The 41,343-nt window shown below is 28.8% G+C and carries 34 protein-coding genes, 1 pseudogene and 1 riboswitch; of the genes and pseudogenes, 32 read left to right on the forward strand and 3 right to left on the reverse strand.

All coding sequences use genetic code 11. The annotated features are described in order from the left end of the window. The 13 genes from CHL78_RS13235 to hdhA all read left to right on the forward strand — a co-directional run. The coding region (locus tag CHL78_RS13235) for an MATE family efflux transporter (protein WP_116041505.1) at window positions 1-1,182 on the forward strand (1,182 nt) is incomplete at its 5' end. Window positions 1,183-1,369: 187 nt separating this feature from the next. Further along, entirely contained in the window at window positions 1,370-3,250 is a 1,881-nt protein-coding gene (locus tag CHL78_RS13240; RefSeq protein ID WP_094368783.1) for a BglG family transcription antiterminator, read from the forward strand. Beyond that, a complete protein-coding gene (locus CHL78_RS13245) occupies window positions 3,240-3,671 on the forward strand; it encodes a PTS sugar transporter subunit IIA (protein WP_094368782.1) in 432 nt (143 codons plus the stop codon). Before CHL78_RS13240 ends, CHL78_RS13245 begins: the two co-directional genes overlap by 11 nt. A gap of 21 nt (window positions 3,672-3,692) precedes the next feature. Then, window positions 3,693-5,198: a fructose-specific PTS transporter subunit EIIC gene (locus CHL78_RS13250; RefSeq protein ID WP_094368781.1), complete on the forward strand. Its 1,506-nt coding sequence runs from the start codon at window positions 3,693-3,695 to the stop codon at window positions 5,196-5,198. Between the two features lie 107 nt (window positions 5,199-5,305). Further along, complete coding sequence (locus CHL78_RS13255) at window positions 5,306-6,493, forward strand: MalY/PatB family protein (RefSeq protein ID WP_094368780.1); 1,188 nt, start codon at window positions 5,306-5,308, stop codon at window positions 6,491-6,493. A 48-nt stretch (window positions 6,494-6,541) separates the two neighbouring features. Beyond that, window positions 6,542-8,125 carry a PTS transporter subunit EIIC gene (locus CHL78_RS13260; protein ID WP_094369374.1) on the forward strand — a complete coding sequence of 528 codons (1,584 nt, stop codon included), beginning with the start codon at window positions 6,542-6,544 and terminating at the stop codon, window positions 8,123-8,125. A 95-nt stretch (window positions 8,126-8,220) separates the two neighbouring features. After that, window positions 8,221-8,718, forward strand: coding sequence for a PTS sugar transporter subunit IIA (locus tag CHL78_RS13265; protein ID WP_094369375.1), 498 nt, complete (start codon window positions 8,221-8,223; stop codon window positions 8,716-8,718). Window positions 8,719-8,940: 222 nt separating this feature from the next. Next, a riboswitch (cyclic di-GMP riboswitch) is annotated at window positions 8,941-9,024 on the forward strand. Between the two features lie 44 nt (window positions 9,025-9,068). Further along, complete coding sequence (locus CHL78_RS13270; protein ID WP_094369376.1) at window positions 9,069-9,386, forward strand: hypothetical protein; 318 nt, start codon at window positions 9,069-9,071, stop codon at window positions 9,384-9,386. Window positions 9,387-9,390: 4 nt separating this feature from the next. Further along, window positions 9,391-11,265 carry a GGDEF domain-containing protein gene (locus CHL78_RS13275; protein ID WP_094369377.1) on the forward strand — a complete coding sequence of 625 codons (1,875 nt, stop codon included), beginning with the start codon at window positions 9,391-9,393 and terminating at the stop codon, window positions 11,263-11,265. Window positions 11,266-11,507: 242 nt separating this feature from the next. After that, on the forward strand, window positions 11,508-11,690 hold the full coding sequence (locus CHL78_RS13280; protein WP_094369378.1) for an aspartyl-phosphate phosphatase Spo0E family protein: 183 nt from the start codon (window positions 11,508-11,510) through the stop codon (window positions 11,688-11,690). A 55-nt stretch (window positions 11,691-11,745) separates the two neighbouring features. Continuing rightward, window positions 11,746-12,450, forward strand: a complete 705-nt coding sequence (locus CHL78_RS13285; protein ID WP_094369379.1) for a LytR/AlgR family response regulator transcription factor — start codon at window positions 11,746-11,748, stop codon at window positions 12,448-12,450. A 53-nt stretch (window positions 12,451-12,503) separates the two neighbouring features. Further along, window positions 12,504-14,195 (forward strand): GHKL domain-containing protein, encoded by a 1,692-nt coding sequence (locus tag CHL78_RS13290; protein WP_158540700.1) that lies wholly within the window; start codon window positions 12,504-12,506, stop codon window positions 14,193-14,195. 263 nt (window positions 14,196-14,458) lie between these two features. Next, window positions 14,459-15,244 carry a 7alpha-hydroxysteroid dehydrogenase gene (gene hdhA / locus CHL78_RS13295; RefSeq protein ID WP_094369381.1) on the forward strand — a complete coding sequence of 262 codons (786 nt, stop codon included), beginning with the start codon at window positions 14,459-14,461 and terminating at the stop codon, window positions 15,242-15,244. Between the two features lie 164 nt (window positions 15,245-15,408). Here hdhA and CHL78_RS13300 read toward each other — a convergent pair whose 3' ends face one another. After that, on the reverse strand, window positions 15,409-15,798 hold the full coding sequence (locus tag CHL78_RS13300) for a 4Fe-4S binding protein (protein ID WP_094367379.1): 390 nt from the start codon (window positions 15,796-15,798) through the stop codon (window positions 15,409-15,411). 277 nt (window positions 15,799-16,075) lie between these two features. Here CHL78_RS13300 and CHL78_RS13305 point away from each other — a divergent pair, with 277 nt between their 5' ends. Both CHL78_RS13305 and CHL78_RS13310 read left to right on the forward strand, forming a co-directional pair. Then, window positions 16,076-17,374 carry a conjugated bile salt MFS transporter gene (locus tag CHL78_RS13305; protein ID WP_094367378.1) on the forward strand — a complete coding sequence of 433 codons (1,299 nt, stop codon included), beginning with the start codon at window positions 16,076-16,078 and terminating at the stop codon, window positions 17,372-17,374. A 211-nt stretch (window positions 17,375-17,585) separates the two neighbouring features. Further along, on the forward strand, window positions 17,586-18,179 hold the full coding sequence (locus tag CHL78_RS13310) for a 3'-5' exonuclease (RefSeq protein WP_094367377.1): 594 nt from the start codon (window positions 17,586-17,588) through the stop codon (window positions 18,177-18,179). An 89-nt stretch (window positions 18,180-18,268) separates the two neighbouring features. Here the strand turns inward: CHL78_RS13310 and CHL78_RS13315 are convergent, their stop codons facing one another. Together CHL78_RS13315 and CHL78_RS13320 are read right to left on the reverse strand one after the other, a co-directional pair. Next, window positions 18,269-18,766, reverse strand: coding sequence for a threonine/serine exporter family protein (locus tag CHL78_RS13315; RefSeq protein WP_094367376.1), 498 nt, complete (start codon window positions 18,764-18,766; stop codon window positions 18,269-18,271). Between the two features lies 1 nt (window position 18,767). Continuing rightward, window positions 18,768-19,529, reverse strand: a complete 762-nt coding sequence (locus CHL78_RS13320) for a threonine/serine exporter family protein (RefSeq protein ID WP_094367375.1) — start codon at window positions 19,527-19,529, stop codon at window positions 18,768-18,770. Window positions 19,530-19,732: 203 nt separating this feature from the next. Between CHL78_RS13320 and CHL78_RS13325 the strand changes: the two genes are divergently transcribed. The 17 genes and pseudogenes from CHL78_RS13325 (at window position 19,733) to CHL78_RS13405 (ending at window position 41,261) form a co-directional block, all read left to right on the forward strand. Beyond that, on the forward strand, window positions 19,733-20,758 hold the full coding sequence (locus CHL78_RS13325; RefSeq protein ID WP_094367374.1) for a hypothetical protein: 1,026 nt from the start codon (window positions 19,733-19,735) through the stop codon (window positions 20,756-20,758). 23 nt (window positions 20,759-20,781) lie between these two features. Further along, the gene (locus CHL78_RS13330) at window positions 20,782-21,669 is read left to right on the forward strand and encodes an ABC transporter ATP-binding protein (RefSeq protein ID WP_094367373.1); all 888 of its coding nucleotides are present in this window, start codon (window positions 20,782-20,784) and stop codon (window positions 21,667-21,669) included. Window positions 21,670-21,671: 2 nt separating this feature from the next. Next, window positions 21,672-22,433: a hypothetical protein gene (locus CHL78_RS13335; protein WP_094367372.1), complete on the forward strand. Its 762-nt coding sequence runs from the start codon at window positions 21,672-21,674 to the stop codon at window positions 22,431-22,433. Between the two features lie 162 nt (window positions 22,434-22,595). Next, on the forward strand, window positions 22,596-23,315 hold the full coding sequence (locus tag CHL78_RS13340) for a response regulator transcription factor (protein WP_094367371.1): 720 nt from the start codon (window positions 22,596-22,598) through the stop codon (window positions 23,313-23,315). A gap of 23 nt (window positions 23,316-23,338) precedes the next feature. Next, entirely contained in the window at window positions 23,339-24,760 is a 1,422-nt protein-coding gene (locus tag CHL78_RS13345) for a HAMP domain-containing sensor histidine kinase (protein WP_094367370.1), read from the forward strand. 92 nt (window positions 24,761-24,852) lie between these two features. Then, window positions 24,853-26,016 carry a class I SAM-dependent methyltransferase gene (locus tag CHL78_RS13350; RefSeq protein ID WP_094367369.1) on the forward strand — a complete coding sequence of 388 codons (1,164 nt, stop codon included), beginning with the start codon at window positions 24,853-24,855 and terminating at the stop codon, window positions 26,014-26,016. 152 nt (window positions 26,017-26,168) lie between these two features. After that, entirely contained in the window at window positions 26,169-28,169 is a 2,001-nt protein-coding gene (locus tag CHL78_RS13355) for a penicillin-binding transpeptidase domain-containing protein (protein WP_094367368.1), read from the forward strand. 146 nt (window positions 28,170-28,315) lie between these two features. Further along, window positions 28,316-30,211 carry a DNRLRE domain-containing protein gene (locus CHL78_RS13360; protein WP_116041507.1) on the forward strand — a complete coding sequence of 632 codons (1,896 nt, stop codon included), beginning with the start codon at window positions 28,316-28,318 and terminating at the stop codon, window positions 30,209-30,211. A gap of 741 nt (window positions 30,212-30,952) precedes the next feature. Next, window positions 30,953-31,141, forward strand: coding sequence for a hypothetical protein (locus CHL78_RS13365; protein WP_094367366.1), 189 nt, complete (start codon window positions 30,953-30,955; stop codon window positions 31,139-31,141). 155 nt (window positions 31,142-31,296) lie between these two features. Beyond that, on the forward strand, window positions 31,297-32,001 hold the full coding sequence (locus CHL78_RS13370) for a FadR/GntR family transcriptional regulator (RefSeq protein WP_094367365.1): 705 nt from the start codon (window positions 31,297-31,299) through the stop codon (window positions 31,999-32,001). Between the two features lie 232 nt (window positions 32,002-32,233). Then, entirely contained in the window at window positions 32,234-33,949 is a 1,716-nt protein-coding gene (gene ilvD / locus CHL78_RS13375) for a dihydroxy-acid dehydratase (protein ID WP_094367364.1), read from the forward strand. 26 nt (window positions 33,950-33,975) lie between these two features. Next, entirely contained in the window at window positions 33,976-35,331 is a 1,356-nt protein-coding gene (locus CHL78_RS13380) for a GntP family permease (RefSeq protein WP_094367363.1), read from the forward strand. A 25-nt stretch (window positions 35,332-35,356) separates the two neighbouring features. Continuing rightward, a complete protein-coding gene (locus CHL78_RS13385) occupies window positions 35,357-36,004 on the forward strand; it encodes a bifunctional 2-keto-4-hydroxyglutarate aldolase/2-keto-3-deoxy-6-phosphogluconate aldolase (RefSeq protein WP_094367362.1) in 648 nt (215 codons plus the stop codon). A gap of 1 nt (window position 36,005) precedes the next feature. Next, window positions 36,006-37,010 carry a sugar kinase gene (locus tag CHL78_RS13390; protein ID WP_094367361.1) on the forward strand — a complete coding sequence of 335 codons (1,005 nt, stop codon included), beginning with the start codon at window positions 36,006-36,008 and terminating at the stop codon, window positions 37,008-37,010. Window positions 37,011-37,342: 332 nt separating this feature from the next. Beyond that, a pseudogene (locus CHL78_RS21175) lies at window positions 37,343-38,143 on the forward strand (D-2-hydroxyacid dehydrogenase). Window positions 38,144-38,347: 204 nt separating this feature from the next. After that, on the forward strand, window positions 38,348-40,252 hold the full coding sequence (locus CHL78_RS13400; protein ID WP_094367360.1) for an endonuclease MutS2: 1,905 nt from the start codon (window positions 38,348-38,350) through the stop codon (window positions 40,250-40,252). Window positions 40,253-40,403: 151 nt separating this feature from the next. Continuing rightward, window positions 40,404-41,261 carry a hypothetical protein gene (locus CHL78_RS13405; RefSeq protein ID WP_094367359.1) on the forward strand — a complete coding sequence of 286 codons (858 nt, stop codon included), beginning with the start codon at window positions 40,404-40,406 and terminating at the stop codon, window positions 41,259-41,261. Window positions 41,262-41,343: the final 82 nt, after the last annotated feature.

The raw sequence follows: 41,343 nt of genomic DNA on the forward strand, positions 1-41,343 counted from the left end.
TTATCCTTACTAATAGCAGCTCAATTAATATTTGGTGTATCGACAAGTATAGTAATATCAAAGAGAATTGGGGAAGAGGATTATAAAAAGATAAATAGTACATTTAAGGTTGGATTATATTCTAGTTTTATATTTAGCGCACTTATATCTATAATAATTTTTTTATTTCAAGATAAACTACTATATGCACTAGGAGCAACAGGTCATGTAAAAAATCTTGCTAAACAATATTTAAATATAGCTATTATATTTAATGTATTTAGTTCGACTGGATATACATTAGTAAATAATATAAGAGCCTTTGGATATCCCAAGATAGAAATTATAGTGGTGGTTTCAGCAACTCTTATAAATTTAGTATTTAATATATTCTTTACTTTCGTACTGAATATGGGGATTAAAGGGATTGCTCTTTCCACATTAATTAGTGAAATATTCTACTTATTATTTTCTGTAGTATTCTTAATTAGAAAGAATTTATGGATAAAGAAGAGTAGTTTAGATAAGAGTGAGATAAAAGAAATACTATCATCATTAGTGAAAATAGGATTTGTCCAGTTTTTAATGCAGGCTTTAAACAGCTTATCAGGATTTATTATAAATAAAGTATTAATAAAATATGCTAGTGTGTTATACATCGGTGTATGGTCAATATGTAACAATATACAGATGATTATATTATTACCTTTAATAGGACTAACACAAGGTATACAGTCTGTGATAGCTTATTACCAAGGTAGTAATAATGAAGAAAAAAAGAGAGAAGTAAAATCAAAGACTATGAAGTATAGTTTGATTTACTCAATAACATTTGCTGTATTAATATCGTTATTTGCAAGTGATGCTGCAAAAATATTTACAGATGATATAACCTTTATGAGGCTATCTGTACCAATTATAAGAATAATCTTAATAGGATTTCCTTTTATAGGGATTATATATACACAAATAACATTTATGCAAGTATCAGGTGATGAGAAACGTGCTAGCTTGCTAGGTATAGTTAGACAAGTAATATTGTTAATCCCATTAGTAATAATACTTCCAACAATATTTTCTAGATATAATATAATGAATATTCCACCAGAGATAGCCATATTTTTAGCTATTCCAATTTCAGATTTCATATCATTTTTAGTATGTTATGTACTAAAAAATATTAATAAATCTAAAACTATATAATGAGACTTTTATACTAACTATCAAATAATATTAAGTATAAGGAGTTGTGTCAAAATGATTAGTAAATCATTCTTAAGATACAGCTCCTTTATTTGTATATAAAGTATTAATCATAAATTTTAGGAAATTGACCTTACAGATTTATTATAGTAGAATCAAAATATCATACTAGGTGGAGTTGAATTTTATGAACAATAAGCACAAAATAATCATATCCTACTTAAATTCTAGTGAGAGCTATAGCACAAGTAGTGAAATTGCCCAGTACCTAGGAGTAAGTGAAAGAAGTATTAAAAGATACATCAAAGATATAAACTTATCGCTAGAACAATATGGTGCAAAGATAGATTCTGTAAAAGGTATAGGTTATAAATTAAATATTTTATATACTAAAGAATTTAAAAAATATATACAAAGTATTAATCTTGATTCTAAAGATGAATCTATAAGAAGTGTAGATCTGATACGAAGCATATTAATACATTCGCCGATTAGTTTAGATTCATTATGTGAAGTACTATTCTTAAGCAGGTCCACATTACAAAATGAAATAGGACAAGTTAGAGAAATGTTTGAAGTATATGATATAAAACTTATGTATAAACCATATAAGGGGCTGTATATAGAAGGTGAAGAGGAAAATATAAGGAAATGTTGTGTAAAGTATTTTTTCAAAGATGACAATGATAGTGAGCTTTGTGAAAATTTAGATTTAATAAATGATAACTTTATAAAATATTTACAGAAATACATTGAAAAGTCATTTCTAGATAACAATATTTTTAAGAATTATTATGAAATAATATACTTATCAAAATTTATAGCAGTTTGTTTTTTTAGATCTTTAAATGGAAATAAAGTAAAGCTACCAGTGGTAGGAAACTATAAGGATATTACGAGTACCTTTAATGACACATTTATTAAAGATATTTATGAGCATTATGATTTAGTCATAGATGAGGATGAAATTCTATATGCAAACATAATAGCTAAAGCAGATAAAAAGCTTATATTAAATATAAACCCTAAAGAAGAATATATAAGGTCAATTATTATGAAAGCCCTTATAGATATAGATATAAAGTATAAAGTTTTTCTATCTGAGGATATAGAATTAATTAAATACTTAACGAATCATATTTTAAATTCTTATCATAGATACTACCTAAAGTTTAATGTAGATAACACAATTTTAAATCAAGTTAAAATGAATTATCCTCAGAGTTTTAACTATGCCCTTGAGTTGGCAAAGAGCATTGAAGATATATTTAAAGTAGAGATAAATGAAAATGAGCTTGGATATATTGCAATTCATTTTGCAACAGCTATTGAAAGGTTAAACCAAAAAACTAGTTATAGAGCTATAATAATTTGTAACACTGGAATGGGTACCTCAGAGCTTCTAAAGACAAAGCTACGAAGATATTTTCCAGATATAGAGGTCATCGGTTGCTATCAGCTTAATTTTATTAATTTTGATAGTTTTGAAGAGATAGACTTTATAATATCAACTACAAGTACAAAAGGATACATAAACAATAATAGTATAATACGTGTATCACCTATGATGACTAATGAAGATATAGATATTATTGAAAATAAATTAAATGAAATTTACTTTAATAAATATTTAAAAAACCTTTTTTTACAAGATATATTTTATTATAAGTTAAATTTAAATAATAAAATGGAGCTTATTGAGTTTATATCAGATGATATGGTACAAAAAGGATTTATTTCTAGTAAAGATAAAGTAGATGTAATAAAGAGGGAAAACATATCATCAACAGAAATATCTGATTTAGTAGCTGTTCCTCATTGTATATCAAATGATGGAAGCAATGTAATTGCAATATGCAGCTTAGAAAAACCAATAAAATGGGGAAGTACAAAAATTAAACTTGTATTTATAGCTTTTTTAAACTCAGAAATAAAAAATAATAAAAATGTATTTTCATTTATCAATTCAAAAATAAAAAAAGGGGATACTGTAAATAGACTATGTGAATGTGTAACGTTAGATAAGTTTACGCAAGTATTAATGGAGAGTAGTAGCAATGATAGTTAAATATAATATAAATTGTAAAGATAAATATGAAGTATTAAGTAGTATAGCTAGTATAGCTAGAGAAAATAACAATGTTAGAGATGAAAAATTATATCTGGAGGGGTTAATAAAGAGGGAAGAACAATTTACAACTGGATTTGGGAACTCAGTAGCTATACCTCATTGCAAAGGGGAATTTGTACAAGAGAGTTGTATTATTGTAATGAAGCTAGAGAATAAGATAGATTGGAACTCTTTAGATAATAAAGCGGTAAATATAATAATAGCTTTTGCGGTAGCAGAGGAGGATATGAGTAATAAATATCTAGTTGATATATCAAAAATAGCAAAGCATCTAATGGATGTTGAGTTTATAAATCAAATTCAAGAATGTAATACAAAAGATGAGCTAGAAAAAAGCTTACTTAGTATCATACAATAAAAGATAAATGGACGTGATTTTATGAGTTTAAAAATTGTAGGTATAAGTAATTGCCCTGTAGGTATAGCGCATACATATATGGTTGCGCAAGCATTGATTAAAGAAGGTAACAACAGAGGTCATAATATAAAGATAGAAACTCAGGGAGCCTTAGGTTGTGAAAATAAATTAAGTGACGAAGATATAGAAGGAGCTGAGTGTGTAATATTAGCAGTAGGGCGGTCTTTATCTGATGAAGAGTTAAAAAAATTTGAAAGTAAAATAGTAATAACAAGAGATATAAACGAAGTCCTGAGAGATATTGATAGAGTATTTGATGACTTAGAATTAGAAGTTAAATCAAATAAGTTGAATAATTATAAGCAAGAAGAGGTTCATTTTCCAAAAGATGAAATTGATAATTTAGAAAAAGATATAGAGATAAATAAGTATACTAGTATAGAGAATTTATTAGATGATAAACAAAAAATACATAATACTAATAAGAACCTAAATATAAAAAATAATATATTTAAACATATAATGCATGGTATATCATATACTATTCCGCTAGCTGTGGCAGGTGGAATGTTAATGGTTTTATCCTCATCCATATATGGAATAAAAGGTGAACTGAGTGAATTTGTATATATATTACAATCTATAGGTATGGTAGGCATAAGTCTGATGACGCCTATATTAGGTGCATATATTGCTTACTCAATAGCTGATAAACCAGCTTTAGCCCCAGCGTTATTAGGAAGTTACTTAGCAAATAGTAAAGATATATTGGGCATAAATGGTAACTCTGGTTTCTTAGGAGCAATAGTAGTTGGAATTTTGGTAGGATACTTTGTAAAGTATCTAAAAAAGATAAAAGTACATAAAAATGTAGATCATCTGATGGGATTCATCATAATACCCGTATTAGCAACATTGATAATAACTACAGTAGTATATTATATAATTGCTCCTATAACAAGCTTTGTAACTATTAATATAAGTCAATATTTAAATTCAATGTCTAGTCAAAATACAATAGTAGTATGTGCGATTGTAGGTATAATGACTGTGCTAGATATGGGAGGTCCTATAAATAAAGCTGCTTACTTATTTGCACTAGGAATGGTGGAACAAGGAAATTTAATTTACTTTGGGACTGTAGCTATAACAAATTTAATGCCTCCTATTTCTGTAGGGATAGCGACATTTATAAAGCCTAATTTATTTAATAAAGAAGAAATAGAGGCTGGAGCATCATCAATTATAGTTGGATCTTTTGGGATTACAGAACCGGCGATACCATATGCGGTAAATGATCCAATACCCATTATGAGTGCACAAATAATATCTGCAATAATTGCAGCAAGCATAGGATGTATTTTTAATGTAAAGAGAGTTGCTCCAGGGGCTAGCATAGTAGATCCTATAATAGGAAATATTACTCCAATGCTAGGATTTTATATAACTGTGATAATTGGAGTAGCAATAAATACTTTGCTAGTAGTCTTATTCAAGAGCATGAAATTAAAATTAAATAATAAATAAAAAAATGTCACTTGCAGGTGACATTTTTTTATGTGAAGTAAATTTTTAAATTAAAGTATAATGAAATAAGGAAAAGGATTTTATGACGTATGAGTAAGGAGATATAAATGTTTGATTTTAATTATAAGCCAAATCGTATAGAAGAAAAATGTAGAAAATGGGATATAGATATAATTAGATCTAAATTCGGAGAAGTAAATGAAGATTTTATACCTATGTGGATAGCAGATATGGATTTTAAAGTACCACAGAAGTTAGAAGATGCATTTAGTAGAACAGTTAAAAGAGGTGTATTTGGTTATACATACTGCTATGACGAGTTTTATGACGCAATTATAGGATGGCAAAAAGATATACACGATGTAAATATTGAGAAAGAATGGATTACATTAACATATGGAACTGTATCAACTATTCATTACACAATCCAAGCTTTTTGCAAAGAAGGAGATAGTATAATTTTAAATACTCCTGTATACGATCCTTTTGAATCGGCAGCTAAGAAACAAGGTGTAAGAGTTATTACTAATGAGCTAGATGTTATAGATAATAGATATCATATAAATTTTGATAGATTAGAAAAACAGATAAAAGAGAATAAGCCAAAACTTATGATGTTCTGTACTCCTCATAATCCATCTGGAAGGATATGGAGTATAGAGGAAATAAGAAGGGTAGCAAGAATATGCAAAGAAAATAATGTAATACTAGTCGCAGATGAAGTTCATGCAGAGCATATTCACTTTGGTAAATTTGAATCAGTATTTAAACTAGAAGAAGAATTATTAGATAATATGATACTTTTAACTTCGCCTAATAAAGCCTTTAATCTAGGAGGACTTAAGACTTCGTACTCTGTAGTTAGGAGCGAGAGTATAAGAAGTATATTTAGAAAAAAGTTAGTTCAAAACTCTATAACTTCACCAAATGTATTTGGGATAATAGGAATAATAACTGCTTACAATGATTGCAGAGATTGGTTAGATGCAATTAATATTTATCTAAGAGAAAATTACGAACTATTAGAAACAACAATAAGAGAAAAGATGCCTATGCTAGAAGTAATGACAATGGAATCATCATATCTAGCTTGGATAAATATAAGTAAATTAAATATAACTTCAAGTGCGTTTGTAAGTAAATTAGCTCTACAAGAAAGTGTACTAGTTGAAGATGGTGGGCATTTTGTTGCAGATGGTGAGGATTATATAAGAGTTAATTTGGGAACACAAAGAGATAATGTTGAAGAATCTTTAGTTAGATTAGAAAGATTTATTAATAATTTAGATCATTAATATGTTAGAAACAACAAAGCTATTATAAAAACAACAGGAGGAACATAAATGAAAAAGAAATTATTCGATTTTTTCCAAAAGCTTTCTAGAGCTTTTCTACTACCAATAGTATTGATATCATTTGCATCAATGGTATTAGGTTTAGCATCAGTATTTTTATGGCATGATCAGTTAAAAGAAATGCTACCTTTTATAGCATCAGCACCAGTTCAGTATGTAGCTAATATAATGAACACAATAGCAAATGCAATAATGGGTAACATAGCTTTATTATTTGCAGTTTCATTATCATTTGCTATGGCAAATGAAGATAAAGAGTTTGCAGCACTTGGTGGACTTGTAGGATACATAGCATTCTTAATGGGAATGGGAACCTTAGTATCTTTAAATCCAGATGTAGCAAATATGTTTACAGAAAAGACTATAACTTCAATTTTAGGAATAGAAACTATAGATACAGGTATGATAGGCGGTATAGTTGTTGGTCTATTCTCTGCATTTATACACAATAGAACTCATAAGATAAAATTACCTATGGCAATATCTTTCTTCGGTGGAAATAGATTTGTACCAATAGCTAATGCAATATTTTTCGTAATATTAGGCCAATTATTCCCGTATGCTTGGGCAGTTGTATCTAACATGATAAGCTCGGCTGCGATGGCTGTTGCTAACTCAGGAGTATTTGCGCCATTCTTATATGGATTTGGAGAAAGATTACTTATACCAACTGGCCTACACCATGTTTGGAATGCAGTAATACGTGACACTGCAGTATCTGGTATATATACTTTCCCAACTGGAGAAGTAGTAGAAGGATCAAGAATAGCATACAATGCATTCTTAACAAGTAATGTGCTTCCAGAAGGAACTACTATAGTAGAGTTAGTTAAATTCTTAAGAGGTGGACAAGTTCCAATAACAATGTTTGCATTGCCTGCAATAGCTTTTGCAATGTACAAAACAGCTAAGCCAGCAAATAGAAATGCTATAAAGCCTTTATTAATAACTGGAGTATTCTCAATATTAATAGCTGGTATAACAGAGCCGCTAGAATTTGCATTCATGTTTGCATCACCTATATTATACTTTATATATGCAGTGCTAAATGGTTTAAGTTTCATGTTCTCATACATGCTTGGAAATGGTATGGGTGGAGCAGAACCTAACTTAATAGGGTTGTTATTATATGGAGTATTAAGACCAGAATCTAAGTTCTTCATAGTATTGCTTCTTGGAATACCATTTGGTATAGGATCATATTTACTATTTAAATGGTGGATAGTTAAGTATGATGTAAAGACTCCAGGTAGAGGTGGAGAATATGACCAAAGTATGGAAGTAGCAGGAGATACAGGAAATACTACGGATCCTTTAAAGTTAAAAGCGCAAGTAGCAATAGAAGGACTTGGTGGAGCTGCGAATATAGAAGTTGTTGACTGCTGTATATCTAGATTACGTGTAATATTAAAAGATATGAGTTTAGTTGATGAAAATAAATTAAAATCAACAGGATGTATGGGTGTAGTAAAAGTAGATGATCAAAATATACAAGTAATCTATGGAACTACTGTACATTTAGTAAAAAATGCGATAATAAAAGAATTAGATAGTATTGCAAAAGCAAGCTAAAATAATTTATGGATGAATATATGACACCTACATCAAGTAGGTGTCATATATTTTATATATTAAAAAATATAATAAGTACATAAAAGGAGAATAAGATGAGCTTTTTTAAAAATATATTTAGAGGAAAACAAGAAAATACAGAAGAAATAGCAATATTAACAAATGGAAAGCTTGTAGATATATCTCAAGTGCCTGACCAAGTATTTTCAACAAGAATGATGGGTGACGGATTCGCTATGGACACAATAGACGGAAAAATATTTTCACCAGTAGCAGGTAAGGTTGAAGTTGTATTTCAAACTAAGCATGCTGTAGCAATTACTTCTAATGATGGTAGAGAGATACTAATACATTTAGGAGTAGATACAGTTAATTTAGACGGGAAAGGATTTGAAGTTTTTGTACAAGTTGGCCAAGAAGTTAAAGTTGGAGATAAACTAGTTGACATGGATGTTAACTTTGTAGAAAAAAATGCAAAATCTTCAATGCCAATAGTAGTATTTACAAATTTAAATGAAGATGAGGCTGTTGAAATAAATGAGGGAAATGCTACTGTTGGAGAGCTAAATAGAATAAAAATAATAAAAAAATAATATTTAATAAATGATTAGATATAGATAGAAGAGAGTTAGGGTATAATCTAGCTCTCTTTTATATTATTACTGATAAAATTCCAACAAAGTATAATATAAACTGTCTAAATAGGATAAATATGGATAAATTATGCTATAATAAATTGAGTAAGATATATTTATAAAAAGAAATGAGACTAGAATTTAGTTAAGGCAAGTATAAATATAGTATCATATAATGACATTATAAAATGAATCTATGAAATATATTCTGTATATGGGTACCTAGAATATATGGAGATATTGGTACAACCGGCTAAATAAAATTATTTAGTCGGTTGTTTTTGTGTATTTATTTGGGGAGGTAAATCATGAAAAGGATTATTAAATGGTATAATAGATTTAAATTTATCAATAAAATATTGAGTAAAAAAATACCGTATTTTATTATTTATTTATATATTAAAGATTTTAGAAGAATAGATGAAATATATCGGATTAATAAAAGATATTTAATTTCAAAGGAAATAGTAAGTTGTATAAATAAATACAATTACTTATTTTATAAGGAAAATATTGATAGTTGTATTTATGAAAAAGATGAATTTATTATAATAGCAAGGAAACTTTTAATAGATACTAACATATGTACAAAGCGAAATAAAAAATACAGTACTCTGGAGGTCTAAGTTTATGATATCTGAATCAGAAGTAATAAGTGAATTAAAAGATATATTGAGTGACCTGTATTGTAAATATGGCACTGATACAGAAATAGTTAAATTAAGTCAACTATTGGACAAGTTGCTGGTTTCCAAGCAAAGAGAATCTTTTAGACTTATAAATACAGAAAGAAGGATTAGAAATATTATAGAGGCTACTAATGACATTATGTTTGAAGTTGATATAACTAACAACAAGCTATTATCTAAAACAGATGGCCTTATAGACAATATAATAGTAGGGAACAAACAAAAAGATCTATATAGTTTTATATTAAAAAATTATATTGAAAATATTATATATAAAGATGATTTAAAAGCATTTAAAGAAAAATTTAGCTTAAATAATATAGTTACAAGAAATTTGGAAAAAGAAGAAGATTTAAGTTTAGAATGTAGGCTGCTAGTATTAGGAGAATATAAGTGGTTTTCTTATCAAGTGGCATCATACTATAGTGAGGAAAATAAATCATTTATAGCAATTTCATATGCCAAAGATATAAATGATAAAAAAATAAAAGAATTAGAATACATAAGAAAATCAGAACGAGATCCATTAACCGGAATATATAATAAGATAAAATCTCAAGAATTAATAGAGCGATATATAAGTAAACATGGAACAAATAAAAAAAGTGCATTATTTATTGTTGATATAGATAATTTTAAAAATATTAATGATAGACTAGGCCATATATTTGGAGACGCAGTATTAGTAGATATTTCGAATGAGTTAAATAGCATGTTTAGAGATACTGATATAGTTGGGAGAATAGGTGGAGATGAATTTATTATATTAATCAAAGACATACAATCAGAAGAAATACTTATAAGAAAAGCTGAAGAAATATTAAGCATATTTAGAAACTCTTTTGTAGGAGAAAATAGCAAAAAACATAAGGTTTCGGGAAGTATAGGAATATCTCAGTATCCTAAAGACGGGAACTCATTTGAAGATTTATATATAAAGGCAGATGAGGCTTTATATAATTCAAAAGAAATAGGCAAAGATTGTTATAGTATTTATGATAAGGATAGAAGTTATGTATCAAATGGTAGGCAGACTGATAATAATATTTTAGAATTAGAGCAAAATATAAAATCTATAAATAAGTTTAATGAGAATATATTTGAAAATATATTTAAGATCTTATATAACTCAAAAGATATTTCGACTGCCATAAGTTTAATAATAAAACTAGTTGGGATAAAGTTTAATCTAAATAGAGTTTATATAAAAGAGAGAGATTATTCAAATGAAGATTTAAGGTGTAATTTTGAATGGGTAAATAGAGATATGCATTCTAATAGTAGTAATGATTATACACTAAAGATTGATATTATAGAGAATGATATCAATAGAGGACATATAGGGTTTGAATTAAATAATGAAGAAAATATTTTATCAGATAGTGATATAGATACACTATCATTAATATCAAATGTTATTAGTACATTTATGCTTAAAAAATATTCTCATGATAAAATTATAGATGCCTATCATATAACAAAAGCTGTCATGGATAAAATAGAATGTTATGCATATGTAATAGATAAAGATAGCCATGAAATTTTATATATAAATGATAAATTAAAATATTTAGATCAAAATATAAATATAGGTGATATATGCTATAAGTCATTTTTTAATAATAAAAACTCATCATGTGAAGCATGTCCTATAAATGGACTAAGAAAATATAAAGAAGATGAGTATTCTATGGAAATTTATTTAGATAAGTACGATATTTGGTTTAATGCTGTAGCATCAAATATAAAGTGGATAGATTCTAAAAATGCATGCTTAATACTCTCTTATGACATAACAAAGTATAAAAATAAATAAAAATAATAATGATGTATATAATAATTAAAAGCACTCACTTTAATAAAAAATGAGTGCTTTTAATATATTTAGAAAAATCAGATATGTATCAGCAAAAAATAAATTTATTATTATAAGTAGTTATAAAATATACTTAAATTATCATATTTTCGTTAAAATCAATCTTTTTTACATATATTATTGCAAAAAAAAAATAAAAAATGTAAATTTTATTATGAAATAATTAACTTTTAGGGGGCAATATGTTAATTAATGATGGAATAAGGGAATTGAAGGAACGATTATATTTTGAAATATTTAAATATGAATTTAGCAATCTAAATAAAAAAGAAGTACTTAGTATAAGTCAAGAGCTGGATAAATTAATAGCTGAATATATGAAAAAACAATATCGTGAGATTAAACATATCAATAGTAAATCATGATAGCCTAAAACGTTATACGAATATAACATAATATAAACAATGGTCGGTGATAAATGTGTACAATGTAGCAATTTGTGAAGATGATAAATTTCAATTATTAGAATTGGAAAGAATGTTAAAAATATATGGAGACAATGAACAAATTACATTTAATATAGATAAATTTTGTTCTGGAGAAGATATTATAAATGGTGGTTTTGATAAGTACGATTTTATAATGCTAGATATAAATTTAGGTGGAATTAACGGTATAGATGTTGCAAAAATCATCAGAAAAAGTAATGAAAATGTAAAGATAATTTTTATTACAGCTGTAGAAAAGTACTGGCCAGAAGGATATAATGTAAATGCATTTAGATATATACTAAAACCGATAAATGACACTAGATTTTATATAGAAATAAAAAATCTTATAAATGAAATAAATAAAAACAAAATATTTATTACAACTAATAATGATGGAGATTTAAAAACAATTTCAATACAAAATATAAAATATCTAGAAATACTTAGTAGAAAGGTAATGATACATACACAAGCAGGTACTTATAGCAGCAATTATTCTTTAAGGTACTGGAATAAGAAGCTATACCCATATGGATTTGCCAATCCTCATAGTAGCTATTTAGTTAATTTAAGGTATGTGAAAGGTTTATCTAAAGAAAAGGTAGTGCTTATCAGTGATGATGTAATTTATGTATCACAAAGAAAGTATAAAGAGTTTAAGGAAAAATTTATAAAATATATTGGAGAAATTTAATTAATATACATTATACTCATATGATAAAATTATTTTATGAGGAGAAAGAGTTTATGAAAAAAGCATTTAGATACAAATTTTACTTACTTATCACAATAATATGTGTAATATCTATTATTGTTACTTCAATTAACTATGTATCTGCAATAAATCAAATTCACTTAAATAGTATTGAGAAGCTGTATAGCTCAGTTAAGGAATCAGAAAAAGAAATGTTGAAGCATACTGTAGACAATAAAATAAAAGATTTAGAGTTAGATAAAGAAACTTTATTAAAAAATATAGAGGTATCGTATAAGATATTAGATAAATCTTTAGAGGAATTATATAATTCAAGCTTAAATGAAGGCAATGCTATTAATTTCGAGGAATCTATTAAAGAATTATTTTATATATTTCCAATTTTAGACGTAATTGTTTGGGATAAAACTGAAGAACAAATAATATACACTAATGATTCAAGTATAGATAGAAGTTTAATAAATAGTAAAAACGAATTAGATAAGTATATAGAGCGTTATATATATTTTTTAGAAAAAGATATATACAATGATGATAAGGTATTTATAATCGGAACTGCTAAAGATTCTTATGAAAGATATACTAAAAAAATATTTTTACAAAAAATTAATAATGCTAAATTAGAAAATGTATACAATATTTGGGTTAAAGAAATTACAGATTACAGTGGAACAGGTGAATATGGAAGAGAAATAACAGATACTCTGGGCATGGGTGATGGTGAGATTATATACATAGATAGAAAAGACGATAAAGGTGAGTTTCCTTTAAAAAAAGAACTTAAATTAATTAATAATCATGGAGAAGGATTTTGGATATATAATTATGAATACGATTGGGGAATAGATCAAAAAATTGTATACTCAAAACTATATCCTGAATATGACTGGGTAATAACAAGTTTGATATCTGAGTCAAATATAAAAGAATTATTTTATAATAGTATATATGATTATGAAAAAGAGATTAAAAATAAAATTAATGATATACTAGTAATGTATATATTTGTTTTTATTGCTGCTGGTATTTTGGGAGTTTTAATTTCAAATCATAAAAAAATGAAACAAGATAAATTAGATAATGAAAAATATAAAACGACACTCCAACACTATAGAATTTTAGAAAAAAAATATGACAAAACTATGGAAATTATTCACGATATAAAAAATCATATGATTTGCATAAGAGGAATATCAAAAAATCTAGGGGCTAATCAAGTTGTAGATTATCTTAACAATATAGACGATGATATAAAACAGTTATCATATATATATTTTACTGGGAATAAAATAATAGATATTATTCTTAACGATAAGATGATTATTATGGAGAAGTATGGAATAAAATTTGAGCATGAAATTCGAACTAGAGACTTAGATTTTATAGAAGATAAAGACCTGTGTACTATAATTAATAACCTATTAGATAATGCAATAGATAGTTGCAATAACAGTAAAGACAAAAATATACTCTTAAAGATTTATTGCTTTAACCATAGCTTTATTGTTATAAAGATTGTAAATAGCTGTGATAACAAGCCTAAAGTAACTAAAAATAGATTTATAACTAGCAAGTCTGAGAAAGACCTTCATGGATATGGTGTAAAAAATATAAAAAAATCCATCAATAGATACAATGGAACTATGCACTGGGTGCATGAAGAATCAAATCGAGAATTTTGTATGGTTGTAATGGTACCAAAAGAAAATAATAATATATTATGATATTAAATATATGATAATAAAAAAGACCATTATAATTAATTATAATGGTCTTTTTATTTTATTAAATTATCGTTTAAGTTTACTGATATATTACTACTTTATATGGGTATAAATAAAAAAAGATTTAAATTAATAATAAACCCTAGTATTGTATAAATTATTATCAATTATAGATTAGATTAAATTAAATTTCATTAATTTTACAAAGATCATAGGTTTAAGAATAGTTATTGAATATATAAAACTTGGTGGAGGAAATTACAATGAAAAAACTGCAAGGTAAAGTGGCATTAGTAACATCATCAACAAAAGGTATAGGACTATCATCAGCAAAAATATTAGCTAAAAATGGAGCGCTAGTTTATATAGCTGCTCGTTCAGGAGAATTGGCCAATGAAGTTGTAAAAGAAATAAAATCAGATGGTGGAAGTGCTAAATTTGTTTATTTTAATGCAAGAGAAGAGCAAACATATACTTCTATGATTGAGGAAGTAATTAATAATGAAGGCAAAATAGATATTTTGGTAAATAATTATGGTAGTACAAATGTAGAACTTGATAAGGACTTAGTAAATGGAGATACGGATGAGTTTTTTAATATAATAAAAGATAACTTACAAAGTGTATACTTACCATGTAAAGTAGCAGTTCCATATATGATAAAAAATGGTGGAGGAAGTATTGTTAATATATCTAGTATAGGTTCAGTTATTCCAGATCTTTCAAGAACTGCTTATACTGTATCAAAGTCATCAATAAATTCACTGACAAAAAATATTGCTACTCAGTATGCTAGAAATAATATTAGATGTAATGCTGTTTTACCAGGTCTTATAGCTACTAAGGCTGCATTAAGTAATATGAATGAGGAATTTATTGAATCATTCTTAAGACATGTACCTCTAAATCGTATGGGAGAACCAGAAGATATAGCTAAAGCAGTGTTATTCTATGCAAGCGATGATTCATCATTTATAACAGGAGATATATTAGAGGTTGCAGGAGGTTATGGTATTCCAACACCTCAATATTCAGATTATATTAAGTAATATCTAGAGTAGATATAAGTTAATATATATAAACATATAGTCATTGTATTGGAGTATAGATAAATTTGAATGTATTCAAAACTATCTATACTCTTTTATATTTTGAATTGATAATAATTGAAAAATAGCTATTATAATTGTTTTACACTAAATAAAATATATAACTAGCCTTGTTGTACATCAAGAATTCCCATAGGACAAGCATCAACACAAATACCACATGCAATACATTTGCTTGGAGTCGGTTTATCTTCAACTTTTGCTATTATACCCTTTGGACATGATTCAACACATACAAGACATCCTGTACATAGTTTTTTGTTTATCATATATACTCCCTTAGCGTTTTCTTTGATAGCGCCTTCAGGACATTTCTTTGCGCATACTCCACATTGATTACATACTTTAACATTTAAAGAATTATCTTTTTTTAAATCAATTTTTATACATGATGTGTTTAGCTTATAAGATTTGTAAAATGCTTCTGAACAAGCTATCTCACATGTTAGACAATCCTGGCATTGAGACCTGTCTTTTACTACTAATTTCTTCATATTCATTTCCCCCTTGAAAATTAATTTATTAAAATTATGTACTATCAAAATCCCCGTTGATAATTTAAGTGTATTGGATAACAAATACAAAATCAATTAAAAAACTAACTGAGGTACAATAAATAATGAAATACATTACTATTAAATTGGTTAAAATGGATATATTAAAATAAATTATATAAAAAATATCATATACATAATAAAATTTGATGAAATTGTAAAATATAGAGGATATAAATAGATTAGTAAAATGTAACATAAAGAGGAGTGCTATCATATGGATAAGTTGGAAAATGGTAATAAAAAATTTACAATGGGTTGGATGATTGTTATAGGATGTATGATTATTCAGGCGATACCTTTTGGAGTAGCATCTAATATTCAGCCACAATTTGTAAGTTACGTAGTTGAAGGTGAAGGGTTTACTTTGGCATCATTTTCTCTATTATTTACAATAGGTACAGTTATATCGGCAGTTGCATCACCTATAATAGGATATTTATACTCAAGGATAAGTGCCAAGTTGATGTTCTTAGTAGGTTGTATATTATCTGGCGGTGGATTCTTAGCATTTTATTTTGCTCATAGCCTATGGCAATTTTATATATTTGCAGGAATTTCACAAATTGGTACAGCAGCAATATCAGCAATAGGTGTGCCTCTTATTATTAATGCTTGGTTTGGTGAAGAAGTAAAAGGTAAAGCTATGGGATTAGCTTTTGCTGGAGGTTCAATTGGGAATATATTTCTTCAACAATTAGTAGCATATTCATTAGTAAGTCAAGGGTATAGTAGATCATACTTATTATTTGGTATATTATCTCTTGTGGTTGGTATTCCGGTTACACTATTAATGATTAGGATGCCTAAAGATCATAATGAAGTAGTTAGAGCTAAGAACAAAAGTAAAAAAGATAATGATCATGATAATAAACATGAGCATGATCATAAGATAGAGTGGGGATACAGTCTAACTGAAGTTAAACAAAGTAAATACTTCTGGTTATTTTCAATAGGGTTTATATTCATAGGTATCTATGTATCTGCACTGGCAGTTCAGTATCCAGCCTATCTTAGAGGACACCTAGGATTAAGTGCGACATTTGTAGGATTTGTTGGTTCTACATTTGCTTTATTTTCTTTATTTGGAAATATAGTTGGAGGTTTTTTATTTGATAGATTAGGAGCTGTAAAAACATTAATTGTAGCTTTTGCATTAGCCGGTGTAGCATGTGTATGTTTAATATTTGCTCCACAAATACCTCAATTAGCTTTTGGGTTTGCAACTCTTAAGGGTCTATCAGTATTTGCTTATATGATGGGACCTGCATATTTAACCGGTATATTCTTTGGAAAAAAAGAATACGGTGCTATACTAGGTATAGTTAATTTGATGTTTGCAATTGGATTTGCAGCAGGGTCTTCTATATTTGGATTTATTGTTGATAAAGTGGGATACTTTGCAGGATGGAGCACAATGTTAGCTTCTATAATATTAGGATATATAATTGTAATATTAGTAAGTATAAATATGAAAAAAATCAATGAAGAAAGAATGCAATCTTTAAGAAAATAAATATTGAAAAGAAAATATTAAATACAAATAAGGACATTGTAAATTTATAATGTCCTTATTTGTATTTAACTAATTTTATTTTAGATTTGTATTTAACTAATTTTATTTTAGATTTTTATTGACCTATGTTCTAGAGTAGTATAAAGTAATTAAGTTAATAAGAGATAAATAAAAATATAAAGTTTTATATTATATATTAGGAGGAGATTTAATGAGTAATAGGGTCTTAGCTATAGATTTTGAAACAGCAAATTCAAATAGAAGTAGTGCTTGTAGTATAGGGATAGCATTGCTAGAAGACGGTGAAGTAATTATTAATAAAGAAATATTAATAGATCCAGAAGATCATTTTAGTGGTTTTAATATTAGCATACATGGGATAAGACCTGAAATGGTTAAAGGAGCAAATATATTTCCTAAGGTATGGGAGGAAATATCTGAGTTAATAGATAAAGATACACTAGTGATAGCTCATAACGCAAGTTTTGATATGAGTGTACTCAGATATGCATGTGATAAATACCAAATAAAATATCCTACATTTGACTATGCTTGCACTAGAGTATTAGCTAAAAAGATTTATAAAGAATTAAAATCAGTTTCTTTAGATACAATAGCAAATTATCTAGATATAGACTTTAATCATCATAAGGCAAAAGATGATGCATTAGTATGCTTAAAAGTATATAGTGATATTTTACTAAAATCAAAATATGAGAATGTTGATGATTTATTAGACAGTATAAAAGTACAAAAAGGTAAACTATTTGAAAAGGGATATAGACCTTGTGGTAATAAAAAATAAAATAAAAGGTATAAATTTAGATAATTAATTCTAACTTATACCTTTTATTTGCTTAGACAGATAGAAAATACTATGTTAATTTCGATTTTCTAAATAGAGTAACCTTTACTTGATTTTATATCCTTATTATTATGTCTATGATAGTAATTTATTATTTTATCAATCAACCTATGCAAGTTGAAATTTCTAAATAATGTAGAAACAAAAATAACTCCAAGTGCTAAGGCTCCTGCACTTGATAATGTACTTGTTCCATATTCCATAGCTTTAATATAATCTCCAACTAAAAGTGAATACATAGTATTGTATACACCGTATCCTGGAACTAAAGGAATTAAACAACATACACTTAAAATAGTAGATGGAGTCTTATATATTCTAGCTGCAAACTCGCAATAAATGCTAAATACTAAAGCCGCTATAAATAGTGAGGAACTTTCACCAAATTCATACCCAAGGCAAAGTTTATAAATAAACCAAGTAATCGCACCTCCTACACCAGCTACAATTAGATACTTTCCCTTTATATTAAAAAGTATTCCAAAACTAAGTGCAACAAAAAATGAACTAATTATTTCTATTATCATTTTATATACCTCCTAATTTAAGATAGAAGTGTAGAATAGAACCTGTTCCAACTGCTGTAGATACTCCTATAAAAAGAGCTTCAGCGATTTTGGCAAGTCCTGAAAGCAACTGACCTTCTAATATATCTCGAATAGAATTAGTAAGAGATAAACCAGGAACCAAAAGCATAATGCTACCAGCTATTAATTTATCTAATTGAGTTATAATTTCGAAGTTTAAAAATATGACTGAAAAAATTGCTATAGTTGCACCACAAATACTATTTATAAAAAACTCATTTAATGATGATTGACTAAGTTTTATAGAAATTAATTTAGTTAAAATACCGATAACAAATGCACATACAAATTCATTGAAACCACCACCAAATAGAATAGTAAATGTTGATGTAGCAAGACCTGCAAATAATAATGTTGTTTTAGTAGAGTAAGTATTATCCTTACATAATTCGTCTAACTCAGATTCACAAATATCAATGCTGGGTCTTTCTTTGTATATTTTTCTTGAAAGAGAATTTATATTGTGAACCTTATTTAAATCTACTCCTCTTGAGTTTATTCTTTTAACAACAGAATAAATTTCACCGTCCATAAATATAGAAACCATAACAGCCGTTGGAGATGCAAAAACATCTACTTCATCAACCTCAAAGGATTGACATATCCTAGTTATTGTTTCTTCTACTCTATAGGTTTCTCCTCCACTTTGGAGCATTATCTTTCCTGCGTTAGAGGAAAAATTAAGTAACCTGTTAATATTCATAAAACACCACCTTAGTAATAATAATATTGGTATTATATCATGGAAATTAATTACTTTTAATACACTTAGTGTAAAAAATGGATTTTATTATTATATTTTAAGATTTAAGATTTAAGATGTAAGGATTATTTAAGGTTAAATTTATAATAGTTTAAATTTCGGATAATATAATGTATTTATAATCAAACGAAAGGAGAAACAACATGATAAGTTGGGAATTAAAAAAGATTATAAAAAGTAAAAACTCTATAGTAGCTTTGATATTATTTCTTATATTATTTATGCAAATAAGCTTTGTAAAACCCATGTTAGAAACAGAAAATGAATATTTTGATAATGTTAAAAACAAATATATAGTTGACCAAAGAGCAAAGAATGAGATTGCACAAGATAAGTTGAACAATAAAGTACAGGAATTACAGGCTATTGCAGGCAGTGATTCCTCTGAAAATAAAAATGATGATATAAAGTTAGCTACAATGGCTAAAGAAAAGCTTAAGTCAGATAATGGAGCAAACTATATAGATGTATCATTTTATCAAGTATTTGAGTCAAGGGTTACCTTTCCATTTGCAGCGATATTAATTATTGCAATAATAGTTACACTTTCTTCAAATATATATACAGATGAAAAGTTATCAAATGTAGCACCGATAATTATGTCATCAAAGCAGAAGAATAAGGTTTTATATTCTAAGCTTATAACAATGATAATAATCCCATTAGCTGTATATGTATTATATATACTTACAGCATTTTTTATAACTTATATACAGTATGGAGCACCCGTAAATGGACATTTGCAAGGGTATAGAATTTCTATGCTATCCATATTACTTAGAAAGGTGTCAATAGTTCAATTAATTGGAAGTGAAATAGGATTATTGGCGTTAATGTTTATGGTGGTATCAGTATTTTCTGGATTATTCTCTTTTATAACGAATAACTCTATACAGTCTGTATCATCTTCAGTGATTTTTATATCACTAGGAAAAATTATAAGTATAGTAAAGTTATTACCAAATGAAATAAGAGCTATAGCTCAGCAGTGTGATTTTATAGCAATACTGTTTAAACAAAGCTTTATACCTAGTGGATATATAGGAGATATTAATATATTATCAATAAATCTTGATTTATCAATACTATGTACAGTGCTAATAACAATGTTATTGATTTTAGGTATAGGATTTAATGTTTATACATTCAAAAGAATTTTAAATAAATAACTTAAGTTGGAGGAAATCAAATAATGAATAAATTAGAAATTATAAAATTAACAAAAACATATAAGCATAAAAATGCAAATGAAGATATAAATTTAACTCTAGAAAGTGGAGTATATGGATTATTAGGTCCAAATGGAGCTGGTAAATCAACATTTATGAAACAATTAGCTACTATTACTAATCCAAGCAGTGGGAAAATATTGTACAACGGAAAAGATATAAAAACTTTGGACGATAAGTATAGAAGTATGATTGGTTATTTACCACAAGATTTTGATGCATACAAAAACTTTAAGGCAGAAGAGTTTTTAATGTATCTAGCAGCTTTAAAGGGATTAAATAAAAATGAGGCTAAGAAAAGAGTAGAAGAGCTTTTAAAATTAGTAGGTCTTTATGAAGTTAAAAATAAATTAATATCAAAATTCTCAGGAGGTATGAAAAGAAGAGTCGGTATAGCTCAGGCATTACTTAACAATCCTAAAATATTAATATTAGATGAGCCTACGGCAGGATTAGATCCTCAAGAAAGAGCTAGATTTAGAAATTTACTATCTAATATAGGAACTGAGACAATCGTAATACTTTCTACTCATATAATATCTGATATAGAGTCTGTCGCAAAAGAGACCATTATGATTAAAGATGGGAAGTTACTTTTAAAAGGAACTCATAAAGAGATACTAGAAGATATGAAGGGGAAGGTATATACAATAAAAACTAATGACGAGTGTGAAATAGGCGATATACAAAGAAATTATAAGGTTGCTAGTATAAATCGCGGAGTTGAGAATACACAATTAAGAGTAATTAGTGAGGTTCTACCTAAATACGAAAATACAACTCAGACAGAACCTAGATTTGAAGATGTATATATGTTTTATTTTGAATTAGAAGACGCAAGGGAGGTATAGAAATGTTATCAGTTATAAAAGCAGAGATTAAAAAGAATTTTAAATCAGGTGTAATAGTAGTTTGGATACTTGGATTAATGATTTCATATATATCAGTGGGCATATTTAAATTGCCAGAAACATATGCTGATTTATTTTATAAATACTTTGGACTAGCACCTATAATGGGATTAATCATGTTTATGATGTTTTCAGGAAGCTTTATACTTGAGTACACTTCAAACATGGAGGGGCTAATAAAAGCTACCGAAAATGGAAAAAAGCAATTAGTAATAAGTAAATTTATAGCGTCTGGAATATCTGCTAGTATTGTTAACTTATCAATACTATATACAATAGCATTCAAGGCATTCTCAGCATTCAAATTTGAAAATTTGGATATGCCACTAAAAGAACTTTGGTATTTTGGAAACAGTGGATCTAATATAACTGTAATTCAGATGATATTTATTATGACACTTACAATAATGATAGGATCATTTTTCTTGGCAGCAATAGGGTTATTTTTATCCTCTGTAAGTAAAAATGCAATAATACCATTTTTATTAGGTGGAGGGTTTATGGCATATTCTTATTTTTTAGAAGGAAGAGGATTAGCAAAACCTTCAATATTTAATATCCCTATATTTGGTATGTACAGTAGCCTTCTAGTAAGATATAATTTTCCTTTAAGTTCGTGGTTATTATTTATTATTATGAGTATAATTGGGACTGGTATTTTATATGAATTATCTAAAAGAAATTTCTTAAAAGAGATACAATAATTAATGTATATATTAAGGTAATAATCAAAAAAGAAAAGCAATGCTTTTCTTTTTTGATTATTAAAAATACTATAAATTTGGATAATATATTAAAGTAAGCCTTTAGGGTAAAATATTATGAGAACATTATGAATAGGATTTTCAAATAGGAGGAAGTTCAAAATGGAGAGTTTAGTTAAGCAAAGTAAGATATTAGTAGTAGATGATGAGAGAGAAATATTGAACTTAATAAGCACAGTATTAAAGAAAGAGGGTTTTGAAAATATATATACTGCAGATACAGGAAAGGAAGGAATAGAAATTTTTAAAGAGGAGAAACCTAACTTAGCAATATTAGATATAATGTTACCTGATATTGAAGGCTATGATATATGTAAAAAAATAAGACAAACCTCAGATATACCAATACTTTTTTTATCTGCAAAGTCTGAAGAACTAGATAGATTAGTAGGATTATCATTAGGGGCAGATGATTATATTACTAAGCCATTTAGCGTAAAGGAATTGGCGCTTAGAGTTAAAATACAGCTAAGAAGAAATTTTAAACAGTTTAATACAGAAGATGAAAATGATAAAAGTAAATCAATGATTGTAGGTCCATTTGAAGTTAATGAAGAGAGGCTAGAAGTAAAGAAAAATGGAGAGGTACTGTTATTAAAGCCTAAAGAATTAAAGATATTTATATATATGGTAAAGCATAAGAATCAAATAATAAGTAAAGAAAGATTTTGTGATGAAGTATGGGGAGATGATTTTATAGGATATGATAATACAATAATGGTACATATAAGAAGACTAAGAGAAAAGATAGAGGATGATCCATCTAATCCAAAGTATATACTAAATGTTAAAGGGCTTGGATATAAGCTAGTTGTACAATGATTAAATATAAGGGTGAATAAAATATGAAGTGGAAAATAACATTAAGATATGTTCTATCTGTAGCAATAGTTACTGTTATTGTTGTCCAATTAAATTTGTTATTAGCGTTTGGAGTATTTGCAGTTATAAATTTTAATACAGTGGACGGATCAAATAATGCACTAAATTTTTCTGAAAATCTAATAAGAGAATTTAGCGAATATATAATTAATGACAGCGATGATATAAATGATGTTCATATAAGCGATTATGGAAAAAAATTGCTAGAAGATAATAAGTTATGGATACAAATACTAGATAATGATGGAAGAGAGATTTATAGATATAATTTATCTAGCGAAGCAAAAACTAAGTATACACCTATTGAACTGATAAGTGGGTATAAGTATTCAGGAGAAATAACTGAGGACTCCACTGTATTTGCTGCATCTAAGAATATAAATAATTATGAGTATAGTTACTTGATGGGATTTCCTATGAGAAATATCAGTAAGTATGTACTTGCTTATGACATTAAGTCAATATATGAATTTGCAGTAAAGGCAATAGTAGGAATGATAATATTAGATGCGATTGTTGCAATCATTATAGGCTATATTTTTAGTAAATCATTGACTAAGCCAGTTAAAAATATAATTGGTGGAGTAGAAGATTTATCAAGTGGAAACTATGAGAAATACTATAGAGAAGAGGGCATCTATAAGCCTGTTATATCAAAATTAAATCATTTATCAGACGTCTTAAAAGAGAGTGAAGTAGAGAGGCAAAGGATAGAAGAGATGAGAAGTGAATGGATTGCAAATGTTTCTCATGATATAAAAACACCTCTTGCATCAATAAAAGGATATTCTCAGTTGATGAGTGAGGATTACGAAATAACCTTAGATGATATAAAAGAATATTCACAAATAATTGATGATAAAGCAAACTATATAAAAGAATTAGTAGATGATTTAAATTTAACTATGAAATTAAAGAATAAATATTCTAATATAGAAAGAAAAGAAAAAAATATAGTAGCCATAGTCAGGGGATGTATAATAGATATACTTAATGACCCTAAGTATAGCCATATTGATATAGAATTTAATACAGATAATGAAACGATTATTTTAAATATGGATGAACTTCTTATTAAAAGAGTAATAAATAATCTTTTATATAATGCAATAGTTCATAATAATGAAAATGTAAATATAGAAGTTAATATTGTTATAGATGATAAAATACATATATTTATAGAAGATAATGGTAAGGGAATAGCAAAAGAAGAGGTTGGATATATCTTTGAAAGATACTACAGAGGAACTAATACTGGGGAGATCCATAAAGGATCTGGATTAGGTATGGCTATTGCGAGAGATATTATAATAGCTCATGATGGTAATATAAAAATAGAGAGTGAATTAGGTAAAGGAACAAAGATTGAAATTACTTTAGGGTAGAATTATAAAAAAGGGTTTGAATTAATTCATTATATATAATAATATTGTTGTAGAGAAAATTAACATAAAAATTAACGATAAGGTGTGTTTAAATGGAAGACTTAAGAAAAGCAATTGATGAAATAACTCAACAGGATATTATAAAGGTAGTAGTTAGTAACAAAATGAATAAGGATGTTGAATATAATAAAATAACATTTGTACTAAAGGAAAATAGTAAAAAACAATACTATCAAATAGAAAAGTACACAGACAAGCAGGTATTCCATGAAAATATTGATATGGAAATGTTAAGTGAGAAGATGTTTGATTTGGTAGGTACGAGCTATAAGCAAGTTGCTGCATGGTCAACAACAACTACATTTGACCTTAAAATATCTAAGAAGGGTAAAGTATTCTTAGGTAAGAAAAAAGATAATAATGAAAAGCTTGCTAATAAGGGGCATAATAAAGAAAAGAATTATATACTTAAAGAAGGTATGATAATTCAACCTCTTATAGACTTAGGCGTATTTACAAAAGAAGGTAAGGTAGTTAATTCAAAATATGATAAGTATAAGCAAATAAATAGATTTGTAGAAATAATTGATGATGAAATAAGGAAAAATGACTATAAAGATCTTACTATATTAGATTTTGGATGTGGTAAATCGTATTTAACATTTGTACTGTACTACTACTTTGTAGAAATTAAAAAGATAAATGTTAAAATGATAGGATTAGATCTTAAAGCAGATGTTATAAAAAAATGTAATGATATAGCTAAGAGATACAACTATGATAATCTACATTTTGAAATTGGAGATGTGAATGGTTTTAAATATAATAACAATGTAGATATGGTAATTACATTACATGCATGTGATACTGCTACAGACTATGCTCTATACAATGCAATAAAATGGAATAGTAAAATGATTTTCTCTGTTCCATGCTGCCAGCATGAATTTAATCATCAGATGAAAGCACAGTCTCTAGATATACTAACAAAGTATGGAATAGTCCAAGAAAGAGTAGCTGCTCTTATGACGGATGCTGCAAGAGCTAATTTACTTGAAAGTGTAGGATATAAGACTCAACTACTGGAGTTTATAGATATATCTCATTCACCTAAAAATATATTAATTAGAGCATCAAAAGGAAATGTATCTAAAGATAACAAAGAAAAATCTTTAGATGAAGTTAAAAAGCTAATGGGAGAGTTTAACTTTAATCCTACACTATTTAACTTATTAAAAGAAGATGAATTGATTTAGCATCAAGATAAAATATCGATATTAAGCAAAAAAGAATTTTTATCCATATATAGGGATAAAGATTCTTTTTTTATGCAAAAAGTAAAAAAATTGAAACTTTTGTGGAAAAATGATAGTCTAATAAATATACTTTATTTAGGAGGGGTAATAATATGGGGAAAAAAGTTAAAAAAATATCTATCTTGGTACTAAGCATTATTTTAAGTTCAGTACTTATTATAGGATGTTCAAATGGGGATAAAGCTAGTGAAATATTAACTAAATACCAATCTTCATGGATAGCAAAGAATTATGAAGGTATGTATGAATTGTTAAGTAGTGATTCGAAAGAATATATATCTAAAGAAGATTTTGTAAAAAAATATAACAATATATACTCAGCTATAGGCGCAAACAATATAAAGATTAAACTCTTAGAAGAGAATAAAAGCTCAGATGAGATAAACTTCTCTCTATCTATGAATACTATATTAGGTGATATGAAATTTGATGATTTTAAAGTTAATATAGTAAAAGAAGATAAAGATTATAAGATAAAATGGGATGAAAGCTTAATATTCCCTCAAATGATTGAAGGAGATAAGGTAAGAGTACAAAATGAACATGCTAAAAGAGGGAGTATATTTGATAGAAATGATGAATTATTAGCAGGCAATGGAATAGTTAAGCTGATAGGTATACATCCAAGTATTTTTGAAACAAATAAAGACGAAAAAATTAAAAATATAGCTTCTATATTAGATATAAGTGAAGAAGTAATATCAAAAAAGCTTGATGCAAATTCAAATCCAGAACATCTTGTTGAAGTAGTAAGTATATCCTCAGATGAGGCTGATAAAATAAATGAATTAGTTGGCATAAAAGGTGTAAAGGTATTAGATAAAAATTCAAGAATATATGCTAAGGGAGAGGCTACAGGTAACTTAGTTGGATATATTGGAGCAATAACATCAGAAGAACTTGAAAAAGGTGAAGGTAAGGGATATAGCTCATCAAGTCTGATTGGCAAAGGTGGTCTAGAAAAAGTATATGACGATAAATTAAGAGGTAGCGATGGTGGTCATATATACATAGAAAGAGGAGATGAACAGATTACTGTTTCAAAAAAGGAAGCTAAAAATGGTGAAGATATAAAACTTTCTATAGATTTAGGATTACAAACAAAAATATATAGTGAAATGAATAGAGAAAAAGGAGCATCAACGGCAATAGACCCAAAAACTGGAGAGGTATTAGCAATGGTAAGTTCGCCATCTTATGATTCAAACACACTAGTTACATATACAAGTAAGACACAAGCTGATGTATGGAAGCAAAGTGAAAAAGCTGAATTTAATAATAGGGCAAATGATGTTTATTCTCCAGGATCTACTATGAAATTAATAACAGCTGCAATAGGTTTAGAATCAGGGGCAATAAATCCTGACGACGCAATGAATATAGATGGACTAAATTGGCAAAAAAGTAGCTCATGGGGTGACTATAAGATAACTAGGGTAAAAGATAAATCACCTATAAATTTAAAAGATGCAATGAAATATTCAGACAATATATATTTTGCAGATAAGGCAATAAAAGTTGGATCAGAGACATTTGTCAATAAATCGAAAGATTTTGGAATAGGTGAAGATATGAAGTTTGAATATCCTATGGCAAAATCACAAATATCAAATGATGGAAGTCTAGAAAAAGAAATACTACTTGCAGATACAGGATATGGTCAAGGAGAAGTATTGATGAGTCCACTGGATGTAGCTCTTGCATACTCTGCGATTGGAAATGAGGGCAATATAATGCAACCAAGGCTTGTTGTAAGCAAAAATAATGAGCCAAAGGTTTGGAAAAAAGCTATAGATAATAAATATTTACCAGTATTAGTAGATTCGTGTCTGTCAGTTGTAAATGATGAGGATGGAGCAGCTACTGATGCAAAAATAGAAGGAATTAATATTGCGGGAAAAACAGGGACTGCAGAAATAAAAAATAGTAAAGAAGATACAAGTGGAAGCGAAAATGGTTGGTTTGTAGCTTTAAACACTGATGATTCTAAGATCGTAGTATCAATGATTATTGAAGATGTAAAGTCTAAGGGTGGGAGCACATATGTAGTTCCCAAGGTGAAGAATGCTATGCAATACTACCTAACTAGATAGCTATTAATAAAAATGACGAATTCAATTGAGTTCGCCATTTTTAATTATACAAGTAAAAAGCAACAGAAATTATAAATATAAAAGAACAACTAAAGTGAATAATTGAAGCATAAAATAATATAGAGTATAAAGAGGGGGGATTTAGGATGAAAAATATTTTACTCTATGCAGATAATGATACTTTTATTTCGAAGAAGTATCCAAATAAAAACTTTAGTTCGTCGGAACATCTATTAGTTGGAAAGATTTGTTATGGAAACTCTGTAGAGGAAGATCTAATATCATTAATTCAAATTAATATACCATATATACTGAAATGTAAAAAAATAATAAAGGCAGAGCTATTTATATATTTAAACTCAGATAAATTTTATGAAAATGTAGATGGTGTGAAAATTCAAGTGGGGAAAATTAAGAATGGATACAATCCAGATACTGTATCTTGGAATGATAGTATAGCCATAAGGAAATTAGATATATATTCTTTTGTCAATAAAAATGATATATATAGCTATGTATGTATTGATATAAAAGATATCATTAATATGTGGATTGAAGATGAATTTAGTAACCATGGTTTAGCTTTATTATCGGAGTCTTCAGGTGCTATATTACAGTTCTCATCAAGTAGGGAAAATAAGAGGCCTTATATAGAGATAGATTATGAGGATGATTGTTGTTGTGATTGTAGACCAGTTGGAATAACAGGTCCTACTGGACCAACAGGACCGAGAGGTAGTACGGGTCCAGCGGGTCCAAGGGGTGCAACTGGAGAGAGAGGCACTACTGGTTCAACAGGTATGCAAGGTTTAAGAGGGCCATCAGGGCCAGTAGGAGCAAGAGGAGTCACTGGGCCTACAGGTCCGCAAGGAGAAAGAGGAGCTAGAGGGCTAATTGGACCACAAGGTCCAAGGGGAGAAAGGGGTGTGACGGGTTCAACTGGAGAGCGAGGTGCAACTGGGGCCACAGGTCAATCAGGTGTAACGGGACCAACAGGCTTAAGAGGAAGCACAGGACCGACAGGACCAACAGGCTTAAGAGGAAGCACAGGACCAACAGGATCGACAGGTCAACAAGGTTTAAGAGGAGCAACAGGACCACAAGGAGTAACTGGAGAAAGAGGGCAGACAGGAGTAACAGGACCACAAGGAGTAACAGGACCACAAGGAGTAACAGGACCACAAGGAGTAACAGGTCAACAAGGTCTTAGAGGAGCAACAGGTCCAAGAGGTCTAATCGGTCCGCAAGGGCCAAGAGGAGAAAGAGGTGTAACCGGATCAACTGGAGAAACAGGCCCACAAGGTCCGAGAGGATTAGTAGGGCCACAAGGACCAAGAGGAGTAACTGGCTTAACAGGAGCAACAGGTCCACAAGGATTAAGAGGCGTAACTGGAGCAACAGGAGTAACAGGTTCTCAGGGTCTAAGAGGAGCAACCGGAAGCACAGGAGTAACAGGTCCACAAGGTCTAAGAGGAGTAACCGGAAGCACTGGGGTAACAGGTCCACAAGGTATTAGAGGTGAAACCGGAGCAACAGGAAGTACAGGTGCGCAAGGACCGACAGGTTTACAGGGGCCAACTGGTCCGACACAAGTTTCATCGCAGCCGATAGCAAATTTTATAAAAAATGCTCCTTCGCCACAAGTTTTACAAAATGGAACTATAATATCTGATTGGATAGCTTTATTTGGAAATAGTTCTTCTATACAGGTAAACTCTCAAGGAGTATTTACATTACAAGAAGCAGGGGTATATTGCTTTTCTATTACGGTTTCAGTAAGCCCTGGATCATCTAGTATAAATGAGTATTCTTTCGCGATTGTATTTCCGCAATTACTTAGAGGGTTTGATTTAATTGGAATAAGACCAGGTCCTGGAGCAGGAGGAGTATTAACAGGAACTTTTGTAGCTGCTTTCAATGCTGGAACAAATTTTGTAATTCAAAATACTAGTTCAGTGCAGGTAGCAATAGTTAATGGGAATACTTCTGGTACAGCAGCTGGCGTAACTGTATTTAGAATAGCAGATCAAAAAGATGCATAAGAATAAAATTAAATAAATTAAATAACTAATACATTTATAAAACAATATGAGATTATATAGAATGAGTACTGCAAAATTGTTGATTTTCAGTACTCATTTTTATTCGCAATTTAATATTTTACACAAAAAAAGATAGTTTAAAACTATCTTTGTATAAAGTCGAAATCGTTATGGGGGGACGATGTTCGACGAGTTACTAAGACAATATATATCTTCCGTGGATATATATTGTCTTATATATGAAAGAAAAATTTTGAATATTCTAAGATGACTGTATGTCATATCTAAGATGATCTATGATAAAACTAAGATGTAATTATGTCTGTATTAAATGTCGAAATGTCGTGTCTATAATGTCTAGTAACGTGTCAAAACCGAGCTAAAAGGGTTGCGAATTGAATGATTATATTTACTATATTCGCTATTAAAATATTCTTTTGTTGTCTCGAACTTTAATGTCTATAAATATAATACTATTTTTCTACAAAATATACCATATTAAAAATAAAGTTTTATATAAAAAACAATTTATATATTAAAATATTTTATATTTCACTTGATAAGTTACAAATAACCATATTATAAAATGAATTTATCTGATATTATAATAATAAGTCGAAAAAAGTAAATGGATGATCTAGTAAGGGGATATTTATTAATAAAAAATATATGTATAAGATAAGTAAATAATGGAAATATTAAAAGTATAAGAAAATTATTTTATTCAGGGGGTACTTAAATATGGTTACAGTTTTAAGAACAAATGGTATTAATACACTTATAAAAAGAGAAGATAGTATGGTGGTAGGAAGTAATACATATAAAACGGCTAGATATCAGATGAAAATAGAAGGAACAGATTATACGAGAGATTTACATGGAGCTAGAGAAGAAGATATAATAAAAATCTTTGAGAATAGATTCATATAATTAAATATACTATAAAAAGACGATATCATTTAAATTTGATATCGTCTTTTGAATTTCAGATAATTGTAAAAAAAATAAAATTTGTATATAATTATAAAATAAAATAAATTTTAATAAATATAAAACGGGTGATTTAAGAACACATGGAGGTTATTATGTCAAATGTTCAAAATGACTCATCAAAGTCGTTGGGAGAGATAGCATCAGAAAAGATTATTAAATTAATTATAGATAATGATTGGAATGTAGGAGATAAGCTGCCAAATGAATACGAACTTGCCGAACAGCTTAATGTTGGTAGAAGTACTATTAGAGAGGCAATAAAGTCATTGACATCAAGAAATATTTTAGAAATTAGAAGAGGCGCGGGTACATTTATTTCTCAAAAATGTGGTATATCTGATGATCCATTAGGATTGACATTTGTAAAAGATAAGTACAAATTAGCTCTTGATTTATTAGAAATAAGATTTATGATTGAGCCACAGATTGCATCAATCGCAGCACTCAAAGCAACTAAAGAAGATATAGATCATATGACAACATTATGTAATGAGGTAGAAGAACTTATCTTAAAAAATGAGCCACATATGGATAAAGATATAGAGTTTCATAGAGCGATAGCAAGTAGTAGTCAAAATATTGTTACTACTAATCTAGTGCCTATCATCAATAGCTCAATTGCTATATTTATGGATATAACAAATATGCAACTACGACAAGAAACTATAGATACGCATAGAGAAATATTAAATGCTATAATAGATCGTGATGCTAATGCAGCTCATGATGCTATGCTTTTACATTTAGTACATAATCGTAGAAATATAAAACAAGTAATCAGAGACAACAAAATATAAAATGATAAAATACATCTGCTCTATATTATAGTAGATGTATTTTTTATTGGAAAAATCAATCTATCAAACAAAAAACATATGATGAATTTTGATTTTAGTAATTTAGGAAAAAGATTTTTTACTTAAGTTAATAAAAATATTGTCTAAATACATCTGACGTGTTATTATTATCAATATAAATACATCTGATGTATTTAGCGTTAGAATTTTTAATGATTTGAGGAGAAGAGATATGATTAGTCAAGAAATTAGAAAAATTGCACCAGAGATGGATCCTCTTCGTAGAGGAATGGGATGGGAAGTTGAAGACCTATCTAAGCCACAAATTATAATAGAAAGTACTTTTGGAGATAGCCATCCAGGGAGTGCACATCTTTTGAATTTCGCTAATAATGCGGTATCAGGAGTTTCTAATATGGGAGGAAAAGCCGCTAGATATTTTGCAACAGATATATGCGACGGAATGGCTCAAGGTCATGACGGTATAAATTACTCTTTAGTTTCAAGAGATACAATAGCATCATTAATAGAAATTCATGCAAATGCAACACCATTTGATGCAGGAGTATTTATCTCAAGTTGTGATAAGGGAGTGCCATCACATCTGATGGCTATAGGCAGAATCAACATACCTTCTATTGTGGTTACAGGTGGGGTAATGGAGGCTGGACCAAACTTATTAACATTAGAGCAAATAGGTATGTATAGTGCAATGTACCAACGTGGGGAAATAACAAAAGAAGAATTAACGTACTATAAACACAATGCATGTCCATCTTGTGGAGCATGTTCATTTATGGGAACTGCATCTACTATGCAAGTAATGGCAGAAGCACTTGGGCTAATGTTACCAGGAAGTTCACTAATGCCAGCTACATGTGAAGATTTACAAAAAGTTTCTATAGAGGCTGGTAAACAAGCTGTTAAGTTGGCTAAGATGAAATTAAAGCCTAGAGATATGGTAACTATTAAGTCTTTTGAAAACGCTATTATTGTTCATGCAGCAATATCGGGATCTAGTAACTCGTTACTACATATACCTGCGATTGCAAATGAATTTGGATTAGAACTTGATGCAGAAGCATTTGATAGAATACATAGATATGCTCCATATTTACTAAATATACGTCCAGCTGGAAAATGGCCTGCAGAATACTTCTATTATGCTGGTGGGGTGCCTGCAATAATGGAAGAAGTTAAGCACTTACTTCATTTAGATGTTATGACTGTTACGGGAAAAACGCTAGGTGAGAATTTAGAAGATCTAAAAAATAATGGATATTATGAAAGATGTAATACTTACCTTGAAAAAGTAGGACTAACTAGAGAAGATGTGATACGACCACTAAGCAATCCTATTGGAACTAATGGAGCAATAGCAATACTAGAAGGAAATCTTGCACCAGAAGGAGCTGTAGTAAAGCATTCTGCAGTACCAAAAGAAATGCATAAAGCTATACTAAAAGCGAAACCTTTTGATAGTGAAGAAGAAGCTATAGATGCGGTTATTAAAAAGGTAATACGTCCTGGAGATGCAGTTATTATAAGATACGAGGGGCCAAAGGGGAGCGGAATGCCTGAAATGTTCTATACAACAGAGGCTATAGCATCTGATGAAGAATTAAGCTCAACTATAGCTTTAATAACTGATGGAAGGTTCTCAGGTGCATCTAAAGGACCAGCTATAGGTCATGTTTCACCAGAGGCAGCGGTAGGAGGTCCTATTGCGTTAGTTGAAGAAGATGATTTAATAGAAATAGATATAGAAAATAGAATATTAGAAGTTATTGGTGTAAAAGGAGAAAAACTTAACAAAGAGGAAGTATCAAAAATATTTGAAGAACGTAAAAAGAGCTGGACACCAAAAGAAGAGAAGTATAAGTCAGGAATACTAAGTATATTCTCAAAGAATGCAGTATCTCCGATGAAGGGTGGATACATGAAATAAATTAATGGTTAAGAGGGGATAAAACAATGATCGAAACTTTTTCAGCATCACCAGAGAGATTATTAACTGGTGCAGGTATAGGTATAGCACTGCTATTGTTTTTAATTATAAAGGCTAAATTTCAACCGATTATAGCTATTTTAATTTCTGCCATAGTTATTGGTCTAGGAGTTGGAATGCCATATGATATGATTGTATCTACGGTTGAACACGGAGTAGGAAACACTCTTCAAACTATTGCTTTATTAATTGGGCTTGGATCTATGTTTGGAGCAATTTTACAAGTTTCTGGAGGAGTAGAAACTATTGCAAAAACATTACTTGATAAATTTGGAGAAGATAAAGCGGCTTGGGCACTGGGAATAACGGGACTAGTTGTCGGCATGCCGGTATTTTTCGAATCGGGATTATTGATATTAATACCAATATCTTTTGGTCTAGCTAAAAAGACTAAAAAATCTATATTATTCTATGCGATACCACTTATGGCAGGTCTAGCTGTAGGTCATACATTTATACCACCTACACCAGGTCCTGTACTTGTTGCATCTATGTTAAATGTGGAACTAGGATATGTGATAGGAATAGGTATAGTTGTTGGTGCATTTGTAATGGTTATAGCAGGTATTGTGTTTGGTAAATATATAGGAAATAAAATACATGTACCAGTACCTAAGAGTTATGATGTAGAAGATACTCATGTAAATGGGAAGTTACCAGCATTTGGGACAGTTGTGGCAATAATATTATTACCTCTTGGATTAATTTTATTAAATACACTTTCTGGAGCAGTGCCATTTTTAAATCCACTGCAACCATTATTTTCATTCCTAGGAACTCCATTTATTGCTCTGATAATATCAAATTTATTAGCAATGTTTTTATTAGGGAAAAAGCATGGATATAGCAAGGAAGAGTTACAGAAGGTTATGACTGAATCTTTATCTTCTGCTGGAAATATTATTTTGTTAATAGCAGGTGGTGGAGTGCTTAGGTGGATGTTACAAAATTCAGGCCTTGGGGTTGTAGTTGGAGATTTTGTAGCACAAGGGTCATTCCCATTAGTTGTAGTAGCATTTTTAATAGCAGCAGCAGTACGTGTTTGTATTGGTTCAGCTACCGTATCAATGACTATGGCAGCTGGGATAATTGCAGCAATGCCTGAGACAGCAGCTTTATCTCAACTACATCTTGCTGCTATAACAATGGCTATAGCATCTGGTGCAACAATACTAAGTCATGTAAATGATGCTGGATTCTGGTTAGTAAAATCTTTATTTGATATAGATGAGAAGACTACATTTAAATCTTGGACAGTGATGGAAACTATTATAGGGGTTATAGGATTAATAGGAGCAATTATTGTATCGATGTTTGCATAAAAAATATACACTTGGAGGCAATATTATGATAAAGATGAAGGTTTTAAAAGCATTACAAGACTGTGGAGTAGTAGCAGTGGTACGTGGAAATACAAAAGAAGTAGGAGTTAAGATATCAGAAGCTTGTATAAAAGGAAATGTAAGAGCTATAGAAGTTACTTATACTAATAAATTTGCAAACGATATAATACGTGAATTAGCTGGAATATATGATGGTCATGATGATGTAGTAATCGGCGCTGGAACTGTTTTAGATCCTGAAACAGCAAGGCTTGCAATATTAGCAGGAGCCAAGTACATAGTTTCTCCTTCATTTAATGAAGAAACAGCAAGACTTTGTAATAGATACAAAGTTCCATATATACCAGGCGTAATGACTATAAATGAAATAGTAACTGCTCATGAAAATGGAGTTGATGTTGTAAAAGTATTCCCTGGAACTGCATTTGGACCAGGATATATAGGTGCTATAAAAGGTCCACTTCCATATGCTAGTGTCATGGTAACTGGTGGAGTTAATCTTGAAAATATAGATACTTGGACTAATGCTGGAGTTGATTTAGTTGGAATTGGTGGAGAATTAAATAAGCTTGGAGAAGTAGGAAAATTTGAAGAAATAACTTCGATTTGTAATCAATATATAGAAAAATTTAACCAAGCTAGAGGTTACTAATATGAGAGTTGCTGGATTTGGAGAAATAATGCTTAGATTATCTACAGATAAAGGAATTAGGATTTTAAACTCTAATGATTTTAAAGTAAATTATGGTGGAGGAGAGGCAAATGTATTAATATCTTTATCTAAGCTTGGCATGGATACAAGATTTATAACTATGGTATCTAACGATGATATTGGTGATGCTATTATTGGATACTTGAATAGTAAGAGAGTAGATACTACATTTATTTCGAGAAGTAATAAAAGAACGGGAATTTATTTTTTAGAAGTAGGTAGTGGAAACAGACCTTCAAAGGTTATTTATGATCGTGCTGATTCAGCTTTTAGCAATATGAAGGTTGAAGATTTAGATATAGAGTTAGCCTTAGATGGTGTTGATGTATTCCATTTTTCAGGGATAACATTAGCGCTTTCTGAAGAGATTAGAACACTGACTATGAAAATCCTAAAGCATTGTAAGAAAAATAATATTATGGTTAGTTATGACTCTAATTACAGAGCAAAATTATGGTCATTAGAAGAAGCTAGCAAAGCAACTCTTGAAATACTACCGTATATTGATATTCTATCAGCGGGAATATTAGATGCAGAAAATATTCTTAATATGAGCTGTAAATATAAAGACAAATATGATAAGTTAAATTACTATTATAGTGAAATAATTAATACTTATCCGAATATAAAGCATATATTTTCTTCTATAAGAGAAAATATATCTGTATCAGTAAATACTTTACAGTGTAATTACTATAGCAAAAATAGATTATACCCATCTAAGATATACACGATAGATGATATTGTAGATAGGGTAGGAGGCGGAGATGCATTAACAGCAGGCATATTATATGGAATATTAAAAGAAAAAGCTCCTGAGTATATTGCTGAATTTGCAACATCTGCTTCAGTTTTAAAGCATAGTATACAAGGTGATGCGAATTTAGTTTCGGTAGATGAAGTAGAAAGTTTAATGAATAATGGTGTTGGAAAGATATCAAGATAATTAATCGGTGTAAGCTATAGAATTTATACAAAATTCTGCTTACACCTTTTTATGTATTATTGGCTTTGCTTTTAATAATGTATTGATATGTTTATATATAGTGAACGAATTTTATAAAAAGAGTATAATTGATAATGAGAAAATATTAATTGGGGGTAATGGAGATGAGTAATATAAAAAATATATTAGTTTTAATTCCTATGGATGAACTTCATAAATTTAGATTAGAGAGAGAAGATAACACGGTAAATTTCATATATAAAGAACCAAGTACTGTAACTTTAAAAGATATTGAAATAGCAGATATTATAATTGGAAATCCTCCTATAGATATGTTGAAATATGCAAAAAATCTTAAGTGGTTACAATTAAATAGTGCAGGGGCAAATGAATTTACAAAAGAAGGTGTTTTACCAGATGGAGTATTATTGACTAATGCTACTGGAGCTTATGGACTTGCTATAGCAGAGCATATGATTGGTATGCTTTTAGGCATATTAAAGAAGTTACATATTTATAGAGATAATCAGAGGCAAAATCTTTGGAAAGATGAAGGTAGAGTAAAATCTATATATAACTCTACAGTATTAATTGTAGGTCTTGGAGATATTGGAAGTGAGTTTGCTAAGATAATTAAAGCAATGGGAGGGCATACTATCGGAGTAAAACGTAGGCAAGCTTCGAAGCCAGAATTTGTTGATGAGTTATATCTAATTGATAAATTAGATGAACTTCTACCTAAGGCAGATGTAGTTGCATTATGCTTACCTTCTACTAAAGAAACTGATAAATTATTTGATAAAGAGAAATTGTCAATAATGAAGCAAGGAAGCGTGCTTATAAATGTAGGAAGAGGTACATCTGTTGATACTAATGCGCTTTGCGATTCATTAGAAAATAATCACTTGTTGGGAGCATGACTTGATGTAGTTGATCCAGAACCATTACCAAAGGAACATAAAATTTGGAATATGGATAATGTGATTATTACTCCACATGTTTCGGGAGGATATCATTTGGAGGAAACTTATGAGAGAATATTTAATATAAGTATAGGTAATTTAAATAGATTTATGAATGGAGAAAAATTAAATAATATTGTAGATTTTACTACAGGTTATAAAAAGGGATAAATTTATATTGAACTTAATTTACTTGTATGAAATAATATATATTAATTGAAGAAGAGAGGAAGTATGATTTATGAAAAATACTAAATACAATGAGCTGGGAGTAGAACTTCTTAATAAATAAGGAGTTTGCTATAAATGAAACTCCTTATTTATTAAGTTGTTAATCGAGAAACTAATAACTTAAAATATAGGAGAATATAAAATATGAATAATACAACATTTGAAAAACTACAACTACAAGAGCTAAAGGAGCTAGTAAAGGTTCACTGTGTGAGCTCACTTGGAAAAGAACTTATAGATAAGTTAAATCCAAGTGGAAATATAAATGTAGTTAAAAGAAGATTAAAAGAAAATAAAGAAGCTAGATTAATACTAGAAAATAGCAATCATATACCATTAGAAGGTTTATTTAATATTGCATCAGTAATAGATAAAGTTGAAAAAGGTATGATACTAGACCCAACTGAATTCATTAGAATTGAAGATTTTCTAAGAGGATGTAGAAAGATAAAAACTTTTATGCTAGATAAAGAGTTTTATTCACCAACACTAAGCTCTTATGCTTTAAATATAACAGAATGTAAAAGTATTGAAGAAGAAATAAATTACTCTATAAAAGGAAATAAAGTTGATTCTAATGCATCAAAAGAGCTTAAGAAAATAAGAAGAAATATAGATGTAACGGAAGCTAAGGTAAAGGAAAGATTAAATAAGTTTTTAACTTCTAGTAGCAATAAAAAATATATTCAAGAATTTATTATAAGTAAAAGAAATGATAGGTATGTAGTACCTATAAAATCATCTTATAAAAATGAAGTAGATGGAGTTGTGCTAGACACATCATCTAAAGGAACTACAGTCTTTATAGAACCAAATAGTGTAGCTAAATTTAGTACAGAACTGGTATCTCTTAAAGCAGAAGAATCCATAGAAGAATATAAAATATTATCTTATTTAACAGAACTTATTTTTGAAAAAATATCAGAGATAAAATTAAATACAGAAATAATATCGGAATATGATATGGTATTTGCAAAGGCTAAATATAGCCAAAATAATAGAGCAATAACACCAAAGATAAATGATATAGGATATATAAATATAGTAAATGGTAAGCATCCTTTATTAAAAGGTAATATTGTTCCTCTTAATTTTGAAATAGGGAAAAATTATAGAAGTTTAATAATTACAGGACCAAATGCTGGAGGAAAAACTGTATCATTAAAGACTGTAGGTATACTTACTCTTATGACGAGTTGCGGATTTGATATCTGTGCTCAAGAAGGTAGTGAAATAAGTATATTTGAAAATGTATTTGTTGATATAGGAGACAATCAAAGTATAGAAAATGCGCTAAGTACTTTTTCTTCTCATATAAAAAATATTGCAGATATAATGAATGCATCAAATAAATCTACATTAGTTTTATTTGATGAAATTGGTAGTGGAACAGAACCTAATGAAGGGGCCGGGCTTGCTATATCAATCCTTGAAGAATTTTATCAAATGGGATGTATTACTATTGCATCTACTCATTATGGAGAAATAAAGAAATTTGCACAACTTCATCCTGAGTTTGAAAATGCAGGAATGATGTTTGACAAAGACACTTTAGAACCTTTATACAAGTTAACTATAGGTACTTCAGAGGATAGTAATGCATTATTTATATCAAAGAAAATGGGAATAAAATATAAAATACTAAATAGGGCTAAGGAATATATAGGAGATAAGAATTATAATTTAGATTTAGTTAAAAGAAGTAAAATAAGCTCATCTAAAGAAATAGAAAATGAATATATAGCAAAAGAAATACCTATATATGATATTGGAGACAAGGTTAAACTATTAGACAAAGAAGACTTTGGAATAGTATATAAGCCTGTAAATAAATTTAATAATATTGAAGTTTTATATAAAGATGAATTTATAGAAGTTAATATAAAGAGGATAGAGTTAAGCTTAAAAGCGAATCAGTTATATCCTGAGGAATATGACCTAAGTAGTTTATTTACTAGCTATGAAGATAGAAAGTTAGAAAAGGATATACAAAGAGGATCTAAAAAGGCATTGAAAAAAATTCAAAAAGAAATAAAACAGAATAGATAAAAATTATACCTTGAAGTATTGAACAATAAGTTTATGCTTTGAGGTATTTTTATGAATAAAATAACTATTTAAGCTAATATTGTAGTATTTATTATATACGATATAATTTTAGTATAGAGATTTTATAAGCCATATAAATTTGGAGGGGCAAATGGGGTTGAGTATAAAAAATTATAGCTTGCTATGCAAACAAGGAACAGCAAAATATAATGAAGATATTGTTGGAATAACACCATTTGGAGCGTGGGTACTGGATGGCGCTACAGGTCTAAATAATAAAAACAATATATCTAGGGAAAGCGATGCCAAGTGGTATGTGCAGTGGTGGAATAAATATTTATATAACAATATTAGTAGAAATGAATCTTTAAGAAAAATAATATTAGATGGAATCGTAGCTATAAAGAAAGAGTATTATTCAAAAACAGAGGGTATAAGTGTAGAAAAAATTGATACTCCTTCTAGTTCTATAGCTATTATAAAATATTATGAAGATAAAATAGAGTACTTTATATTAGGGGATTGTACTCTATATCTAAAAGATAAAAAGACTAATATTATAAAGGATGATTCTGTTAGTAAGCTTGATGATATAGTTTACAAAAAAATGAATAGCTTAGACAATCTAAAAGAATTAAGTTTTGAAGAAATAAAATCTAGTGTTATGGATGTGATAATTAACAATAGGCTAAAGAAAAATAGTTATGGGGGTTACTGGATTTTAGAGTTTGATCAAGAAGCTGTGAATAATTCTCTACATGGGTACTTGAGTGTAGAGAGTGATATTCAGATAATGATGGCTAGCGATGGATTCTCTTGTGCCTGTGATAAATACAAGATTTTTAGGGAGGATGAGTTAATTGATATAGCTGAAAAATCTGGAATAGAACATATTTATAATAGTATTAAAAAAATTGAGTTAGAAGATTTTAATACTATTAAATTTCCAAGATTTAAGGTTAGCGATGATTCATCATGTATATATTTAGATATTTATAAAATTGAATAGTTGAGGGAGAAAAGCATTGAAGATACTTCATATAATAGGGCAGAAACCAAATAGCACAGGTAGCGGTGTGTATATGTGTGGA

The sequence above is a fragment of the Romboutsia weinsteinii genome (assembly GCF_002250835.2).
Classification (GTDB): Bacteria; Bacillota; Clostridia; order Peptostreptococcales; family Peptostreptococcaceae; genus Romboutsia_A; species Romboutsia_A weinsteinii.

Excerpts from the sequence above, each read along its gene's own strand:
- CHL78_RS13240 (WP_094368783.1), top strand. The coding sequence starts at position 1,370 with ATGAACAATAAGCACAAAATAATCATATCCTACTTAAATTCTAGTGAG.
- CHL78_RS13245 (WP_094368782.1), top strand. The coding sequence starts at position 3,240 with ATGATAGTTAAATATAATATAAATTGTAAAGATAAATATGAAGTATTA.
- CHL78_RS13250 (WP_094368781.1), top strand. The coding sequence starts at position 3,693 with ATGAGTTTAAAAATTGTAGGTATAAGTAATTGCCCTGTAGGTATAGCG.
- CHL78_RS13255 (WP_094368780.1), top strand. The coding sequence starts at position 5,306 with ATGTTTGATTTTAATTATAAGCCAAATCGTATAGAAGAAAAATGTAGA.
- CHL78_RS13260 (WP_094369374.1), top strand. The coding sequence starts at position 6,542 with ATGAAAAAGAAATTATTCGATTTTTTCCAAAAGCTTTCTAGAGCTTTT.
- CHL78_RS13265 (WP_094369375.1), top strand. The coding sequence starts at position 8,221 with ATGAGCTTTTTTAAAAATATATTTAGAGGAAAACAAGAAAATACAGAA.
- CHL78_RS13270 (WP_094369376.1), top strand. The coding sequence starts at position 9,069 with ATGAAAAGGATTATTAAATGGTATAATAGATTTAAATTTATCAATAAA.
- CHL78_RS13275 (WP_094369377.1), top strand. The coding sequence starts at position 9,391 with ATGATATCTGAATCAGAAGTAATAAGTGAATTAAAAGATATATTGAGT.
- CHL78_RS13280 (WP_094369378.1), top strand. The coding sequence starts at position 11,508 with ATGTTAATTAATGATGGAATAAGGGAATTGAAGGAACGATTATATTTT.
- CHL78_RS13290 (WP_158540700.1), top strand. The coding sequence starts at position 12,504 with ATGAAAAAAGCATTTAGATACAAATTTTACTTACTTATCACAATAATA.
- hdhA (WP_094369381.1), top strand. The coding sequence starts at position 14,459 with ATGAAAAAACTGCAAGGTAAAGTGGCATTAGTAACATCATCAACAAAA.
- CHL78_RS13300 (WP_094367379.1), bottom strand. The coding sequence starts at position 15,798 with ATGAAGAAATTAGTAGTAAAAGACAGGTCTCAATGCCAGGATTGTCTA.
- CHL78_RS13305 (WP_094367378.1), top strand. The coding sequence starts at position 16,076 with ATGGATAAGTTGGAAAATGGTAATAAAAAATTTACAATGGGTTGGATG.
- CHL78_RS13310 (WP_094367377.1), top strand. The coding sequence starts at position 17,586 with ATGAGTAATAGGGTCTTAGCTATAGATTTTGAAACAGCAAATTCAAAT.
- CHL78_RS13315 (WP_094367376.1), bottom strand. The coding sequence starts at position 18,766 with ATGATAATAGAAATAATTAGTTCATTTTTTGTTGCACTTAGTTTTGGA.
- CHL78_RS13320 (WP_094367375.1), bottom strand. The coding sequence starts at position 19,529 with ATGAATATTAACAGGTTACTTAATTTTTCCTCTAACGCAGGAAAGATA.
- CHL78_RS13325 (WP_094367374.1), top strand. The coding sequence starts at position 19,733 with ATGATAAGTTGGGAATTAAAAAAGATTATAAAAAGTAAAAACTCTATA.
- CHL78_RS13330 (WP_094367373.1), top strand. The coding sequence starts at position 20,782 with ATGAATAAATTAGAAATTATAAAATTAACAAAAACATATAAGCATAAA.
- CHL78_RS13335 (WP_094367372.1), top strand. The coding sequence starts at position 21,672 with ATGTTATCAGTTATAAAAGCAGAGATTAAAAAGAATTTTAAATCAGGT.
- CHL78_RS13340 (WP_094367371.1), top strand. The coding sequence starts at position 22,596 with ATGGAGAGTTTAGTTAAGCAAAGTAAGATATTAGTAGTAGATGATGAG.
- CHL78_RS13345 (WP_094367370.1), top strand. The coding sequence starts at position 23,339 with ATGAAGTGGAAAATAACATTAAGATATGTTCTATCTGTAGCAATAGTT.
- CHL78_RS13350 (WP_094367369.1), top strand. The coding sequence starts at position 24,853 with ATGGAAGACTTAAGAAAAGCAATTGATGAAATAACTCAACAGGATATT.
- CHL78_RS13355 (WP_094367368.1), top strand. The coding sequence starts at position 26,169 with ATGGGGAAAAAAGTTAAAAAAATATCTATCTTGGTACTAAGCATTATT.
- CHL78_RS13360 (WP_116041507.1), top strand. The coding sequence starts at position 28,316 with ATGAAAAATATTTTACTCTATGCAGATAATGATACTTTTATTTCGAAG.
- CHL78_RS13365 (WP_094367366.1), top strand. The coding sequence starts at position 30,953 with ATGGTTACAGTTTTAAGAACAAATGGTATTAATACACTTATAAAAAGA.
- CHL78_RS13370 (WP_094367365.1), top strand. The coding sequence starts at position 31,297 with ATGTCAAATGTTCAAAATGACTCATCAAAGTCGTTGGGAGAGATAGCA.
- ilvD (WP_094367364.1), top strand. The coding sequence starts at position 32,234 with ATGATTAGTCAAGAAATTAGAAAAATTGCACCAGAGATGGATCCTCTT.
- CHL78_RS13380 (WP_094367363.1), top strand. The coding sequence starts at position 33,976 with ATGATCGAAACTTTTTCAGCATCACCAGAGAGATTATTAACTGGTGCA.
- CHL78_RS13385 (WP_094367362.1), top strand. The coding sequence starts at position 35,357 with ATGATAAAGATGAAGGTTTTAAAAGCATTACAAGACTGTGGAGTAGTA.
- CHL78_RS13390 (WP_094367361.1), top strand. The coding sequence starts at position 36,006 with ATGAGAGTTGCTGGATTTGGAGAAATAATGCTTAGATTATCTACAGAT.
- CHL78_RS13400 (WP_094367360.1), top strand. The coding sequence starts at position 38,348 with ATGAATAATACAACATTTGAAAAACTACAACTACAAGAGCTAAAGGAG.
- CHL78_RS13405 (WP_094367359.1), top strand. The coding sequence starts at position 40,404 with ATGGGGTTGAGTATAAAAAATTATAGCTTGCTATGCAAACAAGGAACA.